The 56,060-nt window shown below is 47.4% G+C and carries 62 protein-coding genes and 3 pseudogenes (1 of these 65 running past the window's edge); 28 read left to right on the top strand and 37 right to left on the bottom strand.

What is annotated here, in order from left to right; all coding sequences use genetic code 11:
* The 5 genes from ACKFKH_RS08395 to ACKFKH_RS08375 form a co-directional block, all read left to right on the top strand.
* A protein-coding gene (locus ACKFKH_RS08395; protein WP_446857810.1) for a DsbA family protein crosses the window boundary here: on the top strand, positions 1-404 show its 3' portion. Its footprint begins 139 nt before the window's first position; the window shows 404 of its 543 coding nt (coding positions 140-543); its start codon lies off the left edge, out of view; it ends in the stop codon at positions 402-404.
* A 72-nt stretch (positions 405-476) separates the two neighbouring features.
* Positions 477-1,061, top strand: a complete 585-nt coding sequence (locus ACKFKH_RS08390) for a hypothetical protein (protein ID WP_446857809.1) — start codon at positions 477-479, stop codon at positions 1,059-1,061.
* 230 nt (positions 1,062-1,291) lie between these two features.
* A complete protein-coding gene (locus tag ACKFKH_RS08385) occupies positions 1,292-1,534 on the top strand; it encodes a hypothetical protein (RefSeq protein ID WP_446857808.1) in 243 nt (80 codons plus the stop codon).
* A gap of 21 nt (positions 1,535-1,555) precedes the next feature.
* Positions 1,556-2,269: an alternative oxidase gene (locus ACKFKH_RS08380; protein ID WP_446857807.1), complete on the top strand. Its 714-nt coding sequence runs from the start codon at positions 1,556-1,558 to the stop codon at positions 2,267-2,269.
* Between the two features lie 32 nt (positions 2,270-2,301).
* Positions 2,302-2,580, top strand: coding sequence for a hexameric tyrosine-coordinated heme protein (locus ACKFKH_RS08375; protein ID WP_446857806.1), 279 nt, complete (start codon positions 2,302-2,304; stop codon positions 2,578-2,580).
* Positions 2,581-2,593: 13 nt separating this feature from the next.
* Here the strand turns inward: ACKFKH_RS08375 and ACKFKH_RS08370 are convergent, their stop codons facing one another.
* Positions 2,594-3,295, bottom strand: coding sequence for a Crp/Fnr family transcriptional regulator (locus ACKFKH_RS08370; RefSeq protein WP_446857805.1), 702 nt, complete (start codon positions 3,293-3,295; stop codon positions 2,594-2,596).
* 140 nt (positions 3,296-3,435) lie between these two features.
* Here ACKFKH_RS08370 and ACKFKH_RS08365 point away from each other — a divergent pair, with 140 nt between their 5' ends.
* The 5 genes from ACKFKH_RS08365 to ACKFKH_RS08345 all read left to right on the top strand — a co-directional run bounded on the left by ACKFKH_RS08365 (position 3,436) and on the right by ACKFKH_RS08345 (position 8,202).
* A complete protein-coding gene (locus ACKFKH_RS08365; protein WP_446857804.1) occupies positions 3,436-3,894 on the top strand; it encodes a hypothetical protein in 459 nt (152 codons plus the stop codon).
* 176 nt (positions 3,895-4,070) lie between these two features.
* The gene (locus ACKFKH_RS08360) at positions 4,071-4,385 is read left to right on the top strand and encodes a cupin domain-containing protein (RefSeq protein ID WP_446857803.1); all 315 of its coding nucleotides are present in this window, start codon (positions 4,071-4,073) and stop codon (positions 4,383-4,385) included.
* 28 nt (positions 4,386-4,413) lie between these two features.
* Positions 4,414-6,048: a GMC family oxidoreductase gene (locus tag ACKFKH_RS08355; protein WP_446857802.1), complete on the top strand. Its 1,635-nt coding sequence runs from the start codon at positions 4,414-4,416 to the stop codon at positions 6,046-6,048.
* Between the two features lie 63 nt (positions 6,049-6,111).
* Positions 6,112-6,891, top strand: coding sequence for a hypothetical protein (locus tag ACKFKH_RS08350; RefSeq protein WP_446857801.1), 780 nt, complete (start codon positions 6,112-6,114; stop codon positions 6,889-6,891).
* A 210-nt stretch (positions 6,892-7,101) separates the two neighbouring features.
* The gene (locus ACKFKH_RS08345; RefSeq protein ID WP_446857800.1) at positions 7,102-8,202 is read left to right on the top strand and encodes a hypothetical protein; all 1,101 of its coding nucleotides are present in this window, start codon (positions 7,102-7,104) and stop codon (positions 8,200-8,202) included.
* A 360-nt stretch (positions 8,203-8,562) separates the two neighbouring features.
* On the opposite strand, the gene ACKFKH_RS08340 is transcribed toward ACKFKH_RS08345, so the two are convergent.
* Positions 8,563-9,225 carry an MFS transporter gene (locus tag ACKFKH_RS08340; protein WP_446857799.1) on the bottom strand — a complete coding sequence of 221 codons (663 nt, stop codon included), beginning with the start codon at positions 9,223-9,225 and terminating at the stop codon, positions 8,563-8,565.
* Between the two features lie 6 nt (positions 9,226-9,231).
* Positions 9,232-9,762 carry an MFS transporter gene (locus ACKFKH_RS08335; protein ID WP_446857798.1) on the bottom strand — a complete coding sequence of 177 codons (531 nt, stop codon included), beginning with the start codon at positions 9,760-9,762 and terminating at the stop codon, positions 9,232-9,234.
* Positions 9,763-10,126: 364 nt separating this feature from the next.
* On the opposite strand from ACKFKH_RS08335, the gene ACKFKH_RS08330 reads away from it, so the two are divergent.
* Both ACKFKH_RS08330 and ACKFKH_RS08325 read left to right on the top strand, forming a co-directional pair.
* On the top strand, positions 10,127-10,462 hold the full coding sequence (locus tag ACKFKH_RS08330; RefSeq protein ID WP_446857925.1) for a hypothetical protein: 336 nt from the start codon (positions 10,127-10,129) through the stop codon (positions 10,460-10,462).
* Positions 10,345-10,590, top strand: coding sequence for a thioesterase II family protein (locus ACKFKH_RS08325; RefSeq protein ID WP_446857923.1), 246 nt, complete (start codon positions 10,345-10,347; stop codon positions 10,588-10,590). Before ACKFKH_RS08330 ends, ACKFKH_RS08325 begins: the two co-directional genes overlap by 118 nt.
* 10 nt (positions 10,591-10,600) lie before the next feature.
* On the opposite strand, the gene ACKFKH_RS08320 is transcribed toward ACKFKH_RS08325, so the two are convergent.
* From ACKFKH_RS08320 to ACKFKH_RS08280, 9 genes and pseudogenes are all read right to left on the bottom strand, one after another.
* Positions 10,601-11,065, bottom strand: a complete 465-nt coding sequence (locus tag ACKFKH_RS08320) for a DoxX family protein (RefSeq protein WP_446857797.1) — start codon at positions 11,063-11,065, stop codon at positions 10,601-10,603.
* 2 nt (positions 11,066-11,067) lie between these two features.
* Positions 11,068-12,069, bottom strand: coding sequence for an NAD(P)/FAD-dependent oxidoreductase (locus tag ACKFKH_RS08315; protein WP_446857796.1), 1,002 nt, complete (start codon positions 12,067-12,069; stop codon positions 11,068-11,070).
* 30 nt (positions 12,070-12,099) lie between these two features.
* A complete protein-coding gene (locus tag ACKFKH_RS08310; protein ID WP_446857795.1) occupies positions 12,100-12,681 on the bottom strand; it encodes a hypothetical protein in 582 nt (193 codons plus the stop codon).
* A 36-nt stretch (positions 12,682-12,717) separates the two neighbouring features.
* The gene (locus tag ACKFKH_RS08305) at positions 12,718-13,113 is read right to left on the bottom strand and encodes a hypothetical protein (RefSeq protein WP_446857794.1); all 396 of its coding nucleotides are present in this window, start codon (positions 13,111-13,113) and stop codon (positions 12,718-12,720) included.
* A pseudogene (locus ACKFKH_RS08300) lies at positions 13,098-13,226 on the bottom strand (transposase); the annotation flags it as partial. The gene ACKFKH_RS08305 and the pseudogene ACKFKH_RS08300, both read right to left, overlap by 16 nt.
* Before the next feature lie 217 nt (positions 13,227-13,443).
* A complete protein-coding gene (locus tag ACKFKH_RS08295) occupies positions 13,444-13,761 on the bottom strand; it encodes a DNA methyltransferase (protein WP_446857793.1) in 318 nt (105 codons plus the stop codon).
* A 257-nt stretch (positions 13,762-14,018) separates the two neighbouring features.
* A complete protein-coding gene (locus tag ACKFKH_RS08290) occupies positions 14,019-14,624 on the bottom strand; it encodes a Uma2 family endonuclease (RefSeq protein ID WP_446857792.1) in 606 nt (201 codons plus the stop codon).
* Positions 14,625-14,734: 110 nt separating this feature from the next.
* Positions 14,735-15,142, bottom strand: a complete 408-nt coding sequence (locus tag ACKFKH_RS08285) for a hypothetical protein (RefSeq protein ID WP_446857791.1) — start codon at positions 15,140-15,142, stop codon at positions 14,735-14,737.
* Between the two features lie 19 nt (positions 15,143-15,161).
* Positions 15,162-16,922, bottom strand: a complete 1,761-nt coding sequence (locus ACKFKH_RS08280; RefSeq protein WP_446857790.1) for an SWIM zinc finger family protein — start codon at positions 16,920-16,922, stop codon at positions 15,162-15,164.
* A gap of 182 nt (positions 16,923-17,104) precedes the next feature.
* On the opposite strand from ACKFKH_RS08280, the gene ACKFKH_RS08275 reads away from it, so the two are divergent.
* Positions 17,105-17,527, top strand: a complete 423-nt coding sequence (locus ACKFKH_RS08275) for an ABC transporter substrate-binding protein (RefSeq protein ID WP_446857789.1) — start codon at positions 17,105-17,107, stop codon at positions 17,525-17,527.
* A gap of 175 nt (positions 17,528-17,702) precedes the next feature.
* Here ACKFKH_RS08275 and ACKFKH_RS08270 read toward each other — a convergent pair.
* From ACKFKH_RS08270 to ACKFKH_RS08230, 9 genes and pseudogenes are all read right to left on the bottom strand, one after another.
* A pseudogene (locus ACKFKH_RS08270) lies at positions 17,703-17,933 on the bottom strand (ISAzo13-like element transposase-related protein); the annotation flags it as partial.
* Between the two features lie 157 nt (positions 17,934-18,090).
* Entirely contained in the window at positions 18,091-18,561 is a 471-nt protein-coding gene (locus ACKFKH_RS08265) for a DoxX family protein (RefSeq protein ID WP_446857788.1), read from the bottom strand.
* 242 nt (positions 18,562-18,803) lie between these two features.
* On the bottom strand, positions 18,804-19,664 hold the full coding sequence (locus ACKFKH_RS08260; protein ID WP_446857787.1) for an alpha/beta fold hydrolase: 861 nt from the start codon (positions 19,662-19,664) through the stop codon (positions 18,804-18,806).
* A 178-nt stretch (positions 19,665-19,842) separates the two neighbouring features.
* Complete coding sequence (locus tag ACKFKH_RS08255) at positions 19,843-20,163, bottom strand: DUF1330 domain-containing protein (RefSeq protein WP_446857786.1); 321 nt, start codon at positions 20,161-20,163, stop codon at positions 19,843-19,845.
* Between the two features lie 32 nt (positions 20,164-20,195).
* On the bottom strand, positions 20,196-20,792 hold the full coding sequence (locus ACKFKH_RS08250; RefSeq protein ID WP_446857785.1) for a TetR/AcrR family transcriptional regulator: 597 nt from the start codon (positions 20,790-20,792) through the stop codon (positions 20,196-20,198).
* A gap of 5 nt (positions 20,793-20,797) precedes the next feature.
* Positions 20,798-21,547, bottom strand: a complete 750-nt coding sequence (locus ACKFKH_RS08245; protein WP_446857784.1) for an alpha/beta fold hydrolase — start codon at positions 21,545-21,547, stop codon at positions 20,798-20,800.
* Positions 21,548-21,923: 376 nt separating this feature from the next.
* Complete coding sequence (locus tag ACKFKH_RS08240) at positions 21,924-23,768, bottom strand: serine hydrolase (protein WP_446857783.1); 1,845 nt, start codon at positions 23,766-23,768, stop codon at positions 21,924-21,926.
* 214 nt (positions 23,769-23,982) lie between these two features.
* Positions 23,983-24,674 (bottom strand): IS1 family transposase gene (locus tag ACKFKH_RS08235; RefSeq protein ID WP_446857380.1). Its coding sequence is split into 2 segments (ribosomal slippage): positions 23,983-24,350 and positions 24,350-24,674, totalling 693 coding nucleotides; the frame shifts between segments, so codons are not numbered across the junction.
* A 52-nt stretch (positions 24,675-24,726) separates the two neighbouring features.
* Positions 24,727-25,332, bottom strand: a pseudogene (locus ACKFKH_RS08230) (ABC transporter substrate-binding protein).
* A gap of 57 nt (positions 25,333-25,389) precedes the next feature.
* Between ACKFKH_RS08230 and ACKFKH_RS08225 the strand changes: the two are divergent.
* From ACKFKH_RS08225 to brnA, 7 genes are all read left to right on the top strand, one after another.
* On the top strand, positions 25,390-25,605 hold the full coding sequence (locus ACKFKH_RS08225) for a hypothetical protein (RefSeq protein ID WP_446857782.1): 216 nt from the start codon (positions 25,390-25,392) through the stop codon (positions 25,603-25,605).
* A 9-nt stretch (positions 25,606-25,614) separates the two neighbouring features.
* A complete protein-coding gene (locus ACKFKH_RS08220) occupies positions 25,615-26,322 on the top strand; it encodes a transposase family protein (protein ID WP_446857922.1) in 708 nt (235 codons plus the stop codon).
* A gap of 156 nt (positions 26,323-26,478) precedes the next feature.
* Positions 26,479-26,826, top strand: coding sequence for a hypothetical protein (locus ACKFKH_RS08215; RefSeq protein WP_446857781.1), 348 nt, complete (start codon positions 26,479-26,481; stop codon positions 26,824-26,826).
* Positions 26,790-27,104: a Uma2 family endonuclease gene (locus ACKFKH_RS08210; protein ID WP_446857780.1), complete on the top strand. Its 315-nt coding sequence runs from the start codon at positions 26,790-26,792 to the stop codon at positions 27,102-27,104. The genes ACKFKH_RS08215 and ACKFKH_RS08210 overlap by 37 nt, the downstream gene beginning before the upstream one ends.
* A 401-nt stretch (positions 27,105-27,505) precedes the next feature.
* Complete coding sequence (locus ACKFKH_RS08205; RefSeq protein ID WP_446857779.1) at positions 27,506-28,393, top strand: Rpn family recombination-promoting nuclease/putative transposase; 888 nt, start codon at positions 27,506-27,508, stop codon at positions 28,391-28,393.
* 194 nt (positions 28,394-28,587) lie between these two features.
* Positions 28,588-28,857, top strand: coding sequence for a BrnT family toxin (locus ACKFKH_RS08200; RefSeq protein ID WP_446857778.1), 270 nt, complete (start codon positions 28,588-28,590; stop codon positions 28,855-28,857).
* Positions 28,838-29,062: a type II toxin-antitoxin system BrnA family antitoxin gene (brnA, locus tag ACKFKH_RS08195; protein ID WP_446857777.1), complete on the top strand. Its 225-nt coding sequence runs from the start codon at positions 28,838-28,840 to the stop codon at positions 29,060-29,062. Before ACKFKH_RS08200 ends, brnA begins: the two co-directional genes overlap by 20 nt.
* Before the next feature lie 169 nt (positions 29,063-29,231).
* Here brnA and ACKFKH_RS08190 read toward each other — a convergent pair whose 3' ends face one another.
* Both ACKFKH_RS08190 and ACKFKH_RS08185 read right to left on the bottom strand, forming a co-directional pair.
* Entirely contained in the window at positions 29,232-30,257 is a 1,026-nt protein-coding gene (locus ACKFKH_RS08190; protein WP_446857776.1) for an ABC transporter substrate-binding protein, read from the bottom strand.
* 10 nt (positions 30,258-30,267) lie between these two features.
* A complete protein-coding gene (locus ACKFKH_RS08185; RefSeq protein ID WP_446857775.1) occupies positions 30,268-32,811 on the bottom strand; it encodes a TonB-dependent siderophore receptor in 2,544 nt (847 codons plus the stop codon).
* Between the two features lie 176 nt (positions 32,812-32,987).
* Between ACKFKH_RS08185 and ACKFKH_RS08180 the strand changes: the two genes are divergently transcribed.
* Both ACKFKH_RS08180 and ACKFKH_RS08175 read left to right on the top strand, forming a co-directional pair.
* Complete coding sequence (locus tag ACKFKH_RS08180; protein WP_446857774.1) at positions 32,988-33,239, top strand: hypothetical protein; 252 nt, start codon at positions 32,988-32,990, stop codon at positions 33,237-33,239.
* Between the two features lie 358 nt (positions 33,240-33,597).
* The gene (locus ACKFKH_RS08175) at positions 33,598-33,960 is read left to right on the top strand and encodes an endonuclease domain-containing protein (protein WP_446857773.1); all 363 of its coding nucleotides are present in this window, start codon (positions 33,598-33,600) and stop codon (positions 33,958-33,960) included.
* Positions 33,961-34,186: 226 nt separating this feature from the next.
* On the opposite strand, the gene ACKFKH_RS08170 is transcribed toward ACKFKH_RS08175, so the two are convergent.
* The 3 genes from ACKFKH_RS08170 to ACKFKH_RS08160 all read right to left on the bottom strand — a co-directional run bounded on the left by ACKFKH_RS08170 (position 34,187) and on the right by ACKFKH_RS08160 (position 36,048).
* Positions 34,187-35,218, bottom strand: a complete 1,032-nt coding sequence (locus ACKFKH_RS08170) for a helix-turn-helix transcriptional regulator (protein ID WP_446857772.1) — start codon at positions 35,216-35,218, stop codon at positions 34,187-34,189.
* A gap of 289 nt (positions 35,219-35,507) precedes the next feature.
* A complete protein-coding gene (locus ACKFKH_RS08165) occupies positions 35,508-35,714 on the bottom strand; it encodes an ABC transporter transmembrane domain-containing protein (protein WP_446857771.1) in 207 nt (68 codons plus the stop codon).
* A gap of 130 nt (positions 35,715-35,844) precedes the next feature.
* Positions 35,845-36,048: a hypothetical protein gene (locus ACKFKH_RS08160; RefSeq protein ID WP_446857770.1), complete on the bottom strand. Its 204-nt coding sequence runs from the start codon at positions 36,046-36,048 to the stop codon at positions 35,845-35,847.
* Positions 36,049-36,219: 171 nt separating this feature from the next.
* On the opposite strand from ACKFKH_RS08160, the gene ACKFKH_RS08155 reads away from it, so the two are divergent.
* Positions 36,220-36,903 carry an ABC transporter ATP-binding protein gene (locus tag ACKFKH_RS08155; RefSeq protein WP_446857769.1) on the top strand — a complete coding sequence of 228 codons (684 nt, stop codon included), beginning with the start codon at positions 36,220-36,222 and terminating at the stop codon, positions 36,901-36,903.
* Positions 36,903-37,715, top strand: a complete 813-nt coding sequence (locus ACKFKH_RS08150) for an ABC transporter permease (RefSeq protein WP_446857768.1) — start codon at positions 36,903-36,905, stop codon at positions 37,713-37,715. Before ACKFKH_RS08155 ends, ACKFKH_RS08150 begins: the two co-directional genes overlap by 1 nt.
* A gap of 142 nt (positions 37,716-37,857) precedes the next feature.
* Here ACKFKH_RS08150 and ACKFKH_RS08145 read toward each other — a convergent pair whose 3' ends face one another.
* The 6 genes from ACKFKH_RS08145 to ACKFKH_RS08120 all read right to left on the bottom strand — a co-directional run bounded on the left by ACKFKH_RS08145 (position 37,858) and on the right by ACKFKH_RS08120 (position 41,336).
* Complete coding sequence (locus tag ACKFKH_RS08145) at positions 37,858-38,406, bottom strand: hypothetical protein (RefSeq protein ID WP_446857767.1); 549 nt, start codon at positions 38,404-38,406, stop codon at positions 37,858-37,860.
* Positions 38,407-38,499: 93 nt separating this feature from the next.
* Complete coding sequence (locus tag ACKFKH_RS08140) at positions 38,500-38,901, bottom strand: ExbD/TolR family protein (protein WP_446857766.1); 402 nt, start codon at positions 38,899-38,901, stop codon at positions 38,500-38,502.
* Positions 38,902-38,921: 20 nt separating this feature from the next.
* Positions 38,922-39,575, bottom strand: a complete 654-nt coding sequence (locus ACKFKH_RS08135) for a MotA/TolQ/ExbB proton channel family protein (protein WP_446857765.1) — start codon at positions 39,573-39,575, stop codon at positions 38,922-38,924.
* A gap of 210 nt (positions 39,576-39,785) precedes the next feature.
* Positions 39,786-39,956, bottom strand: a complete 171-nt coding sequence (locus tag ACKFKH_RS08130; RefSeq protein WP_446857764.1) for a hypothetical protein — start codon at positions 39,954-39,956, stop codon at positions 39,786-39,788.
* A 32-nt stretch (positions 39,957-39,988) separates the two neighbouring features.
* Complete coding sequence (locus ACKFKH_RS08125; RefSeq protein WP_446857763.1) at positions 39,989-40,201, bottom strand: hypothetical protein; 213 nt, start codon at positions 40,199-40,201, stop codon at positions 39,989-39,991.
* A 7-nt stretch (positions 40,202-40,208) separates the two neighbouring features.
* On the bottom strand, positions 40,209-41,336 hold the full coding sequence (locus ACKFKH_RS08120; RefSeq protein WP_446857762.1) for an aldo/keto reductase: 1,128 nt from the start codon (positions 41,334-41,336) through the stop codon (positions 40,209-40,211).
* Positions 41,337-41,487: 151 nt separating this feature from the next.
* Between ACKFKH_RS08120 and ACKFKH_RS08115 the strand changes: the two genes are divergently transcribed.
* Positions 41,488-42,366: a LysR family transcriptional regulator gene (locus tag ACKFKH_RS08115; protein WP_446857761.1), complete on the top strand. Its 879-nt coding sequence runs from the start codon at positions 41,488-41,490 to the stop codon at positions 42,364-42,366.
* Positions 42,367-42,449: 83 nt separating this feature from the next.
* Here ACKFKH_RS08115 and blaOXA read toward each other — a convergent pair whose 3' ends face one another.
* Together blaOXA and ACKFKH_RS08105 are read right to left on the bottom strand one after the other, a co-directional pair.
* Positions 42,450-43,319, bottom strand: coding sequence for a class D beta-lactamase (gene blaOXA, locus ACKFKH_RS08110; RefSeq protein WP_446857760.1), 870 nt, complete (start codon positions 43,317-43,319; stop codon positions 42,450-42,452).
* 215 nt (positions 43,320-43,534) lie between these two features.
* Positions 43,535-45,130, bottom strand: coding sequence for an Hsp70 family protein (locus ACKFKH_RS08105; protein ID WP_446857759.1), 1,596 nt, complete (start codon positions 45,128-45,130; stop codon positions 43,535-43,537).
* Between the two features lie 477 nt (positions 45,131-45,607).
* Between ACKFKH_RS08105 and ACKFKH_RS08100 the strand changes: the two genes are divergently transcribed.
* Positions 45,608-46,909, top strand: a complete 1,302-nt coding sequence (locus ACKFKH_RS08100) for an AAA-like domain-containing protein (RefSeq protein ID WP_446857758.1) — start codon at positions 45,608-45,610, stop codon at positions 46,907-46,909.
* Positions 46,910-47,161: 252 nt separating this feature from the next.
* Here ACKFKH_RS08100 and ACKFKH_RS08095 read toward each other — a convergent pair whose 3' ends face one another.
* The 3 genes from ACKFKH_RS08095 to ACKFKH_RS08085 form a co-directional block, all read right to left on the bottom strand.
* Complete coding sequence (locus ACKFKH_RS08095; RefSeq protein ID WP_446857757.1) at positions 47,162-49,246, bottom strand: AAA-like domain-containing protein; 2,085 nt, start codon at positions 49,244-49,246, stop codon at positions 47,162-47,164.
* Between the two features lie 49 nt (positions 49,247-49,295).
* On the bottom strand, positions 49,296-52,937 hold the full coding sequence (locus ACKFKH_RS08090) for a GAF domain-containing protein (protein ID WP_446857756.1): 3,642 nt from the start codon (positions 52,935-52,937) through the stop codon (positions 49,296-49,298).
* A gap of 104 nt (positions 52,938-53,041) precedes the next feature.
* Complete coding sequence (locus ACKFKH_RS08085) at positions 53,042-53,383, bottom strand: PadR family transcriptional regulator (protein ID WP_446857755.1); 342 nt, start codon at positions 53,381-53,383, stop codon at positions 53,042-53,044.
* A gap of 476 nt (positions 53,384-53,859) precedes the next feature.
* Here ACKFKH_RS08085 and ACKFKH_RS08080 point away from each other — a divergent pair, with 476 nt between their 5' ends.
* Both ACKFKH_RS08080 and ACKFKH_RS08075 read left to right on the top strand, forming a co-directional pair.
* The gene (locus ACKFKH_RS08080) at positions 53,860-54,093 is read left to right on the top strand and encodes a Nif11-like leader peptide family natural product precursor (RefSeq protein WP_446857754.1); all 234 of its coding nucleotides are present in this window, start codon (positions 53,860-53,862) and stop codon (positions 54,091-54,093) included.
* A 197-nt stretch (positions 54,094-54,290) separates the two neighbouring features.
* Positions 54,291-55,721, top strand: coding sequence for a hypothetical protein (locus ACKFKH_RS08075; protein ID WP_446857753.1), 1,431 nt, complete (start codon positions 54,291-54,293; stop codon positions 55,719-55,721).
* Positions 55,722-56,060: the final 339 nt, after the last annotated feature.

Here is a 56,060-nt window from a genome sequence, read left to right as displayed (position 1 = left end):
TTCAACACTTGCAGCAACAGTTTGGTAATCAACTTTGTTTTGTGTTTCGGCATTTTCCTCGAACGCAATTTCACCCTCAAGCATACAAAGCTGCCGAAATTGCTGAAGCTGCTGCCGCACAGGGAAAGTTTTGGTTGATGCACGATCGCCTGTTTGCCCAACAACAGCGATTAGAGAATGGCTATCTTTTAGAGTATGCTAACGAGCTTAGTTTAGACATTAGCCGATTGCTTCAGGATCTATGGCACCACAGCTATGTGAACCGTATTGCTGATGATATCCAAAGTGGCACCCAGAGCGGAGTAACCACAACGCCCGCGCTATTCATCAACAATGTTCGCTATCGCAACGCCTGGAATCTTGAGCAGCTAAGGTTAGCGATCGTGCAGGCGATGCCCAAGTAAACAGCATACTTGCACTGAGCAGCACTTGAGTAAAATATTCCAGTTTTGATTCTCAACGGAGGCAGTTTTATCATGCCAACATTACTTGATAGTAGGCAAACCCACCAGCACAATCATACCTCTCATACCTCTCACCGCAAACGCGAACGCGGTGTCATTCTCACCAGCCAGGGATGGCACAAGTTGCAGCAGGCGCAACAACAAGCAGCTAACGATCGCAACTTTGGTCTTCGCTTGACTCGTGAATATATGAGCGAACTGAGTGGTTTATCGCTGACCACGATCGCTCGCATTCTCAAACGCCAAGAAGCCGTCGATCGACAATCTTTGGCACAATTCCTAACAGCTTTTGGAGTTGAGCTATCGGCAGGAGATTGTTCTCCACCAAGACTCTTTCAGGAATCCGGCCATAATGAGCCATACCATTATAGACGCGAAGCAGAGTTAGCCCAATTACGGCAGTGGGTGGTAGCTGAGCAGCGCCAAACAGCGGTTGGGCTGCATGGTATTGGTAAAAGTTTTATGGCAGTGAGGCTGGCATTGCAAATTCAAATCGAGTTTGAGATTGTAGTTTGGCGATCGCTCCAAAATGCCTCCTCACTAGATGAGTTGATAGAGAGTATCTTGTCTTTTCTACTGGGACTTCGCGATAGATAAGCCTAACTGTTTTAGTCTCCACTTAGTAGAGGAACCTGATTATGGATTCTTTAATCATCCGACAGACTCAAGCTCAGCCTGCACCCTTACATACAACACCGCCTGTTGCCAGGCGAAAAATATTAGTAGGGCAATGGATTAAGGTTGATGGTAAGTTGACCTGTCGATGGATTGTAGCTGAAAGGTGATGAAGTATCTTGCTGTAAATTTCTGGTTGGTTGTAGGGGACAGTGCCCAGTGCCTACCCTAAATCGTCGGGCAACCATGGAGAGATTTCCCGACGATCGTCTCCACGGATCAACGAAAATTTACAGGTTGAAAAATACTATGAACTGATTAGCTCAAACAATATGAGCTATCTCAAGGACAAGTTTGCCTTACTCGGTCAAAGTATGTATAAAGCTCAATCTAGAGTGTTTCGCCAACACCACCAAAGCTCAGGCTATCTTGCCTTCTGTGCGGTGCGACAGTAACTTTATTGGGAGTATCGAATCATGAGAGTGTTTATTCGATCGATGGTCAGCATTCTCGTTTTTGTGACCGATGTTTTGTACCAGAATCGTCCCTATCAACGGTTTTATGTTCTAGAAACTATTGCCCGTGTTCCCTATTTCGCCTATCTATCTGTGCTTCATCTCTATGAAACCCTGGGGATTTGGCGAAAAGCAGACTGGCTGAAAGTTCATTTTTCAGAAACCTGGAACGAATTACATCATCTGCTGATTATGGAATCGTTGGGCGGCGATCGCTACTGGGTCGATCGATTCTTGGCACAACATTTAGCAATGGTCTACTACTGGATTGTTGTTCCGCTTTACATGCTGTTGCCCAGGTCGGCATATTACATCATGGAGTTGATTGAGCAACATGCCTATGACACCTACGATCGCTATCTAAAAGACTATGAAGTAGCCCTGAAAGCAATGCCTGCGCCTCAAGTTGCAATCAACTACTATCAAGAGGGTGATCTCTATATGTTTGAAGAAATGCAGATCACTCAGACTAAGTTCCGTCATCCCAAAGTAGATAATCTCTATGATGTGTTTACCAACATTCGCGACGATGAGAATGAACATGTCAAGACGATGATTTTTTGCCAGCAACTAGACGCACAGCAAACCTTCAAGAGTCCCCATACTGCGATCGCGGTAACAGAAGTAAAAGCAGAAAATCTGCCTGCCTTTGCAACTAAAATGACTGAGCTTTAGAACACTCATCACAAAATAAGGAGACACGTACAATGACGAATGCAACATTGACTTCTACCCCAACGCCCGTCACTGAACTGACCCTGATTCCCAACAATTCACTGATTACTCCTACCCCCGAAGAAGGACGAAAGCTGGCAGTTATGATGGCGCGACTCATTGTTAAATTAACTCAGCCTGATGAAGAAAAACGCCAACACATCCGTGAAGCTTATGGAGACGATGCCATGATGCTGATTGCTGTTGGGCAAGTTGTTGCCACAGAATTCGCCACCATTGCCGCAGCAAATAACTACTGGCAGAAATCGTAACGCTTAGTTAGATTCAGTCTTCCGTCATCCCTGCTGAAATCGCATCTAACGCCTCTGCATCCAAAATCGTAATATATCCCCCCCGCTTGTACTCGATCGTTGGTTTCAACCGCCCAATCAACCGGACACACTCCTCATAGGAAATGCCAATCGTCCGAGCAATATGATAGTGAGACAGCGTAACATTGAGGCGATTTCCAGCAGGGCTAGGTTCGGTTCCATACTGAGCAGCCGTTGACTGAATCATTTGAGCTAATCGCACGATCGCACGTTCTGAAACAAGTCCATGTATAGTCTGATGGAGTTGATTTAACCGTTGCGTTAGTGTAACCAACATGCGAACTGCAACTTCAGGATTTCGTTGAAAGACAATCAATAGCGCTGATTTTTCAACTAGTAGAATTTCGCAATCAGTTTCTGCCACGATCGTCGCTGGAGACAACCCATCACCAAATAGAGCAGGGGCAGCAAATATCTCTCCAGCCAGCAAGATTCTGAGCAGGGTTTCTCGCCCGTTGGGAGCCGTCTTCTTAACTTGAAGCTTCCCAGCCAGCAGGATATGTAGTTTCAGGGGTAAGCGATCGCCTTCATGCAGCACGATTTCATCCCGTAAATAATGATGTACTTGCGATTGATGTTGTAAGGTCTGTAATTCTTCCAAGGCTATCTGCTCAAAAATCGCAGCTTTTGTTAAATGCTCGATCATAGCTATCATCGTTGACCACCCTAGATGCTCTAATTTTGCTGAACTTGAGCTACCTCAGAGACGCACTCTCAAACTTGAATTAACTTGATAGTAACGCAAGACAGAAACAATTCCAGCATTCCAAAATGCTATTGAGAGAGGAGGACAGCATGAAGTCAAAACTGGAAACCCTGGCCAAATTCTACCTGGAAGGTCATCCTGCTGAGATCTCGCCCGAAACTCAAGCTGAATTATGCGACTGGCTCATGGAAGAATTTCGGCAATTGCCTCTAAATCTTTTGTTTTCGGACTATCCGCGCTATCACTCACCCAAAGAAGTGTTTGCTGACATCGAACAAAATCAACTTTGGGTCAGCACAGAGGCTTACGATACTTCAATTTACACCAATCCATTTTATGGGGCAGTTCTTGCGGCTGTTCATGACTATGATCATTACCGTTCTAAAAGTGATTGGAGCTTTGAGGGAGAAATCATTGCTTACCGTGCAATTGCAAACCGCGCTCCCAGTCTAGAAATTCAAAAGATTCTCTATTCTCAGATTGTCCTCAGAGCCGCCGCTCATCTCTATTTAGGACATCTACCCGAACCCAAAATCGTCTTTCCCTAACGTTGATCTAAACATTAATCCGACCTATGTATTCCTGTCCATGCTGCCATAGTCAATTACTTCGCCACATTCGACATCAGCAAGTCTACTTCTTTTGTTCACACTGTTGGGCTGAAATGCCAGTTTTAAGCACATTCCAACAAACCAAGAATCACCACTAAATTGGAGATCAAGCAATGACATCCGAACTACGTATATCAATCGTCGCCAACCTTTTGGAAAAAGTTAACTATGATAAGCCTGGTGTTTCTCGTCAGGTTATCGCCAAAGATGAACAGGTCACACACGCGCTGATTTGCATCACTGCTGGAACATCCCTACCTGAACATTCAGCCCCTCGATCGGTCTGCCTCACAGTGTTAGAAGGGCGAGGAACGCTGATGTTGATGGAACAAGAGATTGATTTAGAACCCGGTGTGTTTATAAAAATGTTGCCGGATGAGCCGCATTCTCTCTATGCGATCGAGAACTTAGCAATGCTCCACACCTAATGCTTCAGCAATGAAATGGAGAACCGTCATGATCAACCAGATAAATCAGGGTGCTTTGTATGATTTCATTATTGTGGGTGCAGGGGCAGCAGGTTGTGTACTTGCCGATCGCCTCAGTGCCAATCCCCAAAATCGAGTCTTATTGCTAGAAGCAGGCTCACCAGATCACAAGCCTGAAATTCACATTCCCGCCGCTTTTAGTCAACTCTTCAAGACCGAATATGACTGGAACTATAGTGCGATTCCACAAGCAGAATTGCAAGGGCGCAAAAGCTATTGGGCAAAAGGTCGAACCTTGGGTGGTTCTACATCTATTAACGCCATGATGTATTTGCGTGGTGTTCCGGCTGATTATAACCACTGGGAACAGTTAGGAAACACTGGTTGGGGTTGGAAGGATGTTCTACCTTACTTTCGTCGCTCAGAATGCAACAGTCGGGGTAGTAGCGAACTACACGGCGATCGTGGCTCTCTGTATGTTGAAGATCTGCGTGATCCCAATCCTCTGAGCCGTGTTTTTATTGAGTCAGCACAAGCGATCGGTTTTCCCTATAATCCTGATCTCAACGGTTCACTGCTAGAAGGCGTAGGCTGGGTACAAGTTACTCAACATCAAGGTCGTCGCTGGAGTACGGCGGATGCCTTCTTGCGCCCAGCAATGCATCGCTCTAACCTGCATGTTCTTACTGATGCACAATCTACTCGCATATTAATGCAGGACAATCGAGCAAGTGGCATTGAATATCGACGTGAAGGGACACTGCAAATAGCCACTGCGACTCGTGAAGTAATCCTTTCGGGTGGAACCGTTGGATCGACTCAACTACTACTATTGTCTGGGATTGGCCCCGCGCAGCACTTGCGGGAGCTTGAGATTGAAGTGGTCGTTGATCTGCCAGGAGTGGGACAAAACTTACAAGATCATGTTGCCACCGCAGTTGTGATGGAAAGCACAAAGCCGCTATCTATGCTCAATGCAAATACACCGATCGAGCAAATGCGGTATCTATTATTCCAACGTGGAATGTTAACATCCAGCGTTCTAGAAGCGGCTGCCTTTCTCCGTACCACACCGGATCTGATTGCTCCAGACTTAGAGCTACAGTTTGCCCCAGTTGTGTTTTATGACTATGGGTTAGTTCCAGCAAAGCAGCATGGCATGACGATCGGGCCGACTCTCATTGCCCCCCGCAGTGTTGGATCAATGCGCCTGCGATCGCCTGATCCGATGGATCATCCAATTATTGATCCGCAATATCTATCTGACCCAGAAGGGCACGATCTTCAGGTCTTGATTGCAGGGATTCGCAAGGCTCAAGCAATCTTTGCGGCTGAACCCATGATTGATGTGATCGGTGCGCCGATTATGCCTGATCGACTGTTACAGAGCGATCGTGACCTTGAAGACTACATTCGATCGGGTGCAGATGGCTGGTGGCATCCCGTCGGAACCTGTCGGATGGGGACTGATCCATTAGCAGTGGTCGATCCAACATTACAGGTTCATGGAGTGGATGGACTAGGGGTTGTGGATGCCTCGGTGATGCCGACCATACCGCGTTGTCACACAATGGCTCCGACCATCATGATCGCAGAGAAAGCGGCTGACCTGATTCTCGAACAAACTTCTCACACAGAAGAGTTAGCAACTCTTTATGCATAAGTTTTTCTCAGCCGTGTGAACCATTTGATCAACCCTATCTTTTGAAAAAGGAGACTACTAACCATGACTGATACTTCTGAATCTGCAAAAACTGCTGAAACCCTTTCTGCACCGCTTGATATTTGCATCGAAATCGCTCCAAATTTGTCTGAGGAAGCACAGAAGATTGCGATCGCGGAGAATCCAGATAATGCTGTAGTTGTGCAATCTGGGCCGGCTTCAAAAACCAGACTTGCACTACAAACTGCTAAAAAGTGGAAACCAGGTCGAACGCTTCGAGTTCGGTTTCTAGATGGTGAGCCGATTGTTCATCAAAAAGTTGCTGAGATCGCTCGCCAATGGAGTCAATATGCCAACATCCGATTCTCTTTTGGTAATCATCCACAAGCTGAAATTCGTATCTCGTTCAAGCAAGAAGGCACCTGGTCTGCCCTTGGAACTGATGCTCTGCTAGTTCCTAAAGACCAACCCACCATGAACTATGAACTGTTGAAGTCCAATACGCCTGAGGCACGGTATTCAAGGGATGTACTTCATGAGTTTGGCCATGCGCTTGGCTGCATTCACGAACACGTACACCCAGAAGCAGGAATTTCTTGGAACAAAGAGGCAGTCTACCGCTATTACATGGCTCCACCCAACAGTCGGACAAAAGAGGAAATTGATCGCAATCTTTTCAAAAAATATAGCCGAACTATCACCCAATTTTCTCGATTTGATCCGAAGTCCATCATGATCTACCCAATTCCCAAAAAACTGACTACCAATGGCTATGAAGTTGGCTGGAATGGCCAGCTTTCGGCGACAGACAAAGCCTTTATTGCGAAAGCGTATCCAAGATAACTCGCCAATCCTGATTGACTGGCAAATCTTTTCAGGTAGGTTGGGTTGAACCTGGTGAAACCCAACGTTAGCAACGGTAGAAAGGCTGCTGTTGGGTTTCGCGTTGCTCAACACCAACCTACGAAGAATCGAGGGTTTCAGGAGTTTTGTCAGTCAACCAGCTCGCCAATCTTAGACTTACCAATCAATCACCACTAAAGGAGTTAAATCATGACTACACAACACCCAGTCTACGAAATCCTCGCGAAAGAAATTGCCTACATCTTGGGCAATCCTGAGTTTGATAAACCCATTAACGAATTTCTCAACACGACAGGCTACAAGCTTGACCAATCTCTCAACGATCCTAATACTGGATTTCAAGCCTTTGGACTCACTTCGACAATTCCCAATAAACCACCTGTATTCGTCATTCGAGGAACCAGTGAAGCTATCGATGACATTGCAAACAAAGATCCTCAAGGAATTGGATCTAACCAGTTTGCTGCAAATCGAGAAGCGATCGCAACCTGGCTAATCAAAAGTGACCCTAGACCCGACATCATCGGCCATAGCTTAGGGGGCGCGATCGCTCAGATTATTGCAGCAGAGCTAATTGATTTAGTTGGGGAAGTTGTGACATTCAGTTCTCCTGGAACTAGCTGCGCGATCGCTGACCAGTTTCTGCAAAAGGGTGGTGCAAACAAAACAGTCACGCACTACATTGTGGATGGCGATATTGTCAGTTTGGCGGGAGAAGCCTTCATTGCGGGAACAGCGATGCTGCAATCCTTTACCAATCCTGCTATCAATCCACTCTACAATCTGGACAAGCATCAGAAAATTGGACGATTGTTGAGCGCTCCGCCCCCTGATTTTACCCAGACCAAACTTTCAGTCAAAGCTTTAAACCACCCCGCATTTACCTATGTCAATGCAGATTACCTGGAGTTTTTAGCAGCCTATCGGGCGATCGTTCCCAATGTCACACACTGGCTCACGTCCCGACAAAAGGTTGAAACCTTGAGACGATCTGGCTTCTCTTTCCAAACATTCATTGTTAATGTATTTGATCGGCTTGCTCCAGAAAAAGATAATTGGCTAATAGGCGATAGCCAAGACAATACTGCTGACAGTGCAGGAGGAAACGATGTCCTGATTGGCAAAGGTGGCCACGATCAACTCAAGGGTGGACACGGAAAAGATACTTTGATCGGCGTTGATCCAGACAGCGATCGTCCAGGACTTCAAGAGATAGATACTCTGACAGGTGGCGCTTCTACTGATATTTTTGTGCTTGGCAACAAGAAGCATGTGTTTTACAGATGTTGAGCGACAATCCCATCACTCGTAAAATCGCACTCACCGTCCGCTTCCCTGGCGCTAAAGTCGCTCCCACCACCATCACCATCACCGAATTCCAACCCCGCTGGGAAAATAACGCCGCAAACGCTAGCATGAAGGCAAGTAATTCTTTCGGTAGCAAGTTCATCAGAAACATTCCAAATTTTTCTATTTCTGATCTTGCTACCATTTCCTCTTCATTGAAATGGATAAAGTCGAGCTTAGGCTCACTCTGTTCTTTTTGGCTTCATGCAACAAAGCCCTTTAGGTGTAGAAAGTTGCTCCACGAACTTGAGCCGACTTGCAAGAACAACTCGATCGTCTATTCTTCTCGTCGGTAGAGGTTCGTTAAGCTCTGCTCCCTCGCATCAGCAATAGACCGATCGCAACGATCGCGCCCAGACTGCCCAACCCAAACGCTGCCCAAACTCCAATCGATTGCCAGAGCCAGCCAGCCAACACACTTGCAATCAGAGTTGCCACACCCGTCACCAAACTTAGCCACCCAAACGCCGTGCCGCGTAACTCAGACGGGACGTGATTAGAGATCATCGCCAGCAAAACTCCCTGCGTCATTCCCTGATAGAGTCCATATAACAAGAGCAATAGCCAAACTTGCCAGGGATTCTGAGCGATCGCCAACCCACTATAAGTCACGGCAAATATCCCCAATCCACCTGACAAAATGCCGCGCCGACTCAGCCGATCGGACAGCCAACCTGCCGGATATGCACTCACTGCCGAGGCGATATGAATGACCGTCAGCACGATCGGCACGGCTGCTAATGAAATCCCCACACTCTCAGCTTTGAGCAATAAAAATGCATCGCTAGAGTTGCCCAGGTTAAAGCAAAACGCCACGCCCACCAGGTTCCAGTAGCCTGCCCCAAGTTGCTTAAGTTGTTGCCACTGTAGGCGTTTTGATGACTCTGTTTTTTGTGGTGTCATCGTTTTTTGCGGTGCGCCAATCCCTACTATCAGCAACCCCACTGCTAGAGCCGCCGGAATCATGGCCGCTCAGAAGACTAGCCGCGTGTTTTGGGCAGACAGCGCCAGTAGTGCAGCAGCAGCAAGAGGCCCCAGCAGTGCCCCGATCGTATCCAGCGTATAGCGTAACCCGTAGGCGGCTCCTCGTTGGCTTGCAGGAGTCACATCTGCAACCAATGCATTGCGCGGGGCAACTCGAATCCCCTTCCCTACTCGATCGCCCATCAGTGCCGCTAAGATCCAGGCTGGATTGGCAGCGATCGCATAGAGTGGCATCATCAAAGCCGAAAAGCCATAGCCTGCGACTGCCAACCATTTACGCTGCTTGCTTCCCCGATCGCTGATCTGTCCCGATCCCACTTTCAACACGGCTGCCGTCAACTCAGCAATGCCCTCAATCAGCCCGATCGTTACTAAATTTGCGCCAAGGGTAGAAGCCAAAAACAACGGCAAGACAGACTGGATCATCTTAGAACCAATGTCCATCAAAAAGCTAACCCAGCCCAGCACCCAGACTTGTTGGGGTAGCGGCGGCAAACTTGCAGGTTTTACAGTGGTCATGCGATCGCTGATTCAACCTCGCTATTATGCAGTAGTGAGTAGTTTCTGTATAGAACCTTTTGATACTAGAAGAAAGGCATTGCTAAATCACCGGATGAATTGCTCCCAATGTAACAGGAAGCTAAACGTTCAAAGTCCCCCAATTTTGGGGGATTTAGGGGGCGAAAAAGTTGACACTTTCCACAGATTCATCCCTTCGATCGCAACGCCGAAAAAAGCTGTGCAATTTTTGCATGAGTTAGCCAGGATGAACCTTGTGGAATGTAACCATCACTGTAACTATCACTCAGATTGCACTTCGATCGAATTACCCTCATAATAAAAGCTACCAGGCATTGCTACACATCTCCCCTTCACTGCAACTATGGAATGGCTTCAAGCCCCTTTAGAATTCGCAAAAGAGTTTGTGAAGTACATCCTCACTGCCTTTGTGATCTATGGCGTGTTTATGACGATCGAACAGATTCGCCCTGCCGAGCGCCATCAGCCCCTGCGTCACATCTGGTTTAACCTGCGGTGGTATGTGTTGTATAGTGCAATTTCTCTCAGTCTGGGAGCGATCTGGCTCTACTTTTGCCTACTTTGCGTGCTGATTTTGAACTGTTGGAAACCTATGTCTATCAGCCTGATTCACCCTTTGATTGCCCGATCGCTGCGTTTGGCGGTCGCGATGATCCCAAAGTTGATCCGACCCATCTAGAAGCCTGGAACTTGCATACGACTGCATCCTTCTCGCTGCAATTGTTACCAGGCGATCACTTCTTTCTACAGTCAGAGCGATCGCGACTCTTGCAGCAGATTATCCAACAGCTTCACCCAAATCTTTGATTAGCCCTCATCAGCTTTTATTTAACTGCCGAGAAAGGAGCGTGTCAATAGAGAACAAGCCGCCGCCGTTGACCAGAAGAAACCCAAAGGACACCGCGTAGAGAGAAGCCATTTCTAGCGGCTTAATGTGTAAGCCCTCGCCTTTAATGTGAAAATAAATGGCAACTAGCATCGTGAACAGCAATGCGAATGCATCCAACCGAGTTAACAATCCTAGAGCTAGTAAAATTGAACTAACAATTTCGACATAGGCAGCACAATACGTGAAAAAGACTGGGTAGGGCAAGCCCAGAAACTTCACTACACCTGTGGCAAATCCCTGTACATCTGCTAATTTATCTAGCCCATTGTGAATCATCAACAGCCCAACGACCACTCGAAGTAATACCCAAGCAAGCTGAAAGCTGCGATTCTCGCTTGAATTGGACTGAAAAACGGTGGCTAGAAAGGAGGGTTTAGCTTGCGTAACTGTCATAGTTAAGAATGATCCCAGTCTGGTTTAATAGATTTACGACGGTTGAGAAAGCGATCGATCGCCATCGCTGCAACACACCCCTCGCCAGCCGCGACAACTGCCTGCTTAAACGGGGTATTCCGAATATCGCCGATCGCCCAAACGCCCTCTACAGTTGTCTCCATCATCTCATTGACCTTCACACCGCCATCTGCATTACACTCTACTTGACCGTCAATAAAATCGGTGATGGGTTTAGAGCCGCTTTGATAAACAAAAACTCCTTCCACTGAAAGAGAGAGCGGTTCTGGCTGTCCTTTGGGTTTGACCTGCACACCCGTCACTCCTGCTTCATTGCCTTCAATGGACGTGAGGCGAGTTTGGCTCCAATGTTTCACATTAGACGTAGTTAATAAATCCTTAACCAATTCATCATCAGGTTGCGGGTCTTTCACCGTCACCCAATGCACCGTCGAGGCGAACTTAGTCAAAACTTGAGCTTCTTCGATCGCCTCATGATTGATTCCGACCACAGCAACTTCACGCGCCTTATAGAATGCAGCATCGCAAGTCGCACAATAGCTCACTCCACGACCCAAAAATTCCGCTTCTCCTGGAAATGAGGCAACACGACCCATTGCGCCCGTTGCTAACACCAAGGTTCGCCCAATAAATGTACCTTCAGGCGTATAGACTTTTTTCAACGAGTCGCTAACATCAATGCCAAACACCTGGGCACGCTGGTAGGACGTTCCGAAAGAAATGGCTTGATCGCGCATCACATCCAGCAGTTCATGGCCGCTGACATCTCCCGCAACGCCAGGATAATTGGCAATTTTGTGAGTGATCGCTAATGCACCAACCGCAGGATTTTTATCTAAAATAATGGTTTTCAGTCCGGCACGGGATGTGTACAGGGCGCAAGTACAGCCTGCTGGGCCCCCTCCAACGATGACGACATCAAACTCGTATATATTCAAAATATTAAGCCCCAAAGCGCGTTGAATAGCTACCCAAAATAGCATACATTCACTATACCTCTACAACGAGCAGCGTTAGTAAATTACTCTAGAAGATTGCATTGGAATAGTGCATAGGAAGGATTCCAGCATACTCAATGATCCCTGCCAATCGGCATAAGCCTGATGACTGGATGAGCAGCAGACTGTGTTGATAAAAATGGCACAGCAAAATCCAGCAATCTCAACATCCAGAAATTGAGCTTCTTCGAGCAACCACTGAAAGCTGACGCTTTGCTTCACTCTATGGTCACGTAAAAATTGTTCAAAGTGAAAAAACAGTGAGAAGTAGTTAATGGCATCGCGGACACAGATTTGACAATTCCATGCAAACTCAAGATAGCCACTATATCGGTAGCCGTCCTCTTCTTTGACCTGACTGCTAAAGCACCCTGTCGTAAAAAATTGGGTGTGTCCAAAATTTAGCGCACAAACCAAAGATTTTAGCGCTTGATCTGAAGCAAGTTCTGGAATGATATCGACTAATTCTGGATGGGCGATCAGATTTTTGAAGCCATGATTGATCTCTCCATCATTTCGTGTAACTTTACTGCTCGAATAGGGAATTTCTTTGCTGTAGGGACTGATAGATAAGGAATTAGGATAGAGTGGTTGCATCCAAAGCCAGGTGTATTCAAATCTTTTCTTGATGTACTACACAGAAGCCGGAGTTTTCTGGTTGCAGATCATTCTGAGCCGATCGAGATACGGTAAGCTTGCCATAACAAACTCGGTATTTTGCACAAAGTCAATCAGGCAGGCAATCTCATCGACTCCCGCGTCACGAATTTCTTCTACAAAAGGCTGACAGCTTGTAGGCGTACCGATCAGCGATCGTCCTTTCATAAAGCCTTCTACCCCAAACTCTAACAGGCTATCAATGTCGTCTTCCGAGAAATCTTTGAGGCTCACGGTTAGCCCCATGCCTTTTGCGAGTCCTTCGAGTAAGTCGTAATAGGTTTTGAGATAGTTGCAAAACGGTTGGCGAACTTGTGGGTCTATCGGGTGAGTTATGCTGAACCAAACTCTAGATGTCAGTAGATGAGACACCGCCACTCAAAATTGGCGAAGTTTCGGAATCCATAACCCAAACGCTTGATTACTTTGAGCCTATTGTTAATGCCTTTCACCCCTCCACTCGTGGTGTTTGCAAAGTAGCTCACCGTGCATTAGCATAACTCACCCAGTAGACCCAGAGAGGTTTGGTGATTGGGAAAGAAAGTTGACCACAGTGGACTCTATTAATAATCCTAAACTACCCATGCGGTTGATTCGACGAGGTGAATTGGTCTACCAACGCGACGAGCATGAGGAGACTCAAATAAACCTTTTCTAAATCACTAGCTGTAGCTGTTTAGGGCAAGTGATTTGAATTGTCTTTTAGGTTTCAATAAGCTCCTTGAAAAGAGCGATCGCCTGAGTACTACTTTCTGCTGGATCTAAGAATCTGAAGGCAGAAGTTGCCAAGTATTCAAGACTCTGCTCAAAAGCGATCCAGCGGCGCTGGCAAGCCTCAGCAGCAGTTCCCGTTGTATTAGAACCTGCAAAGATATCCAGCACCGTATCTCCTGGCTCTGTTAAGAAGTCGATGAAGAAGGCTGGGAGCTTTTGAGGAAATCTTGCAGGATGCGGAGCAACACCCGCTGCTTTACAGAGCTGAAGGTAGCGAGAATTGCTTTCAGTATTAGGAATTTGCAAAAGGAGGAGAAGTCATCACCAAATCAACCGAATCAGCCTCAAGCTGCTCTAGCAAATCCAGGGAATCTCCAACGTAGGCTGCCCCATGACTTGTGACGTAAAGAGGATTACTCAACATCTACTGTATCTTTACCTGCATGGACAGTACGGATTATAAGTTCTTAGGCTACAGATATCATTCGGATTCAGGAATAACTCTACAAAGGTCAACTCTTTCTAGAGAACCGCACAATTTAATCTTCAAATTTGAACCCATTTCAGTCATTGTCATTTAGCAGAGAATTAGATTGAATTTCAGGTTGCACTAGCAGCACATCTTCATAGATTACGTCGATCGAGATTGTCAAACCCACACTCACTAGCTCAATGTCATCGCCTTCACCATAGGGAATAAATGTCCATGACCCCGATTGACTCCGCCGGAAGACATCCACCGTCTTGGCAGTAGATCCTACAAGAACATACTCTTGCAAACTCTCCAAACGGCGGTAGAGAGCGAATTTTCCACCTCGGTCATAGGCTTCGGTGCTAGGAGATAAGACTGCAACAATCAAACAAGGATGACGTGAAAACTGTTGAGCAGTGCGGTCTTGATCATTACAAGTAACGCTGACATCAGGATAAACAAAAGGGCCATTCTCTGTAATTCCGACCTTTGCATCTGAGTTTCTTACTTTGCAGCGTCCGCGTAGACCCTCGCGGAGGACACTCGCAACATTTAGCGCAATGTCAGCATGGGGGAGCGATCCACCCGTCATCGCAAAGACTTGCCCATCAAAATACTCATAGCGCAGGTCTTGCTGGGCCTCCCACTCAAAATATTCCTGCGGGGTCAAATGAGGAAGTGTACGGGTCGCAAGCATGGGCACTCGGATTGGGGAAGTTGCATCTCTATTGTATAGGGCGCTTAGATTCGATCGATCTAAGTTTTCTCAAAGGAATTCGCGGTGCCTCATTCACTCTTATGATTGCTCTAGGGTTCAATTTGTAAGTCCGAATCAATTTCAATGACTGTGATTTTGGCATTCTCAACGACTGTGTTTCCCATAATCGTATTGTGCAGTGCCTCAAACTTCGATTCATCTTCAGCAATGCGCTCGTAGTGCAGAATGACATGATACTGATGATTGATTGGCTCTCCAGAGCGCGATCGTTCTATCGCATCCCAATCGATGTTTTGCTGTTCTTCCGCTATCTGGCGATAAGCATCGGCTAACTGTTCTAATGCAATTGAGATCGCATGTTCTTTTGTTTGCCCATAGCATTGAATGCTTTCTCTGGAAGAATTGCTAAAAGAGGATGATAACTCGCAGATATAGTGTCCGTTTGACTGAGGGACAAGCGTGATTGAGATTGTTTCGGGGGTGCGATTCAGAACCATCATTCATCTCCTACAACACTCAAAGCTTTTGCAACATTGCCATCAGTTTATATTTGCGGGCGTGAGTTTGCATCAATTGCTGACGGTAGGCTGACCATTCTGCCTGCTGATAGGCAGCTTTCGCCTTTTGCAACCATTCGATCGCGTGGTGGTAAGCATCGGCTTTGCCTCGATTCATAATGTCTTCGGCACGCTGACGGGCATTTTCGATCACCCATTCTGGGCGCTGGGAGATAGCAGCCTCCATAACGCGATGGATCAGGGAGTAGTAGCTAAAGCTTTTGATGGCAGCAATGGCGCGATCGATTAGTCCTTCGTGCAGAAAGATATCTACCTTTGCCTCTTCCAGTCCCCAACCTGTGTGCTTCTCCAGCATTTGCAGCAGGTCTTGACGCAGCGTTGCCCAGTTCTCTCCTGCCAGGTCTTCGATCTTTTGGTAGTCCGCAAAAGAGGGTTGGGCTTTGAAGGCGGTGACTCTGGCGGTGAGCGCGATCGCCGAATTATCCAATCCTTCTGCCAGGTCACTTGTCCAGATGGCGAGTTCATAGAGACGGTTGCCGGGTAGGGTCAACCCCCTTTGGGCAATGGCTAGAGCTTGGGTAACGGCTTCTTGCTGCCGCAGAGTTTGAGCCAGGGCAAAGGCTTCTTCCAGGGTGGCCATCTGGGTTTGGGCGGCGGTCACAGCTTCTTCTACTCGTCCCAATCGGGCCAGCGTGGTGAGGTATTGTTCGATTTGTCCTTCGGCTTGTGCCAGGTAGAGATATTCCTGATAGCGTTCTTGCTGGGTCAGAATGTCTAGCCGGATCGATGCCAGGTCGCCAGCAAAGTCGGGCCGCTCTCTGTCCCAGGCACCCAATTCGGTGATTTCGCCGTTTAGCACTCGCACCAATGGCGGATGGCTCCATCCCTGCTGCAAGGCTTCTAGACTCATCGAGAGGGACTCTCCCCATTGTTGCTGCCAGGTTTGGAGTTGCGATCGCAATTGGGTCTGCTGTTCCGCCGTGAGTTCAGAAATGAGAATGGCTTGAGTCCAGGCGCGCTCGAGCGCTGCGACAATTTCATTGCTGTCTGCTCCATAGTCTTCGACCTCATCCCAGTCGTCTACGCAGCCCTGGGTAATGCCTTCCAGAATTGCCATTGCACTTTCCCCGTCGCCCATTTGAGAAAATTCTTCTGCCTTGTCTACAATGTTCAGCAGGTTGTCGGTTACCGGATCATCGTCATAGCCACTTTCCCAGGCATCGACAGCATCGCGAAACACTTGCTGCACCTGACGACGGAAGGGGGCGGGATCGATGGGGGTGCGACGAGTTGGCTTCGTCTGTGTGGGAGAGGAGGTCGCTGGGGAGGAAGCGGCAGTGATTAAGGTAACCTGGCGATCGAGGTCATCGATCAAGCGCGGATGATCCGCAAGAAGTGTCTGGACGACCTGCCGGGTTTGAGTGAGATCGAGGCGATCGAGGAGTTGCTCCAGAGAAGGACGAACTTCAATGGTTTCTGGTTGGTGGACACACACAAGCAAAACGGCAACGATGTGTTTGCACCAACCCCCAAAGCTATAGGCACAGGTACATTGGGCAGTTGTAATGCCACCTGCGTCAAACTGCATTGTCACTTGATAAGGTCTGGCTTCACTCCCTTCGACTTCTGCTTGTAGCACATGGCCTCGCTGAGTGAAAGCGGACACGGCTCCCGATCGATAGTAGCTTTCACCTCGCTCAAAGGATTGAGGCGTTGCATTGCGGCGCAGAGTGGTCAGCTTGATAGGAGGAATCGGCATAGCACAATCAAAAAAGGAGGGCAATTGTAATGATGTTCAACCTACCAGGTTACGCTCCCTGGATTTGTCTATCTTAAACCTGGAAGAAGTCATCGAAAAGTCTGTAGAAATGGTAACGCCGATCAACAAGAGTCAGAGGCGCTGCTGAATCGCAGTATGAAATGCTAAATTCGCCCTAACCCTTGCCCCTTGAGAGAGGGAACGTTTCAACTCAGCCTGTAAACATCGGCTTACATTACAACCCTTCACTTGAAGTCTTACTCAAAAGCAAGCCCGACCTGATTCTAGGCATGAAAGATGTGAGCAAGCAGTATTCAACACTGGCAAAGATTGCGCCAGCTTTAGTGCTGGATTGGTCTAATATGGAAACGAATTTAAACACGATCGCAGCAGCAGTTCGCAAACTAGAGCAAGCGCGTCGCATTATCGCAGAGATGAAGCAATCAATTCTTGATGCACGTCAACTCTTTGCGCCATTCATTGCGACCCATCCAAAAGCTCTGATTCTCTCTACCAGTAACATGAGAGAGATCAACTTATTTGATCAAGAGAGTAACCATTGCTCTTCTCCATTGCTCTTCTCTAGTTGCAAGCTTAGGATTTGAAATCCTAAAACCCGCAAATAGTCTTCCTGGTCAACTCGCTATCCCAATTTCACAAGAAGAACTGCCTCAATTGAATCAAGCGGATTTAGCTATTTTGCTGGGGTTTGATTTCTCTGCGGTTGGTAAGCTCACTGATGCAGGCAATCTTGAAACGCATCAACTCACTCCAATTAAGCTCCTCGATCCAATGAATGATCGGAGAAATTCCCTTCCAAGTCATGTTTCCTGCCCAGTGGAGGGCAGCTTCGATAGAATCTAACACTGTGCCATTCCAGTAGTTCTCCAAGACTGCCCAACAGCGTTCTATCAGGTTGTATTTGCTGTGATACAGCGGGTGGTAGACGAGGTGAATTCTCAACCCGCTCAGTTGAGCAAATTCCACCATGCGTTTGATGAATTGGGTGCGGTCACACCCTGTTAAAGTCCTAACAAACAAGCTCTCGCCGACGGAACAAACCACGTTGATTTTCGCAGTTACCGTTCGCAGTTACCGCCCCGTTGAATCTAGTTCACTGCTTTATAGTACGCCTTACTCCAAGATTCTGGAAACGATTTGAGCGATGTTACCCAATTGCCCTTGGAGATTGCTTCTGCACTGCAACTATCCAAGTCCATCCAATGAAGATGACTTGCAATGGTGTACGGAACAGTAGGTAAAGTGGTCCATTTCCATGACCACCAAAATCCACTGAATTCAGCGCTGCATAAACATTGGACGGAAAAACACAAACCAAAAATGCAATCACAAGTATTCCTGTAAGTCGAAAATACTTAGGAATCAGCAAGCCAATCGCAAAAAACAGTTCAAGCATACCAGTTGCATAGATGATGAAATATCGAAAAGGTACAAATTCAGGTAGCATTTGAACCATGCCATCATTTAGCAGGAAGTGACTGACTCCGGTAAATAAGAACATAGCGGCTAGAGCGATTCGCCCGCAGAACCGATAGCGAATCGGCTGTTGATTAAAAAAGACAAATCTAATCAGGATTGCGAAGGCAAAGGTAACTAACAAAATAATCAAGGTTGCCATTGTTTTGCTCCCTTCTGCTGGGTTGTCAGCGAACGTTGCAGCCCACTCGCAAATAATCTTAACTCATCTCTTTCATAATGCCGTTACACAGTGTCCGAAATCTGTCCGTACCAATACGCGAATTCCGTAATCACCCACAAGTATATTAATTGTGGCGCTGCTGCATAACGGGTCGCTTGAGCGGCTGCTAATAACTGTGAACTCAACACCAAGATCTTCGGAAGTCCGCTCTCAGCGAATTGTTAGGCTGTTTCTTGCGGGGATACAGTATTCTTTTCTATCGCGCCAAGAATAACAGCCCAGTCGTTGCGATGCAGTTCGTGTCCTGTTCCTGGCAATGGCAATAATACAGCATCCTGGATCTCTGCTTGCAATGCCAAGCCATGGGCATAGGGTAAAACACAATCTTCTGTGCCATGAATAACCAGAGTTGGTACAGCGATTTCGTGGAGGCGATTACACCATTTTTCTCCGCCTTGAAGCAAGGCATGATTAAAGGTCGTTATGAGATTGGGAGTGCGATCGAAGTCAGCCCCAGCTAATTCGCAGATAGCTGATTCATCAAACGGATGGGCTGAACCAGACATCAATCGCCACGTACCAATCTGATAGTCAATCACTGCCTCACGGTTTGCCCAATCCAGGTCACTGGCTTTTGCATGGTATTCAAGGATGGATGGATCGATCCCTGGCATTGTTGGATCAGTTTCGGCTAAGCGTTCTGAGGCGATTAACGTCAGACTTTTGACCCGTTGAGGATGCTTGAGCGCCATCAGTTGAGCCAGGAATCCTCCTAGCGATATTCCCACTAAATGAGCGCTCTGAATTCCATAGCCATCAAGAACACAAAACGCATCATCCGCTAGATCTTCAACGGAATAATGAATATGACCTAGCTCGTAACTGGTTGAGCGCCCTGTGTCTCGGTGATCGTAGCGAATTACATAGCGACCCAGAGCAGCCAATTGGCAGCAAAAGTCTTCTGCCCACCACACGGCTGAAGCCATCGCTCCCATGATTAATAAAACTGGTGGATCGTCTGAAGTACCGAAAGACTCGGAGAAAAGGCGAACTCCGTTATGACTAATCCATTTACTTTCCATATCTTTTCATACATCGGTTTTCTTATATCTTAGGCAACCTTAATTCCAGGGTTTCTCCATTGTAGAAGTGTAGAAGGTTAATCATTTGGTATTCTGCGGTAGCCATACTTTGCAGCCTAACACCTAGGGTAAAAGTTGCTTCGGCTTGGATGAATTGTTGGAGCGCACTCTGACGTTTTTAGCTAAGGATGTCAGTACCTTTGTGCCCGTCGGATACACCCTCTACCAAAAATACGTCACCGACAGTGTTGTTGACACGTAATGACCGAATCGCCTTATAGTCATCTGATTCATACCAACCGCTTGCTTGTTCTAGGGAAGGGAACTCAATAACAACCAAGTCTCCTAGCCAAGAACCTTCCAGTAAGTGATAGGGGCCACCGTGTATGCGGTACTTGCCAGAGAATGGAGCCAGCGTTACATCAACGCGTTGCAAATATTCTTTAATCTTTTCGCCAAATCGTGTCTCATAAATCACAGCAACAGCATAAGCGGTCATCGTTTAATCTCCTATTCGCGGTGTACTAACTTTCAGTGGTTTACTTCATCACAAAACTCTGCGAGCACTTGAGCTTTCACAGCATTGAGCGGGAAGGTTTTGGGGTAGGTCGAAAACATCAGCATAATTCCTTGCAAAGTTGCAGAGAAATAAAGCGATCGCATTCGTGGATTTTCCACGCCCAATCGTTCAAACATCTGAGTCTGTACTTCAAACTGTCTAGCTTGTTCGTCCTTTAATTTCTGGCTAGATTGCGCCGCGATCGGATCGAGATTGGGTTGGCTGAACAGATTGAGGTAAAATCGAAATACATCCGGCTGCCGCTGGACATCGGCGAGTGCCCCTTCGACAATGTGCCGAATCCCATCTGCTGGTATTGGTTTTGCTTTAGCAGCATTCATCACCAGCAATACATCATCGATCCGCAGATCGACCAGTGCAGATAATACTTCTGCCTTGCTTTTAAAATAGTGATACAGCAATCCCTTCGAGATTTGAGCTTGTTTAGCGATTGCTTCGATCGAGGTAGCGTAATAGCCCTTGTCACAAAATAAACTCAATGCTGTTTTGAGAATATGTTCGCTAGTAGCCTGACGGATGCGATCGTTTTCGGCGGAAGTACGGGGCATTGGGGTTACTCACTGAGGAAGGCGGAGATCGAGCTAACCAACCGAGTGGGATGAGTTAGTGTCGGCATATGATCCGCTCCCTCAATCCGATCGAACTGAATATCCGGTACTTGTTGAAACAATTCCGCCGTATGTAAATTATCTGCCATGTCTTGAGTCCCAATGATGAATAGGGTTTTGGTCTGAATTTTATTTAAGCGTTCAATCGTCGGCGGCTGGGCCCACCGCATCTCCGTGGTTTTCCACTCCAACGCTCGTTCGTTGTTGTGCCGGGTCATTGCAGCCATCAAGTCACGCTGGGGACTAGACATGACTACGCTGTAAATACACTGTGCGAGGCAAAGCTGGGTCATTTTTTCCGTGTCTGGAGCCGCTGCCCAGATTTGGCCAAACAACTGTTGGATCTCAGGTGAGAATTGATGCCCAGACAGCCCTGGAGCAACCAGCACGAGTTTAGATACTCGATCGGGATAAGCTAAAGCGAAATCAGTCGCAATCTGCCCGCCCATGGAATGCCCCACTAGAATTGCTCGATCGATTTGCAAATAGTCGAGGAGATTTTTTAGATCTTCAACAAAATCGGCGGGTTCGAGTAGTGGTGGCGATTGCCCTGCACCGCGTCCGTCAAAAGTAATTACCCGATAGTTTTGGGCTAACTGAGGAACAATCAACTGCCAATCGCGCAAGTCCGCTCCACCACTATGCAGCAAGACGATTGGTTTGCCTTGTCCGTGAATTTCATAGTACAGATCCATAGTTTTATCCTCCACAGAAATATTAGTGAGATTTTTGCAAGAAGTTACGTTGGCGTAGCCTCTCTGCAAGAGAATCGCGTTTCCGGTTGTCCTCTTCTGCTGTCTAGAGCCAAGAGATATCTTGTCCAAGCGACTTAACTACATCTCATTTCTTAAAGTTATCATATTTATGACTGAACAAACAGTCAATAAAAAACTTTACAAATTGGGCGAAGGACTAAGCCGCATAACGACCAAGATAAGAGGCGACGAGTAACCTAGAACGAAGCGAAAAGTCTTCAAATCGCCGCTTCATCGACTTGTTATCCCGCGCCTCAACGATGTAGCTCCATTCTAGTCATTCCCTTGTCACCGAAGAGTTGGTCGTTGCCTACACCTATGCAGAAGGCTGAGATTGATATTGCTGTATAGTGCTACGAATGTTTTTGTTGACGGTGATAAAGCTAGAATCCTCCAGTTCACTTGTCCCTGTGGGAGTTGGCTGTGAAGCCAAAACTGTGGCGGTGATGTTGTGATCGGGTAAGTAGGTTAGCTCTGAACCCCAGCCGATCGTCGCGCCATTATGACGCAAGAAATTGCCAATGCCTGCGATACTACCGGATTCAAGACCTAACCCATAGAAATTACGTTCGATGCCATCAGGGGCTGAACCTGGTGGACGATTCACACCGGCAAGGAGATCGGAATTGTCACTAATCATCAACTGCAAGGTTGATGGAGATAGGAATTCTCCTTGGAACAAGGCTTGCCCAATTTTGGCAGTTTCGGCGGCTGTAGAGACGATTGCCCCTGCTGCTGCTGCCCAACTCAGCCCTTTTTTGCTCACTTCATCGACTTCATTTAAGTAATCGGCTGTAGTAATCTTGCCATCACTATCTAAATCGCTATAAGTCCGAGTAATGTTACCTCGACTCACCGCTTCCTGCGGCGCATAAAATGTCTGGTTCAGTCCCAACGGTTCAAAGATCCGCGATCGTAGCTGGTGAGCCAATGTTGATCCGGTTGCTTTTTCCACAATTTCACCCAGTAATACGTAGTTGCTATTACTATAGGAGTAAGCCGCTCCCGGTTCACCCAAGGCTGGTTTACCTTGAACAAACGACAGTAGCTCCTGCGCTGGAATAGTGCGATTAAAAAATGCCTTGGGATCACTAAAGAATTGTGCCCTTGCTTCTGGTTGATCTAAATAGCTGGGAACACCGCTGGTATGACCCAGTAATTGACGAATGGTAATCCGATCGCCATTTGTAATATTCTTCGCTAAATCTGGCACCCATTGATTGAGCGTATCATTCAGATTTAATTTACCTTCTTCGTACAGTTGCAATACGACTGTGGCAACGATCGGTTTCGTAATACTCCCAATTCCAAATACTGAATTAGCATCCACGGGTGCTTGGGTTTCCCGGTTGGCTAATCCTGTAAAACCCTGCCAAACACTACCATCTGGCGCAAAGGTCACTGCTGCTAGCCCTGTAGCATTGGGATTGTCCAACAGTGATTGCTCTAGATTCGCCTGTAAGGTTTTTGCGAGTTCGACGTTCCCAAATAGAAAACTGTCGGCTTTAAGTCGGGTAGCTTGCACTCCTTGAAGTTCCGCGATCGCTTGACTTGCATCAAACACGATCGTCCCACCGTTGTTGTCCTTAAAGGTCAAGTTCTCAAACCCGGAACCCAGACGTAAAACCCGGATTTTGTCTTGACCGATTTTGAAATCAGTGATGCCGCTGGCGGATTTGGATAGTGCGCCGCCGACCCAGAATTGGTCGTTGCCTTTACCGCCCATCAGCCGATCGCCGCCGTCATAATCGACCAGCGTGTCATTGCCTTTACCCCCTTTTAAGCGGTCAAAGCCTGCGCCCCCATCCAAATAGTCATTCCCCATGTCACCGAAGAGTTGGTCGTCGCCTGCACCGCCTTTGAGCCGATCGTCGCCCTTGCCACCTGACAAGTAATCATCGCCTGCACCCCCCACGAGTAGGTCATTGCCACGGTCGCCGAATACGCGATCGTTGCCTGCACCACCGTTCAGCACGTCATCCTGGCAACCACCCCGCAGGGTATCGTTCCCTTCATTCCCAAATAGTACATTGGCTTGACGCGACGCACCCCGTAAGGTGTCATTGCCTGCTAGTCCGAAGAGTGAACCCCGATCTGCTCGGAGTGAATCCGGGTTGACGGTTACAGTCAGTGGGCGGTTAGTCGATGACATCGAATCCATAAGAGTGAGTCCTTCAAAGGAGATCCGGTTTACAGCACTCACTCTAATCAGTCCTTGTTTGTTATCCATCGACTGACAGGTCTGACCGATCGGTCAATTTTGCGATTGGATAAAATCGGTTGTGTCGTATGCAATGGGTTTAGAGATCTAAGCTTAGGAAAAGATTTGATGCCTATCCTGATGATATGGCGGCGTTGCTGAACAAAGGGATGAATCAAGTGAGTACGGGTATTGACCAATACTTTAGGTAATGGAGGAGCAATCGCAGCGAATGCTTTAGCATTTCGACCGACTTGGAGTAACACAAGGTCTTGCGATGCAATCGAGCTAAGTAGTGACGTAATCGGGTATTCTCGCCTTCGACTCTCGTCATATACGTCTTGCTCACAAGGTGGTCGCCTTCCTCAATAAAACCGGGATAAACCTTCCAGCCATCGGTGACATAGAAGTAGCAATGCCAGCAACAGACAATCTGCCACAAGGGTTTGAACGTCTCTGCGCTGTGATCTCCCACCACCCAAGCGAGAATGCCCGCCCGGAAATGGTTCACGGCTGTCCAGATCCAAATTTTGTTTTTTTTGACCCGACAAAGGTTTCTAGTTCGTCGAGTTCTCCCACCTCTGGAATCTCCGACTCCTGTGGGGCATCCGGCAGTTGCTGTCCGAGTTGCTTGACCCAATAAATCACCGTTGTGTGATGCACGCCAGTACAGCGCTCAATCGCGCGAAATCCCATGCCGTTGACGTAACGCATCAAGCAGTCCTGCTTGGTTTCCTCGCTGTAGCCTTTGGGTGGGTCATAGCCTTCAATAAATTGGCGACCGCAGGCGCGACAGATATGATTTTGCTTGCCTCGTCGTTTCCCGTTCTGGCGAACCTCAGTAGACCCACAGTATCGACACTGCATAGTACAACACCCTCATTCATCCCTCTATTATGCAACGCCCTTTTTTTGAATGCTAGACGGACTTTTTAGAAATGAGATATTGGTAGAGATCGTCCAAAACGGCGTTAATTGCAAAAATATCTCCGCTGTGCCATTGGTAAGATACAAGATGAGCTTGATTCTTTTGAACTACTTTGAGATGTTGCCATAAAGGATCGCGAGCAAGCCTCCCTAACACCGTTTTCGCACCTGCTTCTCCTTCCCTTGTTAAAAAGAATAGAACATCACCATCGATCGCTAATATCTCTTCTTTAGAAAGGGACTGTGGCGCATAGATAACATTCTCGCTTTAAGAGGGCGGACGCTGTAGCTCAAGATCTTTAAGAATCATCCCTACTGTACTTTGCTCTCCGTAGCCGTGAACAAACTCAGGAAACATCCCAGCAACAGAAACTTGAATTTGATCACGACGATCGCCTAAAGCTTGTTTGAAGTTCTGAATGCGCTTTTGGTACTGTGCAATTAATTTCTGACCATTCTCTTCTTTAGCGAGTACTTTAGCAAGTGCCATCAGCCTTTTCTGCCAAGTAAAATCACGCGATAGTACGATCGTTGGAGCAATGCGAGAAAGTAAGGCATAACTTTCGGTTGACCAAGGATTTCCAATAGACCTGTTCAACAATTAAATTGAGGCAAAAAAAGATGGTAAAACGGTGTTTTCACCCCTTACCATCCCATGAAAAATCCTCTTGATTATATCCGCACTTACCCCCAGCGTAGTGAATTGATTTTGGGCATCAGTTTTGAGGAGTTTAACCGTCTAATTGAGCCAGTCAGAAAGCTTCATGCCCAAGAGCAAGCGGTGGTGGAAGCTCAAAAAGTGCGAGTGAATGCAGCAGGTGCCGGGCGACCTGAAGTGTTTACCTTGGAAGCCACGACCCCTTGCGGGTAACTCGAAGAGATCGCACTGTGTTTATTTCATCTGCGGCACGACCCGACCTTTGGCGTGCTAGGCATGATCTTTGAGGTCTCGCAGGGGCAGGCGAACCAAGCGTTCCACCAAGGGTTGAGGTGGATCAGGCAAGTGCTCCCGGCGAGTTTGTATGAGCAGTTTGGGCACGACCCAGAGTTGTGGGCATGGGTGCAAGAGTTGTTGCAAGATGAGGTGCTGTTAGCCGACAGCACGGAGCAGGCGCGAGAACGTCCCTCAGACTCCCAGGTTCAGGAGACATATTATTCAGGCAAAAAGAAGCAGCACACGCAGAAAACGCAAGTGTCAGGAACCTCTGACGGGCGAGAGATCGTAGATGTGATTCCAGCAGTGCCAGGTCTAACCAGTGATATTAGCCTGCTGCGCCGCCAACAACAGAAGTTCGACTCCCGGCAGCAGCTCATGGGGGATAAAGCCTATCAAGGGGCAGAGCACACCACCACGCCTCACAAAAAGCCCAAGCATCGGGAATTGAGCGACACTCAACAGCAGGAAAACCGGGTCAGTTCTGCCCAACGCATCTTCATTGAACACTTGATTCGGCGCTTGAAAATCTTTCGGATTTTGACGAATCAGTTTCGCTTGGAGTCGCGAGTGTATTCAGTTGTGGTCTTAGCCATTTGTGGACTAGTCAGATTGCGGTTAGGCAACCTGGATTTCACAACTTACGACTTTTGAAATCAGCAATGGGGTTTGCTTCTAGGCGGTGCTATGAACAACATTAATTCCTGATAGAAATAGCCTCAAACCCCGATGCCTTCGTTCCTGAACAGTCTGGCGAGGTTAACCTCAAAGCTAGGCACAGTCTCGCTTACAAATTCTTGAATAAGTCTAATGAGAGCATCGTTTCTGGTTGCAGGCTCCGTGATTTCCAAGCCCTTATCACCCTCCTTACCCAGCACCGCCGACCTGCCCTGCTCAGATGATACGCCCGTGGACAACGAAGACCAAAACCTGCTGCCTAACCTGTTGCTATTATTGTTAACCAGCATTTGGGCGGAGCGGATGGATTGGTACTTTGGGGTAGAGATGGCGGTGTATCACACGACGGGCGTGAGTCCGAAGGTTCCCGTTGTCCCAGATGGGTTTTTAAGTGTCGGGGTGGAGCGCAAGAAGGGGGGCAAATCGCGGCGCAGCTATGCCACATGGGAAGAAAACGACATCGTGCGATCTTTGTCCTAGAAATGGTGTCACACACGCCACGAGAGGAGTATGAGGAGAAGCCGGAGATTTATCGCAAGCTGGGTGTGTTGTACTACCTGGTGTATAACCCAGAGTTTTGGCGACGCGACCCGCATCAACCGTTTGAGTTGTATAAGTTAGAGAACGATAGTTATCAACTACAGATTGGTGAGCCGTATTGGATGCCAGAAGTGGGATTAGGGATTGGACGCTATCGAGGCGTGGTGGGTGGACTTAACCAAGAAATATTGACCTGGTACAATAGATTTCCTGCATGAATACCTGGCGATTGAAATCGCTGCTATCAGAACAAAGTCCACCTCCGTGGACTAACGGTTAAAATCGCCTCTTTAGTGTGCGAAGGCACACTTTGCTCTTGTAGCCCCGACTTTAGTCGGAGGGCATCTATGATTCGTGCAGGAAGTCTAATAGACAGGGCTATCGCTATCTCAGTTCAGAAGAACGGGCTGAACGGTTGGAGGCATATCTGCGATTAGCGCAAAGCGCAACTCCGTAGGAACCGCAGGGAATTGACCCCAATCAGCTACCTAACTAGACGCGATCGACACTCATAGCGCGATTAGCGCAAAGCGCAACTCCGAGGGAACCGCCTACACCTGCAAGGTCTATCAATAGGGAATTTAGCTAACTTGAGGTGCTGCTTAGAGTACACTTGACCGTGTTGTTCTCTCTGCCTCTGATGCGCCGTGATCCACTGTTCTACAAGCTGTTTCAACAATCTCCCACACTCTTGTTTGATCTGATTGGAACTAGACCGAGCAATGCGGCTGATTATCGCTTTGATTCTGTTGCAGTGAAAGAGCCAAAGTTTGAGATTGATGGGGTGTTTTTGCCGCCAGATAATGTGATTGGGACAATTTACTTCTGTGAGCTTCAAATGCAGAGGGATGAACGGCTCTACGAACGACTTTTAGCTGAATCTGCATTGTATTTTTATCGGAATCGAGACCGCTTTAATGACTGGGAAACTGTGATTATCTATCCATCGCGCAGTGTCGAGCAAAGCGATCTGCATCCGCATCGGTCTTTTCTGAATGGTGGACAGGCGCATCGGGTGTATTTGGATGAGTTGGGGGATGTCAGAGATTTGCCTGTGATGGTTGGAGCGATCGTGCTGACAATTGTGGACGAAGCGGAAGCCCCAGAAGCCGCGAGAGATTTGATTGTACGAGCGGATCAGGAGCCAGTCACACCTGAGCAGAAACAGGACATAATAGATATTGTGACCTCGATTTTGGTCTACAAGCTCACTAATTTAAGTCGATCGGAGATCAAAGCAATGTTGGGAATAGATTTAACACAGGAACCACGAGCGATTCGAGAGGCGAAGGAAGAGGGCAGAGAAGAGGTGCGCGGACAAGAAGCGATCGCTTTAGTCACTCGTCTGTTAAGACGACGATTAGGGCAAGAACTTTCTGAAGAAACAAGATCGCGCCTTTCATCCCTACCTTTACCTGTCCTAGAAGACCTCAGCGAAGCCTTACTCGATTTCACCACGTTGACGGATTTAGAGGCTTGGTTGGAAGAGATCGTAGAACCCGATTAACGATCGCGATTCATCCCAGTACGATCAAAGCACGATCGCTAACTCCCAATCTTCCCCATCACTCTCTCACCCATCCACTCACTTACTCCCTTTCCCCCCTCCCTTCTCATTGACGAGGTATTTTCCAAGTTATCTATAAAGTATTTTGTGCGATTGTCATTTACAATTGCGTGTAAATCAGTTACGAGGTATTGATGGAGTTTGAGTTTGATTCACAAAAAAGCCAAGCGAATCAGCAAAAGCATGGGATTGACTTTGTGCAAGCTCAACAATTGTGGGCAGATGTGGATCGGATTGAAATTCCTGCTAGAACGGAAGATGAAGTTAGATTTTTGGTGATCGGTAAACGTGGAGAGAAACATTGGTCTGCTGTGATTACCTATCGAGGGGGAAAAGTACGGATTATATCGGTTCGACGTTCACGGACAGAGGAGGTGGCATTTTATGAAGGCAGCATTATTTGATCAGCGGTTTGATCAAGGTGAAGACGTGTCTGAGTTTTTGGACTTAGGGAACGCACGTCGTCCGGGGCATGAGTCAAAGTCTGTGACGATCTCGTTTCCGCAATGGATGGTGGAGGCATTGGATCGAGAAGCACTGCGACTGGGTGTGAACCGTGAAGCGATCGTCAAGGTTTGGTTAGCTGAACGGTTGGAACGAGTCAACTAGCGCGATCGCTACTTATCCAATGTGATCGACACTCAAAGCACGATCGACAACAAAACAGGATTAGCAAGAATAACGATCGCTATTCATCTCAGTGCGATCGACAAAAGAGTGCGATTAGCGCAAAGCGCAACTCCGCAGGAACGGCTTGCACCTGCAAGAGCTATCAGCTTTAGGAGTCTTTTACAAGATATCTATAGAGATCATTCAGAACACGATCAGCGCCGATCGTTCCTCCGATTCCAGCCCATTGCACTGCATAGATTTGCTTGTTTTGAACTGCCTTTAAAGTTGACCAGATGGGGTGCTTCAAAAATGACAACGAACTTAAATTTTCAGCATCTCTTTCATAGACTACTATCACAAATAAAATATCAGCATCATAATTGAGTAAAGCCTCCAGACTCACGGGTAAAAACATATCTTGTTGCTGCTCTTGGCTCTCAAGAAATTGTAAGCCTGCATCTATCAAAATCTGGTCAGAAGGAAAGAGACCTGGCTTAATCGAATAGATATTTGAGCCAGAAATTTGAATCACTGATATTTTCTGCGTTTTTGATCTTGGCTCTAGTTGTTGTCGTAATTGCTTGACCTTGTTTCTGTGCTCAGATAGAACCGCTTCAACACGATCGACTTTTCCAAGTAGTTGAGCGATGTATCGGATATTTTTCTCGAAGTCTACTCCACCGTCAGTATCAATGACGACTGTAGGCGCGATCGCAGAAAGCTGTGGATAGATTCGTTGTTGATATTTGTGCAATAGAATCAGATCGGGTTTGAGTTGAAGAATCTTTTCTAGCGAAGGTTGCTCATCTCCAACATTTGGAATATTGGCTGTCAGGCTAGGATCAATACCTGAATGACCTTCTAGACAGCCAGAGCAAGGGGCAATACCAACTGGCTTTATGCCTAGTGCAAGCACAGGATCGAGAAAGATATTACCGTCCATTACAATCACTCGCTGCGGGTGCAGTGGGATTTTGACTTGACCCAAAGCGTGTTCTACTACTTTTGTAGCTGTGGGCATTTGTGCAAGGCTTGGTTCTTGTACAAGGTTGAAACTTCTCTGCTCTAGTGGAGTGGAATTACGGCAGGCAACAGCAAATGTAATCGTAATGACGACTAGAAGTAGCAGTCTAAAAATTCTACGAATCGCCTTTGGCATTGCTAAAACTGTTTCTCCTGCTCGATTCTTCATCAACTAAAAGCTAAAATTCTAAGCTGATAGAACCTGTGATAGTTAGAGGATCACCCCTTTCAAAGCCAACATTGAAGTAGTCTATATCGAATAGGTTGCGAATGTTGACTGCTGCATTGAATCGATCGCGGCGATAGAACAATGATGCGTCAGTCCGAAAGTAATCGCCTAACGTAAACGAATTCGCCAGATTTCCTTGCCGCTCACCTACATAAAATAGCCCCAACCCAAATCCTAACCCTCTTAAGCTTCCTGATTGAATCTGATAAGTTGTCCAAAGACTGGCTTGATGTTCTGGTACACCCTGTAATCGATTTCCTACAGGAATACTATTATCTTCAGTGACTTTCGCATCCGTGTAAGCATAAGAGGCAATTACGTTCCAACCTGGGAGAATCCTACCTGTGACATCTAACTCGATTCCTCGGCTGCGCTGTTCTCCGGTTTGAATTGAGAGTCTAGGACTCACTGGATCGGGAGTGATGACATTTGTTTTGGTGATTTGGTAGGCAGCTACGGTTGCTGAAAGCCTTCCATCTAGAAAATCGGCTTTGATGCCCGTTTCATACTGGGTTCCTTTGGTTGGCTCGAATGCTTCACCATCAGTATTAAATGCTCCAAAGGTAGCAACAGGTTGAAAAGACTGACTATAGCTCGCGTAGAGTGAGATGGTTTTACTGGGTTGATACACCAGACCAATTCGAGGGCTAAATGCGCTGTTGTTTCTTTCTTGACCACTGTTTCTAAAATCGCCCTCGCTGACAGTCGAAACCCAATCAAATCGACCACCAACTAGAAGTTTCAGATTATCTAGCAGCGTAACTTGATCTTGGATGTAAAAACCATAGGATCGAACCTTATCAACAATCTCAAAGGTTGTATCGTAGATAGGCTCTGGAATGTTATCGTAATTGGGATTTAAGATGTCAAGTGGAGGAATATTTGTCGCGCCGAACGCGCCTGCCGCTGGGATGTTGACACGGTAGTAGTCAAAACCGACGAGAAGTTGATGCGCGATCGAGCCTGTGTTGAATTTCCCAAGTAAATCGATTTGACCAAAAACATTGTGATAGCTGAAAAAACCCTCTTCTGGGCTGACAACTAAAAATTGATTATCTAGTAGCTGTGAGCCGCCAGCACGAAGATCGACAGCAGAAGTATTGTTTACAGCAATGGTGTTCCGAATCTGTAAATTATCGCTAAATTCATGGTTCAGTGTGTAGCCATATCTTTGAGTGGTGAACTCAAGAAAGGCAAATTGGGGATAGCCTGGGAAGAATTCTCTAGGAAAAATAGCGCTACCGTCAAAAAGTCCGCCGCTCTGTATAGGGCTATCTCCCACAGATCTGAGATACTCATAATATAAATTCAGAGTCGTGCGATCTCCCAGCTTCCAAGTGAGCGTCGGCGCGATTGCAGTCAGGTTTGTATTAACAAAGTTCTGAACGCCGTCTGAAGTTTGATAACTAGAAATCAATCGATAGAGTACAGATTTATCGCTCGTTAGAGGTCCTGAAAAATCAATAGTAGGTTGATAGAAGTTCCGATTTCCGATTTCTAATGCAATTTTATAGTAAGGGTCGCTGAGCGGTTGTTTAGTGACTACGTTGATAACTCCACCTGGTTCTAGTGATCCAAATAGAACCGAAGCGGGTCCTTTGAGAACTTCCACCTGCTCAAATGTTTCACTCGCTCTCAGACCATAGAATCCTCCGTCACGAAAGCCATTGCGTAAGTTTCCGCCTCCACCATCACTCAAGCCTTGAGAAAATCCTCTGATGATTCTACTCTCCAATCCAGGCGCACCGAAAAAGGTGATATCGCTTACAACACCGCTGACGGTTTCAACCGCTTCATTAATCGTTCTGACATTGCGATCTTCTAAAACCTGTCGCGGCACAACTTGAATCGAAGCCGGAATATCTCGGAGTGGCGTATCTGTCCTCGTTGCTGTACTTGCATTCGGCACTCGATAGCCTCGCGCTCCCTCACCCGTTACTGTAATCTCTTCTTCTACTGCATCTTCATCGGGTTGAACACTCAAGATTAAACCCCGATCGCTCTTCACAATCTCTGCAAGAGGCGCAACAGCACTTCCCACAATCCGAATCTGCACCGTCGCCGCATTCACCTGAGTAGCAGTTACTTCCGTAATGTCGTTTCCTACGGAGTTGCGCAAAGCGCTAATCGCGGGTTTCTCGGCTCGAAATGCTCCCCCGTCCGGCAATGCCAACACCGCATTCGCAATCTCAGCAATCAGCGTATTTCCTTCTTCTCGCGTGGTCGCTTGCAGCGTTCTGCCATCAGCGGTCTCAATCTGCACCTGAAGCCGACCCTCGATCGACACCAGTCGAATCTGGATAATTTGCGCGGTTGCTGCTTCCACCTGTGCCGTCCATTGCTGCACCGTCTTCGCACTCGCAGGCAAATCCCGCGCCTGAAGCACCTTCGCGGGTTCCGTCGCCCCAGCACTCGCTGCCACGACCACCGACAGAACGCTCACCGTCCAACTCAACTGCTGTAGTCCTTGCCCCGCAGCCCATCGCATCCGCATCTCGCCACACCTTCTTGAAAATCACTCTCAAGAAATACCAGACTGAGAAACGCGATCGCAATGGGGACTTGGGGGACTAGCGGAACTTTTTCTGAAGGCTAGACGGACTTTTTTCACTGTTGCCTCTGCGATTTACCCGGTACACTGAGGTGAGAAGCACTGTCGGATATTCAATGATGTCCACGCCAGAACAAATTCAAAAAGAGATCCAATCGCTACCAGAAGAAGCTCAAAGTCTGCTGATTGATTTTATTGAAATTCTGAAAAAGCGTTATCCTAAGACCGCAGAGCCAAAAGCAGATGCGGAGAAGAGCTACTATCAGAAATTCAAAGAGAGCGGGTTGATTGGCTTTGTCTCAGTCGAAGAAGACCTCTCTACAACTTACAAACAAGTCTTGTCTGAACGCTTAAACACCCAACCATTTTAAGCTCCTGTATACACACAAGTCGATCGATTGATCATTGCCGAGATTCTTCGCCCCCTAGATCCCCTACTGTGTACACACACGTCGATTGATCTGTCTGTTGCTGACATCCTTCGCCCCCTAAATCCCCCATTCTGGGGGACTTTGAGCAAGAATAATTTCTAGGATTCACAGGAGCGTTTCAGCGTTCAAAGTCCCCCAACTTTGGGGGATTTAGGGGGCAGAAGCCGACTGAAACGAAGCAAATAAGACGTGTGTGTACACGGTAGCCTAAATCCCCCATGCTGGGGGACTTTGAGTTGGGACGATCGGGCATAGGTATGGGCAAACTCTGTAGTGTCAAGCTCACTCCATTAACCCTATGGATTCTCACCGCATTCGGGGCACTACTCCCAAGAGTATTGCGGCGGCTCGACATCTCCGCCAACATCTCACTCCGGCTGAAAAGCTGCTGTGGGAAGCCTTAAGAAAACGCCAACTCAACGGCTTAAAGTTTCGCTGCCAGCATTCAATTGAGTCCTTCATCGTGGATTTCTATTGTCCTCAGCACCGACTTGTGATTGAAGTGGATGGCGACGTTCACGATCAACAAGTCGAGTATGACACGGCTCGAACTGAACGCCTCAATCACTTGGGTTATCGAGTGATGCAATTTCACAACCGAGAAGTTCTCTCAAACTTAAGTCAAGTTCTCCAGCAAATTACTGAGGCGATCGCGTTCTAGTTCCGCTGTTCAAAGTCCCCCAGCATGGGGGATTTAGGAGGCAAAGAACCTGTAGCATTCATAGACTGATTTGGTATTAGGGGGCGAAAAGTTGCAGCAATGACAGACCCAATCAACTTATGTTCAAAGTCCCCCAGCATGGGGAATTTAGGGGGCGAACGGTAGCTCCTGCGGGAGAGGGTTGGGTGAGCGCGGTTCAGGAAAGTTGCAGACGGCTTTCATTCAGTCAATCAGTCTCGATCGCACGAGATCTACTTGTTCTTGCTTTGAGATAATCTCTTGGATTGGTTCCAAATTTCTTCCGAAACGTTTCCGCAAAATAGCGTCGATCGTGAAATCCCACCCGCGTCATCACCTCGCCCACCTTCATCTCTCCGGTCAGCAATAGCTGCTCTGCCTGATTCATCCGATAGTCATGCAGATATCCAAACACAGGCTTGCCAAACACTTGCCGAAACCCCTGCTTCAGCGCCTTCTCATTCAGCCCCGCCTGTCGTGCTAAGTCCGGCAACGAGGGCGGTTGCTCCAAGTTCCGCAACAAAATCGTTCGAGCATGATGAATTCGATCGACCTCATCGGGCTTCATCCGAAACAGCGACCCTTGCGGTATCTGCGAAGCAGTGCGTCGTCCTTGCTGCACCTCCTGTTCCTGCTCCAGAATCAGCGCCACGAGTTCTAGCGACTTACTCTCCAAATAGACCCGCTTCATCAGTCCACGATAAGGGCATTGAATGATCTGCCGCAACACACCCTGCATCATCGGAGACAGTGCCCCATCCCGCGCATAAGCTGGCTGATCCGTCCCAATCAACGGTTGAAACTCGATCGGTACGATTCCTTCCCGACCTGCAAAGTTAATAAACACCTCTGGCGACATTTCGACCACGACTTCTAGAATCGGGAACTGACCAGAGCAAGTTTCCAACCGTTCGGGCATGATCCCGCTGCCATACAGCACATATTCCGAGTTGCCGACTTCCGAAACAGGATTTTGATGGTCTCCTGACAGATGACAGTGAAAGTGCAACCAAGACTCATGTTCTGCCCATACCGTTTGAGTGCGATCGCGCACCCGAAAGTCATCCATCCGCACCATCAGCCCCTCCCGCAAGGCAATCTCTCGCCCGTACCCTTGCGCCATCCAAGTCGGTAGCGGCATCAGCACATCGTCTGGATCAGCCGGATCGGGATACTCAAGCAACCGATATCGTTCTTCCTCCCACTCTGCCCAATCCCGCTCTGACACCGAAATGGTCATGCTGCTCTGATTCCTACTGAGAACTATTCTTATTAAAACTCCTCAGAGCATACATCGGAGATTTATTTTCTGCTTGAAAGAGATCTAATGGCAGCGTTATCGCAAGCCTACCCCTCTTGAATCACTTTGGAGAAATTAAACTGGCTTCTAACTGCTGAAAAATTTATCTAACAACGGGTCTAGCATTCACACTTTATTGACTACTCTCGCAAAGGAATAGAAAAGAATTGTGAATGCTAAAACGCTTTCTGGGAAAGAGTTACATCGTTTTTTAGCAATTTTACTTCTTCTAAAGTGACATAAGAGGGGTATTGTTCGCGATCGTATTGAGAAAATGCTCCAGTTGATTGATGTCGTCGCTGAGGATTGCAATTAAGCCACCCGTGGTTTGTTCTTCAACATATGCGGATTCTAGTTCTTGTAAATGAGTATAGGCATCTAATCGTAAGTCATGCTGGATATCCTGCGCCAGATTGCGCCAGAGCAGATTATACATAGTTAGAAAGTGATTCCAGCCCCCAAATCAGAACAGTCAGGAATGCCAGGAGAAAGAATTGGTGAATGACATTCTGAATCCCAAATCGAGATAGGAAAGCTCCCATTTTCAATTATTGTTGGGTCTAAAATTACGAATGACATTCTGAATCCCAAATCGAGATAGGAAAGAGTTCTGCTGTTGGAGTAGAACATCGATCGCGGCTCCCATCAGTGCGGGCGGAGCGAGATCCATCAAGGTGTTTACGATCGAGCAGCCTGCCGCTTGCCAAATCTGCGGTTCCTACGGAGTTGCGCTTTGCGCTAAACGATAGCGTTTTCCATAGCTCAACCATCGAAACAGAGAGGCGGGGCGGTTTGAGGTCGGACTGGTGCGTTGCAAAAGTGTTCCCTCGCTAGATTACTGAGTCTTGGCACATTGCAAAAGACCATTTTGGCGGTTAGCGGAGCTTTTTTGAATGCTAGGCGGACTTTTTTATGACTAATACTTTTTTGAACCCGATGTTTTGTATAGTGAAGCTGACGTGCTGGTTAAGACTGTTTTGCTAGTTATCCAGAATTTAGGGCGGCAGATTCAAGGTAGATGGATTTGGAAGCATCTTAACTTTGAGTTGCGTCCAGGAGAGCGTTGCGCGATCGCGGGCGAAGCCGGAGCCGGAAAAACGCTGCTATTAAGAGCGATCGCCGCACTCGATCCAATTCAAGCTGGAACAATCGCTTTTCAAGGAAAGAACCTTTCTGACTGGTTTATTCCCCGGTATCGAACTCAAACTCTTTACTTACATCAGCGCCCTGCATTGCTCGAAGGAACCGTCGAACAGAATCTACAAGCGATCTACAAAATGACTGTTCACCGATCGCTGGATCGATACGAGGTTCAAAGACATCGAATTCTAGAGTATCTATCAGCGCTTGGACGATCGACGGATTTTCTCGATCGTCCGGTTTATGCGCTCTCAGGTGGAGAAGCTCAAATTGCCGCATTCCTACGCGCCTTACTTTGTTCTCCAACGGTAATGCTGTTTGATGAGCCAACTGCTTCATTGGATGCCCACACCGAGCAGCAATTTGAATCTCTTGTACGACTTTGGCAGCAAGAAGACCGAACGCGATCGTATTTCTGGACTAGCCACAACCCAGAGCAACTAGAGCGAATGACCGATCAACGCCTAATTCTCAAACGCTTATGATGACTTCTTACGTTCCTATCGATAATGGTCAGCTTGCACTTGCAGCACTGTTGATTGTCATCAATCTTGTTTTGTCGATCGTGCTGCAACTTCAATTGGAGAAGCAGCTAGGAATTGCGGCAATTCGGATGACCGTTCAACTGTTACTGATTGGCTATGTTCTGAAATGGATTTTTACGCTACGGTCTCCCTGGTTAGTTCTGATGGTCACTTTAGGAATGACTGTGTTAGCCGGACAATCTGCGATCGCGCGAACTAAACGTCGCTATCCTGGAATGTTCTGGAATAGCTTTGTTTCAATTTTTGCCTCTTCTGCATTAATGATCGGGGTGACGGTTGTTGGCATCATTCGAGTAGAACCGTGGTACAACCCGCAATATGTGATTCCAATGTTGGGGATGGTGTTAGGAAATGCGTTGACTGGAGCTTCTCTCGCGCTCGATCGCTTCACCGAAGATCTAACGGTTCGACGCGATCAGATTGAATCTTTATTAGCTTTGGGTGCGACTCGATGGGAAGCAGCCCAGCAAACAATTCAAGAAGCGTTGCGAACTGGAATGATCCCCACAATCAATCAAATGATGGTCATGGGAACCGTAAGCTTACCGGGAATGATGACTGGGCAAATTATTGCAGGAGCAAGTCCAACCGATGCTGTTCGTTACCAAATTGTGCTGATTTTTGCGATCGCGGCAGGAACCGGACTTGCCACGATTGGAATTGTGCTGCTAGGGTTCCGATCCCTATTTAGCGCCCAACATCAATTGAGACTCGATCTGCTGCAAGTTGTCAACGACAAGAGCCGTAGCTAATCGACAAGATAGAGCTTGCTCAACTCAGTAAATGCTCCTCCAAGCTCTCACGGTTCCTTGCCCGATCGCACTATCAATCACTTCGCCATTATCCGCCGTTGCTCTCAGTTGCACAGTCTGCTCAGGCGCATTTTTTAGTGCGCTAGCAAGCTCCGTTAGAAATCGGAAACTGACCGTTTTTGTTTTCGAGTTGAAAAACGCGATCACCCACTTTGACCGCTAGTCCCGTAACTTTCTCAGTGCCACTATTGGTGAAACAAACAGAATCAGGAAAGCCATCATCTAAGGCATCAAACGGAGAATATCCAAATCTTGAAGCATACAATCGGTGATATCGTGGAAACGATCGTTGAGCAAGTGTGCATTCTCTACCACGGTAAGCAAGTAAAACCTGCACAGAATTTGGCCTCCATAAGCTGACTATCTTCACTTCGCCATCACGGTTGCGAAACGATCGCGAAAAATAATTTTGATCAAACACTGCCAGAGATTGTCCGTCAAATGAATCAACCACTCTAACGGGCTGCGACCACGGCACTCGCAGGTTGGGCTGTAAGATCGATGATCTTACAAGGGGAAACTCTGTTGCGGTTGATGGTGCGGCAATTGCACGAGAACTCAAGATGCTGGAGATGACCATCGCAATCATTGCCCCGTTTTGCATCCAAGGACTGATGAGGCGAGATAACATAACGGTGACTCAGTAGGCAGGGTACACCTTGATTCTAGCGAGGCAACTTGCGATCATCAATTTGAGAAATGAAGCTTGATTTTCGTTCTCAAATCATTTTTTCTTCGTCGCGATCGCCATTTTCACACCTTCGATTTTGCGAATCTCATCCATTACGGCAACAATCTCACCATGCTGCACTTTCTCATCGGCATTGATCACAACCACTGCCTGCTGGTTTGCTTGCACTAACGTTCTCACGCCCACTTGCAATTCTGAAAGCTGCATCGGTCGCTTGTTTAATGCAATTTCACCATTTGCCTGCACACTGACTGCAATTCTCGTTTGCTGTTGAGTCTTTGCGGTTGCTGCCTGCGGAAGATTTACAGGTAACCCTTCAGAACGGGTTAAGAACAAAGTCGAAACAATGAAAAAGGTGAGCAGCGCAAACACCACATCAATCATCGGAACAATGTTGATCTGAGGCGGTACATCATTTTCTTCGGGAAATAGCATAGGAGTGTGAGAAGAAAAAACTAAGAATGAAGCTTAGACAGATAACTATCTTCGTAACGATGGCTATAGACTAGCTCAAGTCGATTCGCGTATTCCTGAATCAGAGCAGACTGGCGAGTGAAAAAGCTGCGAAAGAGAGTGACTGCAAATAAGTTAAAAATTGCAACCACTAACCCCGAAGCTGTAGAAACTAACGCCTCACTAATCCCGCCCGTCACGCCAGAAGTCTGACTGCCTCCGACATTTCCGATATTGAGCGATGCAAATGAGACGATTAATCCAGTGACTGTTCCCAACAATCCAAAGAGCGGAGACAATCCCACAATCATGTCAAAGATGTCTGTAAACCGCTTCATTCCCGGTGTTTCTGCTTGCGCTTCTGCTTGCATCGCTAATCGAAACTGTTCGGGAGTCGGACGATCAAGCGATAATGCCGATAGCAAAATCCGAGCCGCAGGTAGGTCAATATTCTTCTTCAGAACCGCGATCGCTTCTGCCACATTGTTTTCTTGGTACAACATCAAAACTCGCTGCATCATTTTTGGCTGACGCTTAATAATGCGACTCCAAAAGCGCGATCGCTCAATAATCAGACCAATGGCTGTAATTGAAAACAGCAGCAATGGGATCATGACAATCCCGCCTGCTTTAAGAATCCCGATCGCGCTATTCATTACAGCTACTCCAGCTTGGTTCTGTACCCTTGAAAACAAATTGACAGCTTCTTGCGTTAAGGCAACAAAAAGACAGCTTCATGCAGCGTAAAACTAATGCAAATTACTGTCAAGTATTTTCTCAAAATTTATCAATGTAAAAATTACTGATCTGTTCTAAAGCCTCGTGCTGAATGGAGTTCCCCAGATTGACGATGTGAATTAGTGACATTACTCTTGATCAACACTTCGGACAGAATTAAGCAGCGATCTCGTAGTTGGGATGGGATTTAATCGCAGTCCGGGACAGCGCCAACTTTGAAATAAATCGCCCAAGTCAATGGTCGTTGAGTGCCCGTCGCTTAACGCTTGCCATTCCAGCAGACTTTGTGCAATTTGCATACGGCTATCGGTTTGGTGCTTGTTTTTTCTGATTAGCACCCTAGTGGATCGATAGCTTTCTTGTCTATCTGCTGACCTGAGTTACCTAAAAACTGTCCGAACCATTGAGGATAAGCTAATGTGACCAACGTTACAAGAGTTAGGTTACTCTGGTTGTCTGGAGCAACTTCTGCAACGGCGGCAGACTGCGAGAAGACGATCGACAAAGATAAGGCACTAAAGCTACTCAGAATAATCTGCTTCATGGTCGCCTTAACCAATTGGGCGTGGATTTGGCAGGCGTACTAGACCGCTAAACTGTTTGCTGGGATACCAGGAAGTTTGAGTCAAGTTGTCAAAACCAGGAATGCTTTCCATGTGCTTCACCATTCGGGCACGCATTGCTTGATCTGGTAGCGACCCTCTGAGTGCTCCCATATTCTGAGCCACATGATCAGGATTCGTCGTTGCTGGAATTGCTGCTGTAACAGCAGGGTGAGAAATCACATACTTGAGGAAAAACTGTGCCCAGTTCTCGCAGCCTATGTCACGAGCAAAATTCGGCAAGGGTTGCCCTTTTACCAGTTCAAAGAGTCGCGCCTTTTCAAAGGGCATATTTGCTAAGACAGCAACTCCCTGCTCTGCTGCTGCTGGGAGAATTCTTTCTTCGACTCCCCGTTGAAAAATTGAGTACCGCACTTGAACAAAATCCAGATTGCCCTTGTTAATCCATGATTCGATCGCCGGGAAATACAGCGGATCATGATGGGTCACACCCAAATGGCGAATTTTGCCTTCCTGCTTCCAGGCTCGTAATAGAGGAAGCATCACTTCCACGTTGACCAGACTATGAACCTGCATGACATCGATTTGATTAGCGCTCTGCACAACTCCAAAGGAACCGCGAGATAACCGCTTCAAAGACTGCTCAAATTGGCGCTGTGCTTGACTTCTATCTCCCAGATACTCACCCGTTGCCCAGACTTTGTTGGTAATAAATAGGTTGTTAGTTATGCCCAGCGCTTTGGCAAACTCACCGACATTCACCTCTGACATTCCATAGAGCGGCGAAACATCAATCACGCGCCCTCCACCCTCCCAAAAGCGGCGCATTACTTCTCGAATATTGTCTCGTGGCTGATTCGCCAATACATCAAATGTGAGGAAGGTTCCTAGCCCGATCGCAGGCACTCTTTCTTTGGTACGTGGAATTTCTTTGGTGATTAGTTCTGACGATCGGGTTGGTGTGAGGGGTGATGCTTGCCCCTGTGCTGATCCAGATTCACATCCGTTGAGCGCAAGGGGAATGGCCGCGCTCGCTGCACTCAATCCCATCCATCGAAGGGTCGTGCGACGAGACAGCAATTGCTCTGTGGTTTGATAAGAATGATCAGGGTTCATCCTAACACCTCCTACTGTTGACTTCTTTATTAGCCGTTGCAGATTGATAAGAATCTTTAGCGGCTCAAGTTCATACTAAGAGCAAATTTGAGAGTTGTTATTTCTGATTTTCTATGGCGTAATAGCTGTAGGTTATTACCAAGTCACTCCTATGGAACTCCGCCAACTTAAATACTTCATTACGGTGGCTGAAGAACTACACTTTGGTCGAGCGGCTGAGTCGCTACATCTGAGCCAGCCCGCACTCAGCAAACAAATTCAAGCGCTAGAAGATAGCTTAGAGATTCGACTGCTTGAGCGGACAAAACATTGGGTGCGATTAACGATCGCCGGACAAAAGTTTCTTGAAACTGCACACAAAGTTCTCCGTGAGGTAGAGGAAGGCATTCAGATCACCAAACAAGTCGCAGAAGGACAAGTTGGGCAAGTGAGAATCGGTTTGACGGAGGCAACCTTGTTTAGTCTCGCACCCAAGATTGTTAGACACTATCGAAACAATTATTCTCAGGTTAAATTAATCCTCACCAGTGGCGGAACAGAAGCCCACGTTGAAGCATTACGCACTCACCGAATTGATGTTGGGTTTGTGTATCTTCCCATTCGTGAACCGTCTCTCTCCATCCATCCATTGTTTGAAGAAACCTACGTTGCAGCATTACCCCCTTTCCATCGATTAGCTCGACAAAAACAGATCGCGCTTCAGTCATTGGCAACCGAACCATTAATTTTTTACCCACGATCGCTGGCACCTGTTTTGTATGCAACCTTCATCAAACACTGTGAGCAAGCTGAATTTGTGCCCAACATTGTGCAGGAAGCAGAACTTGCCCAAACTCGCCTAGGGTTGACAGCGGCGGGAGTTGGCATCACATTTGTGCTTTCTGATATGCAAAATCTGAGTGCAAAAGGTGTTGTTTATCGTCCTTTAATCGGAGATTTTCTGACGCTAAAACTAGCGATAGCTTGGCGACACAACGAGCCTTCGCCTGTCGTACATGAATTTCTCAAAGCGCTTAAAACAATCCAGTAGGAAAGCTGAATTCAATCATGAGCATTGCTCCTCTTATATTCATCGTGCCGCAGAATGATTGTGCAATGTTGTAAGTAAGTCAATTACAATACTGCTAGATCTTTGAAACAGCGACGGGTTAACTCTAGTCGCGCGGCTGGATTTTTTTCATTCCGAATATCGATGTTAGTAGCGAAAAAGTAAACATTCTCTCCTTTCTCTAAATAACCCACATACCATCCGATCTTTGGTATCACATCATCTGCAACACCGACCCATCCTGTCTTTCCCGTGATGGTATAGTCTGGTGTTTTCTCCATTATCATGATGTCTTTGACAATTGACAGCGATCGCTTAGAGAATGGCAGATCATTCTTGTATAGGCGACGGAGAAACTGAATTTGCTGTTGAGGTGTAATTCGCAGTTTTCCCTGTAACCAGAACTGATCAATGTCGTCACTACTACCAATTGTTTGGTTGCCGTAGCCGACTTTGCTCACCCATTGTTGCATTCGATCGTGCCCAACTCGGCGAGCCAAAACTTGGTAAAACCAGATAGCCGAAAGCTTGATTGCCTCTCTCATATTCAAGTCCCGGTTCCATGCCGGAATCTTTCTTGACACTCCATCCCACGTTAAAATAGCAAGCTCATCCGAAATAACTCCGGTTTCTAGCGCAATTAGCGAGTTGAGAATCTTAAAGGTTGACGCAGGTAAAAAAGCGGTTGTATTGCGTTGTGGATTATGTTGAAAGATACGATCGCTTTTCGAGTCGTAGATCACGATTGAACCCTCAACCCCCAATTCTTGGAAGTGTCGTCCAAAATCAACAGTTTGAGCAACGCTGACGACGGGTAAAGTCTCAATCTTTGTTTTTGGCAGAGTGAGTGCGGGTGGTATTGTTTGAAATAGAGCAAAAACAATGCAGCTCAACGAAACAAGCGTGATGCTGGTAAAACGAATGACTCTGTTCATAGTCCTCCACAAGCTAGTGACTCCTCTGCCAGGCTTGAAATACACTCACTAACGCTTGGATTCCGGAGCTTAAAATGCAATTGGCTATCTTCCTCAATGCCAGAAAAATGAGTATGCCATCGTCACGAAAGCTGGTAGCTGCTTGACAAGTGCTCAGGGTAACTTACGGATTCAGGATTCCAAAAATCAAAAGAAACTACAAACTTCTGGTCGGATTAGCTCAATTGCACAACGGGCTGATCTTCGACCAGGGTGCGAGAAGTCAGTAAGTCTTCGACCGTCATGCGAAGAAAGCGCTGATCGTCTACTTGAAACTGGACTTTGATGCGATCGCTCCCCGGCATTCCCAAAGGTTCTAATTCAGCGATGCTGCGAGATCCGTCTCGATCGTTGAGCGGCTGTACCTGAGTTTGACTGCTGGCTAGACTGCGCGTGACCAGGCGATCGCCATCAAAATAAACTTCTGTCTGCGTGGTTTCTGTCCCCAATTCTCCGACGACTAGCTCAATGCTGGGCTGTCGCTCTAGAGAGGCCCCCAACACCAGTTCGACAGGGCTTTCCATTGGGTAGGGCTGTCCCGCTTTGATCAAAGGATGCCAGTTGTGACAGTTGTTGCGCCGATCCCAATAGCGAACGCCGTACCCATGATAGAGAAAGTCTTTGATTTGAATTCCCTGGCTGAGTTGAAGGGCACCCTGCGCGATCGCTTCAAAGGGTTTTTCACAGCGAATTTTTGCCACCTCAAAATACTGACGCACCCAGCTTTGAACGGAGGGAATTTGCACCGTTCCGCCCACCAACAGCACCGCATCAATGTCACTTACACTCAACCCCTGCCGTTTTGCCTGCTGAAGCACCTGATTCATCGCGTCGTCGAGCTTGTCAAAAAACTGATGGTCAGTGAGAATTTGCTCAAACTGCGATCGACTCAGCGATAGGTCATAGCTCTCAAAGGTTTCGTCGTTAAAGTAGACTTCTTGCGCTTGCGTTTGTAGCGAGAGTTGAATTTTGAGGCGTTCGGCTAGACGAGTCGTGAGAGGGGTCGCGGCTAATCCTTGGGTCTGGGTGAAGTGATCGACAAGCCAGTGATCGATGTCTGAGCCGCCTAAATTTTGTCCCGCTTTGGCTAACACTCTCGCCACTTTGGGCCGTTGTCCCGATCGTTCTGCAAATGATTTTTGTCCCCACTTGAGAATAAATCCCAACGGTTTTGCTTGTGTTTGGGGGTCTAGCTGTACGAGTGAAAGATCCAGCGTTCCGCCGCCAAAATCGATGACGAGCAGCGTTTGGCGGTTGCTCAATCCATATCCCAAAGCTGCGGCCGTCGGCTCATCTAGCATTCTCACCTGATCGATTTCTAGCGACTGACAAACGCGCCCCAACCAGAGACGATACGCTTCAAAACTGTCTACCGGAACGGTGAAAACCAGCGATTCAGACACCTCCGGATCGGTGATTTTTAATTGACGAATGACCTGCGTCAAAAACCACTCGCCCACCTGCTCAAAACTCACTGTCTGACCATCCAATTCGGGTAAAAATCCTTGAATATTGGAGCCAATGCCTCGTTTGAAATTGCGAAAAAACCGCGAATCACTGGAGAGATCGAGGGCCCGATCGCGCACCTGTTGCCCCACCAAAACCTTACCCTCCGCCGCATTTTCGACATAAACCAGGCTCGGAATCAACGGGGGACTCTGCCCCATCCGCAGCGAAACGCCGGACAAAGAGAGGGTTTCTGGCTGCTGGGTGGCACGATTCCAGCGAGTGATGACGGTGTTACTCGTTCCAAAGTCAATGGCATAGGTCATCGGTCGTGAGATGCGCTAAGGGGACTAAATTTTTGTTTCAAGATCGTACCAAAAGAGCGCAGCATCCTGAATTCTCCTAGGGAAATGTCTTCTCGATCGTGTCGCTTTTTTGCTGAGTTCGGGTTAGTTTGCTCCTGTTTTTTGACCTACCAATCAGTGCGTCTGCTGATATTTTTAGCAACTTCTTAACAAGCTTTCCGGCTCAAAGTTCATTTGTGGTGAAGAATTTAAGCAACCAATCAACGCTACAATCGCTCCGTAGTTTCTCAGTGCATTTTCGGTGCATTCATCGTGCAAAGTAGAACAAAGTCCTCTAAAGTCATTTGTCGGAGTGGCCTTTTTTAAGAGAATTAGTGTCACCCTTGACTGCTAATTTTCGACGATTACCGTAAAAATGGAGCTTATCTGCATTCAATTTATCAGCATTGTTGGTTCGATCGCTTCGTGTCTAAAAATCCCTGATGTGACGATGGCTATATGACTGTTGAAGAAGCCTTGGCTCTTTTGGATAAATTATTGGCTCCCAATCGCTTGAGTACGATTCAAGAACTTGTGTTTCGGCAATGTTGGGAAGGGCTGACTTATCAACAAATTGCAGAAGCCGCTGGCTACGATGCTGACTATGTGCGGGTGATTGGGTCGCGGCTGTGGCAGTCCTTGTCCGAAGTGCTGGGGGAGCGCACTAGCAAAAATAATCTGCGATCGGTTCTACGTCAGCATGTTTCGGGTCAAGTCAGTCAGTCTGAGCCGCCCTACACCGATGATTTTCCGGGCAGTCCTTTGCGCTTAGATGCTCCGTTTTACATTGCGCGACCCCCGATGGAAGAGCAGGCTTATGCAGAAATTCTCAAACCGGGTGCCTTGATTCGGATTCGGGCCCCCGAAAAATGGGGCAAAACGTCTCTAATGAATCGAATTTTGTCTCAAGCGATCGACCAAAACTATGCAGTGGTGCGGTTAAACTTTCAGCAGGCAGATAGCGAAATTTTGGCGGATCTCGATCGCTTGCTGCGCTGGTTTTGTACCAACATTACTCAACAACTTCAGCTAGAGCCGAGATTAGATGATTATTGGGTAACTGATCTGGGCAGTAAAGTCAGTTGTGCAACTTATTTGCAGGGATACATTTTCACCAAGGTGACCAGCCCGCTCGTGATTGCGATGGATGATGTGCAACGACTGTTTGAGTATCCGGCGATCGCTCAAGATTTTCTTCCTTTATTGCGGGTTTGGCATGAAGAAGCAAAAAATTTGGCGAGTTGGGCCAGACTGCGATTGCTGGTCGTTTATTCTACAGAAGTTTACATTCCGCTGAGTTTTCATCAGTCTCCATTTAATGTCGGATTGCCGCTTCGGTTACAAAAATTTAGTCTTGCCCAGGCTCAAGAGTTTGCACTTCTATATGGCTTTGATCAGGGTGAAATGCAAAACTTGACTCGGCTATGGCTGATGGTCAACGGGCATCCTTATCTATTGCATTTGGCATTTTATTGCATGAGTCTGGGTGAGTTTAGTATTGAAGCGTTGTTAGAAGATGTCTCTACTCAAACTGGAATTTATAGCGATCATTTACGGGGGTATCTCGCCATTCTACAAAGCCGTCCTATGTTAGCCGCCGCTTTTCGATCGGTCATTCTCTCAGCCGATCCGGTAGAAATTGACGCGATCGCGGCCTACAAATTAGAGAGTATGGGATTAGTTAATTTGTCGGGCAATCAAGCAATGGCTAGCTGTGATTTATATCAGCGATATTTCCGCGATCGTTTGGATCAGTTCTAAGGGAGAACTTTGATGATCTGTTCCCCCTTTGGGGGTAATCCGCTTTGCGATGAGGGATGGAGGGATGAGGGATGATTTGCGAATTCCACGCATTGAGTTTTAAGGGATTTGTTGATCATTAATCTACCAATGTAGGGCTATCGCATTGTAAGGCTCTCAGCAGAATCCAGTTTTAGCGGGTACTTTATTTCCGCGCTAGTCCCTAAGTTTTAATCATTTCTCCTCACTCTTCACTCTTCACTTGTCCCCTCTTTAGTTCATGCCGTCGCAGGCGTGGCGATCGCTCTCTCGCACAGGCATTTGTAAATAGGTTGAAACCTGCTGACAGGCAGTTGAAAGCAAGCGATCGGACTTAACATTTTGGGCATTGACACCTTGAGAGAGCAGTGCCGCAACGCGAGATTTGAGAGCGTCATGACCGTCGATTTTTTGCAGCAACCGTTCTGCTTTGATGGCCTGCACCAGGGCTTCGGGTTTGCGATTTAGCGCGTACAAACTTTCAGAAGACAGAACGATCGCTTCGACTTCAGACAAGACCGATCGCTGAGAGGCTTGAAAAGCAGTTATTCCTAACAATGTCGAGATCACAAATGCAACGCTAACCATTGCTAAAAGAATGCGCTGTTGAGTGGCTTGTTTGCTGACTTGAGTGAGACGTTGAATTGCTTGATCGTGCTGGCTGCTGGTTGCTAAAAATCGGATATCTGCATCGCTCAAAGATTTTCCCTCGGCCCACTGTTGGGCCGTTTGTAGGGCTGATCCCTGAAGTAGATAGGTCGCATCACTTGTTTTAAGCCATTCCTGAATCGCAGTGGCGTAGGGGCGCTGTTGTAAAAGCTGATGTCTGACCCATTGTTGATCAAAGATTGTTTTGTAAATCAGATTGCGAATTACTAAATCATCATTTTGTTGAACGATGAGTCCAGAAAGTAATAATTCTATTTGTTCTTTGCTGTTGTCTAGTTTGATCTTACCCTGTTGTAAAATCTTTTCGTACTGACGAAGTAACTGGATTGAGAATTGTTCGTTTTTGAGTAAGCGATCGCGAATCGTTCTTAAATGGATTGGTTCATCCTGGGTTTCCCAGTGGTTGAGAATGTGTTGGTGAACGATCGTGCTGATCAGGTCTGAGGGTGTGACGTGAATGGCTGACTGATCCGATTTGGACACCGACTGATGAATTAATCGACAAAGTTTTTGAGTCAAGAAGGGTTGTCCGTTTGTCCATTTAAACACCTCTGCCAGCGTTGCTCGTCCATCTGCAACCATTCCTTCTAGACCTTGCGCCAGAGCTAATGTATCCTCAAACTGCAAGTCAGTCAGCGCGATCGCCTGACCCAAATTAAATGGCGTGCGAGTGTGATCGCGAATCAAATCAGCCGGGGTCGCCACTCCAAACAAAGCCACGGTTAAGCGACGGTATTCTGTCCGTTCTGCCCGATGATTGTAGAACGATCGCAGCAGCGCAAAAAAATCGTCGAGCGAAAAGTTTAATTGCAAAACGCTGTCGATTTCATCAATAAAGATAAAAATCTTGTCTCCAGACACCTGCGCCAACAGCACCTCTTCCACAAAGCGACTAAACTGCTGTACCGGAGACAGTCCGGACTGTGCCTGCCACCAGTCATTAAAGTTGACACTTGCTAATAGATCAAATCCTCGCCAGAGTTCTGCGGCGACTCCTTTGTACCATTGCTGAGGCGTGACGGTTTCGCTGCCAACATTTGTCAAGTCGATCGACACACAGCGAAAGCCCGCTTGCTCTAATCGCGATCGCGTCCGCACCCGCAGGCTAGACTTGCCCATCTGACGCGCATTCAGCACATAGCAAAAGTTGCCCGCCAGCAGCGATTCAAACAGATCTTCATCCGCCTGCCGCATAACATAGCTGGGCGCATCTGCACTGAGACTGCCCCCGACTTGATAGCTATAAACGGCTGGTGCAGACTGTCGAATTGCTCGCTCTGTCTGGTGTCGAGTCAGCGCAACTTCGATCGTCGCCCGCAGATTTTGCGTCTCGATCGGTTTGACCAGATAGCCAAAAGGCTGCACCGTCTTCACTAATTGAAGCGTTGTCTCGTCTGCATGAGCCGTGAGAAACACCACAGGCAGATCAAACTGCGATCGCATCACAGCCGCCGTCGAGACCCCATCCATTGACCCTTTGAGGCGAATATCCATCAAAACCAGGTCGGGTGAGTTTTCAGCCACTTTTTCGAGGGCATCTGGGGCCCGATCGACGATCGCCACCACTTCATAGCCCAATTGCACCAATCGCTGTTTGATATCCAATGCGATCAAACGCTCGTCTTCTACAATCAAAATTTTTGGAGCCATTGGTCACAAATGGTTAACAGTTGGCAGTTTGCACGGAATGACTTGATCGCTAACCGCTCCAACGCAGTACCGGAACTGGAAACACAATTTGGAAAGCTGTGCCGTTTTCTCGATTGACAATCAGCCTGCCTTCTAGCTGCTCAGTCAGCGCACAGACAACCTGTAGCCCAAGCGAATCGGTATTGTGTACATCGACTGCGATCGGCATTCCGACACCGTTGTCTTGCACGGTTAGCATATATTGCTGATCAGAAGAGTCATCAAGTTGACGATCGGGGTGAGCATCAGAATAGGGAGAAAACTGAATTGTAATTTCACCGAGGCGATCTTTTTGAAACGCATACTTAATCGCATTAGAAACCAGTTCGTTAATCATTAACCCACAGGGAATTGCAATATCAATATCTAACTCAACGGCCACTACATCAACCTTAAACTGAATACGAGAAGGATTGGTGCACAACGACTGAAACAAGCTGGCAGCCAGGTTTTTCACATAGGTTGAGAAGTTAATTTTTGCCAGATTGTTGGCTCGATAAAGCTGCTCATGAATCAGCGCCATTACTTTAATTCGCTGCTGACTTTCTTGAAACGGCTCTAGAATTTGAGGATCATGAATCGCGCTGGCTTGCAGATTGAGCAAACTGGACACTAGCTGCATATTGTTTTTAACTCGATGGTGAATTTCTTGCAGCAAAACTTCTTTTTCGCGCAACGACGATCGCAGCCGCGCTTCTGCAAACTGACGATCGCCCAATTCAATCTGCACCTGTTGATAAAGGTCGGCTTGCTGAATGGCGATCGAGAGTTGGTCAGCAATCTGTTGCAGCAGTTCGATTTCTCCTGGCTGCCACTGGCGCGGTTTGCACTGATGAGCCACCAGCAGTCCCCATAGCGCCTCTTTTTGCACGATCGGCACCACCAACCTGGCCCGCACTCCTAACGCTTTCAAAAAGTTTGTCAGATCAGGCGAAACGGACTCTTGCTCCAGATCATTTAAAACATGAATCTGCCCCTGAAGGTAGGCGGGATGGCGCTCAATCGGCAGAAACTTAGGTGGGTAAACCCTGTCTAGAATAGAGGTACAGTCCGCCACCGCCTCTGAGATAGCTGCGATCTGTCCGTCTGCAAAAATCCGATAAATCAACACCCGATCGGCATACACCACCTGTTGAATCTCATTCACCGTTCTGTGTAAAATCTCTTTGAGATCTAGAGACGCTCGAATCCGCTCAGTGATTGATGAAATGAGTCGTTCGCGTTCTACTTGTTGTTGAAGCGCAATCTCAGACTGTTTGCGAGTGGTCGTGTCAATACTCATTCCCACCATTTTGATAGCCTGCCCCTGCTCGTTGTAGATATATGCGCCTCGTGACTGACACCAGTGGATCGTGCCATCTTGCCAAATGATGCGAAACTCTGCCTCAAAGAGTGATCGCTGCTCTAGCGCCAATTGGTGTGCTCGATCGATCTGATGAAAGTCGTCAGGATGGACACAATTTTGGAACAGTTCATAGGTGGGAGAGGCGATAATTTTGCCGCCATTGTGATCAAAAACGTTTCCCTGACCGTCGTTATAAACGTCAAACATGGCATAGATTTCGGGTGACCAATACTCGACGTTGGTGACCAGATCCCATTCCCAGGTGCCAATGCGAGCCGCCGAAATCGCCAATTGGAGTTGAGCCGATCGCTCCTGAACCCGATCTTCCAATTCTTGATTAAGCTGTTGTAGCTCAGACTCGACCCGCTTGCGGTCTGCCAGATCTTGTTGGGTCTGCTGATAGAGATTGGCTTGCTGAATGGCGATCGCTAACTGGTCAGCAACGGTTTGGGCGAGGTCGGCTTGCTCGTCCGTCCAGGCATGGCTGCGTTGAGTTTTAGAGCTGAGACTACCCCAGAGGACTCCCCCCACGACTAGCGGCACCAGCAGCCACGCCCCTGGCACTTTTTGGGCAACTTCTCGATTGATCTCGTCGTCGATTTGGTCTGTATCAGACACCCGCACGACTTCAAATCGCCGCAACTGATCGGCTAAGGGATTGCCCACATCTGGTATTTCTAGCCCGATCGTATTCAAGACATCTGGCGACTTACGATATTCAGCTACATGTCGCCAGCACTGTCGCTCTGGAAAATACTGCACCAGTACCGTCCGTTCGGCGTTGAGAAGCTGTGCAATTTCGGCAGTCGCGGCCGCAAAAATAGTCGGCAAATCAAGAGACTGACGAATCGTTTGCACCACTCGATTTAAGGCCTGCGATCGCTGTGCTTGCTGTTGAGTTTGGCAATAGAGTTGACTTTGTTGAATCGCAATGCCGACCTGATTGGCAAGCTGCTGAAGGAGTTCGGTTTCAAACGCTGACCACTGACGCGGACGATCGCACTGATGAGCAATCAACAATCCCCAGAGCTGATCGGCTTGCAGCACAGGCACGACGAGATTGGATCGCACATCAAACTGCTGCAAAAACTCAACGTGACAGGGCTGAATGTCGGCGGCTGTAATATCGGCAATGCTGCTAATGCGCCCCTGGCGATAGCGCTGTATATAGTTTGGAAAACAGGGATCAGAGATCTCTTCACCCAGCGTGACGCGCCAGCCCGCAACGACAGCTTCTTCGACAACCTTACCGGAACCGTTGGGCAACAGTTGATAGAGCAACACGCGATCGGCATTGAGAATCCGCTGTACCTCTGTGACCGTCGTTCTCAAAATCTCTTCAAGCTGGAGCGACTGACGAATTTTTTGGGTAACTTCTGCAAAAAGCTGCGATCGCTGAATCTGTTGTCGCAGGGCTGCTTCAATCTGTTTCCGTTCGCTGATATCGACTTCAACCGCTGTGACAATCCAGCAATCCTGTTCGTGATCTCTGCGTGAGGTCAAATGGGTCGAAATCCAGCGGATACTTCCATCTTGATGACGAAACCGATACTCAAAGCTGGCGGCGCGTTCGGCTAGAATATGGTCAAATCCTGGTTGCAGTACAGTCTCCCAATCTTCTGGCCAGACATTTGCCGTCCACAAGGTTTGATCAGCCAGCAACTCTTGAGCCGTGTAGCCAAAAATAATCTCACAGCCCGCCGACCAGTAATCATATTGCCAGGTGCGATCGGCAAACACTCGCAGACTGGTAATCGAGGCGACAGCACTATCTAAGACGTGACTCAGTTGAGCCTGAGAAGCCCGCAAATGAGACTCTAGCTGTTGTCGTACGTCAATTTCGGCGGCTAATTCTTGCTCGCGGCGGTTGAGTTTTTCAGTGCGTTCTGCAACTCGCTGTTCTAGTTCGGCGTTGAGGGTGAGCGTTTGCGCTTCTGCCTGCTTGAGGCGAGTAATGTCGATCGCGGTTCCCAAAATTTGCTGAGGAATGCCTTCAGCGTCATGACCAAACACACAGTTACGGCTACAGAGCCAGCGCCATTCGCCGTTTGCGTGCTTCATCCGATACTCGGTTTCAAAAAATCCTCCATCTTTTGTAGTCAACAATTGTTTTAGCCCGATCGCCACCTGCACAAAATCATCTGGATGAATCAGCAACTCAAACAACTGAGATCCCATCGCTTGAATCTCTGGCGACGAGTAGCCCAGAATGTCGCTAATGCGCTGATTGACATAAAGATTTCGACATTCTTTCTCATCGTAGAGATATAGAATTGCCGCCGTTGCTTCGGCCATTTGCTCAAACATCGCCATTCTCATTGGGGTGTGAGACAGATATAGGACGGGTCAGGTCGCCCCCAACAAGAACTCTGGAAGTCGTGAGACAGGCGATCGGGCGAGCGCAAAGAGCATTAATTTGAGTCGATGTACTTTTTCCAGAGTTGAGCGAGATTTTCGACCTGACTGCGCTTTTCTGGAATGATACAGTACATATGCCGGGGTCGGCCGCGCCCTTCAAGTCTTTGCCAATAAGCGGTGACAACTTGCTCTTGTTCGAGCGATCGAATACAGCGATACAGTACGGTGTCAGACAGGCGATAGTTGGGATAACGCTGCTCCAGCGACTTCATCAACTCAGAGCCATACGAATCTCCCTGAAGCAAGACAGAAAGCACATAGCAGGTGGCTAACTCTGGATTGAGATAGGTGGGCGGCGGGCAGTTAAAGAATTGATAAATATCTTCGAGTTGCATCGTAAATCCTCACTGGAACACAACAAGTCATTGATCTGAGTGAAAAGTAAAACCCAAACGCGAACGGACGGTAATCATGAGTAGGAATGCCAGCCATAACAGTTTGAAATGCTATAGCCGGCCGCTTTCGTGCTCTAATGACTAACCAAGAACACGGTGTATAAACAATGTTGAGAAGTTTTAATACACCCGTTTTCTTAACCAATAGACTACATGGAGCAATACTTTTGTGTCTGTGAGAAAAAGTAAGTTGTTTCATCACATAACTTCAAAATCTACGGATTAGAGGCTTGTTGAAGGCAGATTTTCACCCGTTTTGTAATCCTTATTCACAGGTTAATCAACTTTGCTGTCGAAATTCGTCATTTTCGATCGTATTCTCATAGGCTGAAAGCAGACAGAATCCAGTTAAGCGGGCAGTGTCTCCAAAACCAGTGATTTTGACTTAAAAAACAAACCACAGCGAGGTATGAACCATGTCTGAGCATCATGCCGCTAAATTCTTTAAATCTGTAAAACAAGACCAAGCACTTAAAGCAAGACAGCAAGCGACGAGTGACCCCAAGGCTTTTATTCAGATGGCTGCCGATCGGGGCTACTATTTCAGCGAAGATGCCTTAGAAAGTCAACTCGATCGCTTGTCTGAAGATGAGTTAGCTGCTCTGTTTAATCCTGGGGTGGGCGGTCGTCAGCGATTGGTGCCCCGGTAGGATAAGGGATGAGGGATGAGGGATGAAAAAATCTGTTGGCTCAGGGTGTTAATGTCCCTCTCTCTATCCTTAAAATAATTACTTTAGACAATTAACGTTGAATAGCTTCTTTATCTGTTTTCCGGTTTCTTTACCAACGCTTCATCTAGTTCTCGTTAAGATCAATTCTCACAAGCTGGTGTATTGAGGTCAGCAAGATGAGAAGAACGATCGTGCGGATGTTGTTTGTGTTGGCGATGATGCTGGCGGTGGTGCCGTCTTGCGCGGCGAATTATGCGGCGGCTCCGGTGGGCAAAGCAGATTACTATGTTGCGGCTAATGGCTCCGATCAGGGAAAGGGCACTCAAGCGGCTCCCTGGCGATCGGTGAATAAAGCGTTGTCTTCTGTGCCGCCTAATCAAGGGAAAACAATTCTTGTGGGGGCTGGAACCTTTGACCTGGGGGGCGATGTAGCGGTGCCGTCGGGCATTCATCTCAAAGGGTCAGGGGTCAATCGCACCACAATTCAAGGCGGGTTGAAGATATTTAAGACGAAGAATGTGACGATCGACCAGCTTAAACTGGATGGCAAGCGTCAGGCTTATCGGCTGGCCCTATGGATTTTGGATGCCGATCGACTGAGTTTGCATGATCTGATCATCAATGGCTATCGAGAGGATGCACTGTCGATCCAACGGGCGAAAAATGGCGAAATCTACAACATCGTCATGACGGACAATTCCTATAATCGTTGGGTCGCTGGAGGCGGCGGCAAACAAACCGCAACGATGACGATCGCTGACCTGACTGATTTTAAGATTCATGATCTTGACATTGATAGTCGGGCGCGCGGCGGATCGGGCATTGTTTCCTATAGCGATCAGTGGAACAAAGATCGACCCTGGGAAGGCCCCAATGCCCTTCTCAAAAACGTCAAGTTTTATAATCTGGATATTAAAGTCGATCACTGGCACGCCTATGGAAGTGGTTCGTCTCCACAACTAACGTTTGAACTGTGGCATCAGACTTGTCAGAACTGCGAACTCTCTAATTCAAAGTTTAATAGTACGATTTCACTGGTGACTCCTGATACAACTAAGCTGCGGGTGCATCACAATCTTTGGAGTAGTGTTGACAATCCGTTTTATGCTTGCGAAGCGGATAGCGATAACTTGGAATTTGATCATAACTATGTGCGCGGGGGAATCTATCCGATCGCAATGTTTGGCCCTGGAAAGAAGAATCTCACGGTGCATCACAACATTTTTGAGAAGACAGGTGGCCCGACGCTGGTCGTGCATTTTTTGGGTCGAATGCCCAATTTCAAGTTCTACAACAACACCGTTTACGCAGACTCTAAGACGCGATTGTTCTACTATGAGAAGGGAGAAACTCCGGATCAAGAGATTCGCAACAACATTTTCTATAACTCGGTCAGGAATGCAGGGGATGTGTTGAATGCAAAAGTTGGTGTGCGAAACAATTTGTTCTACAACATTAAACCTGTGGGAACTAATGCCATGAGCTTTGACCCTCAACTCGCCCGGACTGGCAATCAACCGACACTCTACTTTCGACCTAGAAACAAGCGCGTCACAGATCTGGGAGCCATCAAGATCGATACACCAGGACAAACGATCGGTCAATAAATCCACGTCAATGTAAATTCGACGAAGTTCTTCGCTTTAGTTGCAGAGTTGGGTTGCTTCCTAAACTCCCGAATTCTGCTTATCATTACCAAGACCTCCTGAGAGGAAGTTTCAAAAGTCTTTTGTTGTAAGGATAGAGACTCGGAGATCCCCGCTGCCTCCCTTAAAAAGACATCAGTTCGATAAACTTTTTCGCTTCGTTGCCAGGGAATTCGCCCCCTAAATCCCCCATTCTGAGGGACTTTGAATCAGCATAATTTCTTTGAACTCTGGAACTTTCTCTGGGTCAAAGTCCCCCAGCATGGGGGATTTAGCGATTATCTTGAATGTCAAGCCGGA

The organism is Phormidesmis sp. 146-20 (assembly GCF_052939475.1).
Note: the sequence above shows the minus strand (reverse complement) of the source record. Positions and strands in the feature narration are given on the sequence as shown.

Coding starts and splice junctions, on each gene's coding strand:
- ACKFKH_RS08170 (WP_446857772.1), bottom strand. CDS start 35,218: ATGACCATTTCGGTGTCAGAGCGGGATTGGGCAGAGTGGGAGGAAGAA.
- ACKFKH_RS08180 (WP_446857774.1), top strand. CDS start 32,988: ATGTCCACGCCAGAACAAATTCAAAAAGAGATCCAATCGCTACCAGAA.
- ACKFKH_RS08320 (WP_446857797.1), bottom strand. CDS start 11,065: ATGACAGTTACGCAAGCTAAACCCTCCTTTCTAGCCACCGTTTTTCAG.
- ACKFKH_RS08095 (WP_446857757.1), bottom strand. CDS start 49,246: ATGGCTCCAAAAATTTTGATTGTAGAAGACGAGCGTTTGATCGCATTG.
- ACKFKH_RS08225 (WP_446857782.1), top strand. CDS start 25,390: ATGAAAAATCCTCTTGATTATATCCGCACTTACCCCCAGCGTAGTGAA.
- ACKFKH_RS08345 (WP_446857800.1), top strand. CDS start 7,102: ATGACTACACAACACCCAGTCTACGAAATCCTCGCGAAAGAAATTGCC.
- ACKFKH_RS08080 (WP_446857754.1), top strand. CDS start 53,860: ATGTCTGAGCATCATGCCGCTAAATTCTTTAAATCTGTAAAACAAGAC.
- ACKFKH_RS08290 (WP_446857792.1), bottom strand. CDS start 14,624: ATGCTTGCGACCCGTACACTTCCTCATTTGACCCCGCAGGAATATTTT.
- ACKFKH_RS08340 (WP_446857799.1), bottom strand. CDS start 9,225: ATGATTCCGGCGGCTCTAGCAGTGGGGTTGCTGATAGTAGGGATTGGC.
- ACKFKH_RS08255 (WP_446857786.1), bottom strand. CDS start 20,163: ATGACCGCTTATGCTGTTGCTGTGATTTATGAGACACGATTTGGCGAA.
- ACKFKH_RS08075 (WP_446857753.1), top strand. CDS start 54,291: ATGAGAAGAACGATCGTGCGGATGTTGTTTGTGTTGGCGATGATGCTG.
- ACKFKH_RS08285 (WP_446857791.1), bottom strand. CDS start 15,142: ATGGTTCTGAATCGCACCCCCGAAACAATCTCAATCACGCTTGTCCCT.
- ACKFKH_RS08335 (WP_446857798.1), bottom strand. CDS start 9,762: ATGACCACTGTAAAACCTGCAAGTTTGCCGCCGCTACCCCAACAAGTC.
- ACKFKH_RS08105 (WP_446857759.1), bottom strand. CDS start 45,130: ATGACCTATGCCATTGACTTTGGAACGAGTAACACCGTCATCACTCGC.
- ACKFKH_RS08280 (WP_446857790.1), bottom strand. CDS start 16,922: ATGCCGATTCCTCCTATCAAGCTGACCACTCTGCGCCGCAATGCAACG.
- ACKFKH_RS08370 (WP_446857805.1), bottom strand. CDS start 3,295: ATGATAGCTATGATCGAGCATTTAACAAAAGCTGCGATTTTTGAGCAG.
- ACKFKH_RS08350 (WP_446857801.1), top strand. CDS start 6,112: ATGACTGATACTTCTGAATCTGCAAAAACTGCTGAAACCCTTTCTGCA.
- ACKFKH_RS08310 (WP_446857795.1), bottom strand. CDS start 12,681: ATGCAACCACTCTATCCTAATTCCTTATCTATCAGTCCCTACAGCAAA.
- ACKFKH_RS08190 (WP_446857776.1), bottom strand. CDS start 30,257: ATGAAGAATCGAGCAGGAGAAACAGTTTTAGCAATGCCAAAGGCGATT.
- ACKFKH_RS08120 (WP_446857762.1), bottom strand. CDS start 41,336: ATGAACCCTGATCATTCTTATCAAACCACAGAGCAATTGCTGTCTCGT.
- ACKFKH_RS08130 (WP_446857764.1), bottom strand. CDS start 39,956: ATGCAAATTGCACAAAGTCTGCTGGAATGGCAAGCGTTAAGCGACGGG.
- ACKFKH_RS08185 (WP_446857775.1), bottom strand. CDS start 32,811: ATGCGGATGCGATGGGCTGCGGGGCAAGGACTACAGCAGTTGAGTTGG.
- ACKFKH_RS08365 (WP_446857804.1), top strand. CDS start 3,436: ATGAAGTCAAAACTGGAAACCCTGGCCAAATTCTACCTGGAAGGTCAT.
- ACKFKH_RS08260 (WP_446857787.1), bottom strand. CDS start 19,664: ATGGAAAGTAAATGGATTAGTCATAACGGAGTTCGCCTTTTCTCCGAG.
- ACKFKH_RS08390 (WP_446857809.1), top strand. CDS start 477: ATGCCAACATTACTTGATAGTAGGCAAACCCACCAGCACAATCATACC.
- ACKFKH_RS08175 (WP_446857773.1), top strand. CDS start 33,598: ATGGATTCTCACCGCATTCGGGGCACTACTCCCAAGAGTATTGCGGCG.
- ACKFKH_RS08200 (WP_446857778.1), top strand. CDS start 28,588: ATGGAGTTTGAGTTTGATTCACAAAAAAGCCAAGCGAATCAGCAAAAG.
- ACKFKH_RS08315 (WP_446857796.1), bottom strand. CDS start 12,069: ATGCTATTTTGGGTAGCTATTCAACGCGCTTTGGGGCTTAATATTTTG.
- ACKFKH_RS08215 (WP_446857781.1), top strand. CDS start 26,479: ATGAGAGCATCGTTTCTGGTTGCAGGCTCCGTGATTTCCAAGCCCTTA.
- brnA (WP_446857777.1), top strand. CDS start 28,838: ATGAAGGCAGCATTATTTGATCAGCGGTTTGATCAAGGTGAAGACGTG.
- ACKFKH_RS08330 (WP_446857925.1), top strand. CDS start 10,127: ATGGAATGGCTTCAAGCCCCTTTAGAATTCGCAAAAGAGTTTGTGAAG.
- ACKFKH_RS08265 (WP_446857788.1), bottom strand. CDS start 18,561: ATGGCAACCTTGATTATTTTGTTAGTTACCTTTGCCTTCGCAATCCTG.
- ACKFKH_RS08145 (WP_446857767.1), bottom strand. CDS start 38,406: ATGTTATCTCGCCTCATCAGTCCTTGGATGCAAAACGGGGCAATGATT.
- ACKFKH_RS08355 (WP_446857802.1), top strand. CDS start 4,414: ATGATCAACCAGATAAATCAGGGTGCTTTGTATGATTTCATTATTGTG.
- ACKFKH_RS08085 (WP_446857755.1), bottom strand. CDS start 53,383: ATGCAACTCGAAGATATTTATCAATTCTTTAACTGCCCGCCGCCCACC.
- ACKFKH_RS08115 (WP_446857761.1), top strand. CDS start 41,488: ATGGAACTCCGCCAACTTAAATACTTCATTACGGTGGCTGAAGAACTA.
- ACKFKH_RS08090 (WP_446857756.1), bottom strand. CDS start 52,937: ATGTTTGAGCAAATGGCCGAAGCAACGGCGGCAATTCTATATCTCTAC.
- ACKFKH_RS08360 (WP_446857803.1), top strand. CDS start 4,071: ATGACATCCGAACTACGTATATCAATCGTCGCCAACCTTTTGGAAAAA.
- ACKFKH_RS08380 (WP_446857807.1), top strand. CDS start 1,556: ATGAGAGTGTTTATTCGATCGATGGTCAGCATTCTCGTTTTTGTGACC.
- ACKFKH_RS08375 (WP_446857806.1), top strand. CDS start 2,302: ATGACGAATGCAACATTGACTTCTACCCCAACGCCCGTCACTGAACTG.
- ACKFKH_RS08150 (WP_446857768.1), top strand. CDS start 36,903: ATGACTTCTTACGTTCCTATCGATAATGGTCAGCTTGCACTTGCAGCA.
- ACKFKH_RS08210 (WP_446857780.1), top strand. CDS start 26,790: ATGGGAAGAAAACGACATCGTGCGATCTTTGTCCTAGAAATGGTGTCA.
- ACKFKH_RS08160 (WP_446857770.1), bottom strand. CDS start 36,048: ATGGTTGAGCTATGGAAAACGCTATCGTTTAGCGCAAAGCGCAACTCC.
- ACKFKH_RS08140 (WP_446857766.1), bottom strand. CDS start 38,901: ATGCTATTTCCCGAAGAAAATGATGTACCGCCTCAGATCAACATTGTT.
- blaOXA (WP_446857760.1), bottom strand. CDS start 43,319: ATGAACAGAGTCATTCGTTTTACCAGCATCACGCTTGTTTCGTTGAGC.
- ACKFKH_RS08135 (WP_446857765.1), bottom strand. CDS start 39,575: ATGAATAGCGCGATCGGGATTCTTAAAGCAGGCGGGATTGTCATGATC.
- ACKFKH_RS08240 (WP_446857783.1), bottom strand. CDS start 23,768: ATGGATTCGATGTCATCGACTAACCGCCCACTGACTGTAACCGTCAAC.
- ACKFKH_RS08165 (WP_446857771.1), bottom strand. CDS start 35,714: ATGTATAATCTGCTCTGGCGCAATCTGGCGCAGGATATCCAGCATGAC.
- ACKFKH_RS08125 (WP_446857763.1), bottom strand. CDS start 40,201: ATGAAGCAGATTATTCTGAGTAGCTTTAGTGCCTTATCTTTGTCGATC.
- ACKFKH_RS08100 (WP_446857758.1), top strand. CDS start 45,608: ATGACTGTTGAAGAAGCCTTGGCTCTTTTGGATAAATTATTGGCTCCC.
- ACKFKH_RS08245 (WP_446857784.1), bottom strand. CDS start 21,547: ATGGATCTGTACTATGAAATTCACGGACAAGGCAAACCAATCGTCTTG.
- ACKFKH_RS08250 (WP_446857785.1), bottom strand. CDS start 20,792: ATGCCCCGTACTTCCGCCGAAAACGATCGCATCCGTCAGGCTACTAGC.